Below are 55,177 nucleotides of genomic sequence, written 5' to 3'. Positions count from 1 at the left end.
AGGACCCCATGAGCCCCATGAACCGCACCACCGCCGCCACCCAGTACCAGCACGCCGTCGCCTTCCGCGACCTGCACGTTGGCAGCGCCCCCTTCGTCGTCCCCAACCCCTGGGACGCGGGCACCGCCCGCATCCTGGCCGGTCTCGGATTCGCCGCCCTCGCCACCACCGGCGCGGGCCTGGCCCACAGCCTCGGCCGCCCCGACGGGGCGAACCAGGTCAGCCGCGCCGAACTCCTGGCCAACGCCGCCACGATCGTCGAAGCCGGCGGCCTGCCCGTCACCGCCGACCTGGAGAGCGGCTTCGGGGAACGGCCCGAGGACGTCGCCGAGACGATCCGGCTCGCCGCTGCCGCCGGCCTGGTCGGCGGTTCCATCGAGGACTCCACGGGCCGCGACGAGGACCCCGTGCGGCCGCTCGGCGAAGCGGTGGAGAGGGTGGCGGCCGCCGTGGAGGCGGCACAGGGGCTGGACTTCCCCTTCACCGTCACGGCCCGCGCCGAGAACTTCTTCCAGGGCCGCCCCGACCTCGACGACACCATCCGCCGCCTCCAGGCGTACGAGGCCGCCGGCGCCGACGTGCTCTACGCCCCGGCCCTGCCCGACGCCGAGGCGATCCGCGCCGTCTGCTCCGCCGTCGAGCGGCCCGTGAACGTCCTCATGGGCGGCGCCCTGAAGCTGTCCGTCGCCGACCTCGGGGCCCTCGGCGTACGCCGCATCAGCACCGGATCCGCGCTGTCCCGCGCCGCCCTCGGCGCGTTCGTCCGGGCCGCGCGGGAGATCACCGAGTCCGGCACCTTCGGCTTCGGCGCGGACGCCGTCCCCTACGCCGAGGCCAACGCGCTGCTGGCCCCCGCCGCCCCCGTCCCGGGGCGAGGTGCCTGAGGTGACCGCCGCCACGCCGATCGAGGCGGTCCGGCTGCCGGACCCCTATCCGTACTACGCCCGCCTGGTGGCCGAGCGCCCCTTCGCCTACGACGAGGCCCTGCAGGCCTGGGTGGCGGCCGACGCTGCGGCCGTGCGCGCGGTGCTGGGCGGCGCCGGGCTGCGGGTGCGGCCACCGGCGGAGCCCGTCCCGGCGGGGATCGCCGGAACCCCCGCGGGCGAGGTGTTCGGGGACCTGGTCCGGATGACGGACGGCACCGTGCAGGGCCGCCTCAAGACGGTGGTGGCCGACGCCCTGGCCCGGTCCGACACCGCGTACGCGGCCCGGCTGGCCGGCCGGTTCGCCCGCGAGGTGCTGGCGGAGGGCGGCGAAGCCCCGTACGAGGAGCTGATGTTCGGGGTCCCGGCACGGGTCGTGGCCGCGCTGAGCGGCCTGACCGACGGTGCGGACCGGGAGGCGGCCCGCGCGATCGGTGACTTCGTCCAGTGCATACCGGCGTCCGCGACCTCCGCACAGCAGCAGGCGGCGGCCGAGGCGGCGGGCCGACTCCGCGAACTCCTGCGGCCCGGGCTCACCGGCGAGGGCGCCGGGCTCCTCGCGGAGCTGGTCCGCGCCGCCGACCGGGTGTCCTGGCCGCACCTGGCGCCGCTGCTGTCGAACGCGGTCGGGTTCCTGTCCCAGACGTACGACGCCACTGCCGGCCTGGTCGGCAACACCCTGGTCGCCCTGGCCAGGGGAGCGGCCGGCTCCGACGTCGGGGCGCTCGTGCGGGAGGTCGCCGCCACGACGCCCCGGTCCAGAACACCCGCCGCTTCGCCGCCGAACCGTTCCTCCACGCCGGCTCCGAGGTGGCACCCGGGCAGCAGATCCTGGTGGTCCTCGCCGCCGCGAACCGCGACCCGGCCGTCAACCCGGATCCACACGTCCTGCAACCCGGGCGGGTGAATCCGGCCGTCTTCACCTTCGGCGCATCGGCCCACCGCTGCCCGGGTGAGGCTCTCGCGGTGGCCCTCGCCGCCGCCATCGTCACCGAACTCCGCACGGCAGGCTTGTCCCCTACGGACACCCCGACGTACCGCCCCCTGGCCAACGCCCGCATCCCGTACCTCCGGCCCGCCACCCGGTGCTCCGCCCCGGATCCGGCGGCGCCGTAGCGGGACCGCTCGGCCCGGCCACCCGGCTGCGCCGACCGGGCGGGCCCGGGGCACCACACCCCGCAAGGCCCGTACGGCGGCACGGCCGGCCCGGACGAGGGCCCCGCCGGCCTTCGGGCCGCGGCCCTGGGGCAGGGCACGAGCGGGGGCCCGTACGCCCGGCGCCGCACGACGGCCGGGCGTCTGCCACCCGCACGCCCAGACAGGACAAACCCCCTCATGCCGAATACCCCGCACCTCTGGATGCGACACGAGTCCCGCACCACCGAACGCCGCGCCCCCCTCACCCCCGCCGACGCCGCAGCCCTCGTCCGGGCCGGCTTCCGGATCACCGTCGAGGCCTCGCAGCAGCGCGCGTTCCCCCTCGCCGACTACGCCGCCGCCGGCTGCGACACCGCCCCCACCGCCTCCTGGCACACCGCGCCGGCCGAGGCCTACGTCCTCGGCCTCAAGGAACTCCCCGCCGGCCCGGACGCCCCCGCCCTGCGCCACCGCCACATCTACTTCGGACACGCCTACAAGGGCCAGGCCGGCGCCCGCGAGCTCCTCTCGCGCTTCACCGCCGGCGGCGGAGCCCTGCTCGACATGGAGTACCTCACCGACGAAGCCGGCCGCCGCGTCGCGGCGTTCGGCTACTGGGCCGGGTACGTGGGCGCGGCCCTGGCCGTCCTGCACCGCCGGGGACGGCTGACCACCCCCCTGAGCCCGACGGACCGCCCCACCCTGGACGCCCTGCTCGCCCCGGGCGTCCAGGGTGGGGCGGACCCCGCGGACGGCACCGCCCTCGTCATCGGCGCCCTCGGCCGCAGCGGCCGCGGCGCCTGCGACGCACTGACCCTGGCCGGGTTCACCCCCACGCGCTGGGACCTGGCCGAGACCCGCGAGATCGACCGCGCCGCGCTCCTCGGGCACGACCTCATGGTCAACACGGTGCTCACGACCACGCCCGTCCCTCCGTTCCTCACCAAGGCCGACCTGGACGACCCCGGTCGCCGGCTCTCCCTCGTCTCGGACGTCACCTGCGACGTCACCTCCGAGTGCAACGTGCTGCCGGTCTACGACGAGACCACCACCTGGGACCGGCCCGTACGCACCCTCACCGCGGGCGCCGCCCCCCTCGACCTGATCGCCATCGACAACCTCCCCTCCCTCCTCCCGGTCGAGGCCACCGTCGCCTTCTCCGCCGAACTCGCCCCGCAGCTGCTGCGCCTGGCCGACTGGGACGGCGTCTGGTCCCGCGCCCTGCACACCTTCGACTCGGCGGTCCGCTCCCAGGCACCCCTGCCCACCACCCCCTGACCCGGCAGCGGAGCGGGCCCCGCCGGCCGGGTCCCGCTCCGCACCGCCCGGCCGGGCGTGAGCCATGCCTGGGCCAGGCCGGAGGCAGGCCGGAGCCGGGCCGGAGACCCGCCCGCCCGCCGGGACCGAACACGACCGGAACTCCACCCGAGCCGAATCCGAAACACCGCCCCGCACAGTCCTCGTATGACTTCGACGACGCAGATCTCCGAGGACTCCGAGTCGCTCCTGAAGAAGGCCGGCCCGCGCCAGTGGCTGGGCCTCGCGGTGCTCCTCCTCCCCGTGACCCTGATGACGGCCGACCTGGGCGTGCTCTGGCTGGCCACCCCCTACCTGACCGCCGACCTGCACCCCTCCAGCAGCCAGCTGCTCTGGACCACGGACATGTACGGGTTCATGACCGCCGGCTTCCTGGTGATCATGGGCACCCTGGGCGACCGCATCGGCCGCCGCAAGCTCCTGCTCGCCGGTTCGGCCGGGGTGATCGCCGCCTCGCTGCTCGCCGCGTACGCCACCGGCCCGCAGATGCTGATCGTGGCCCGCGCGCTGCTGGGCGTGGCCGGGGCCGCCGTGCTCCCGTCGACCCTCGCGCTGATCAGCCACATGTTCACCGACGCCCGGCAGCGGGCCACCGCCATCGCCATGTGGGTCTCCGCGCTGTCGGTCGGCATCGCGATCGGCCCGGTCATCGGCGGGGTGCTGCTGGACAGCTTCTGGTGGGGCTCGGTCTTCCTGCTGGGCGTCCCGGTCATGGTCCCGGTCGTCCTCCTGGCACCCCTGCTGCTCCCCGAATACCGCGACCCGTCGGCCGGGCGCATCGACCTGCTCAGCGTCGTGCTGTTCCTGCTCTCGGTCCTGCCCGCCGTGTACGGAGTGAAGAAGCTGGCCGAGTTCGGCCCCGAGCTCGCGTACCTGACGGCGATCGCGGTCGGCGCGGGCTTCACGCTCCTGTTCGTACGCCGCCAGCGCAGCCTGGCCACCCCCCTCCTCGACCTGCGGCTCTTCGCCAACCGGGCCTTCACCGGCGCACTGCTGACCCTGCTGCTCGGCATGATGGCGCTCAACGGCATCGAGTACCTCGTCCCGCAGTACCTGCTGGCCATCGGCGGCCTCTCCCCGCTCGTCGCGGGCCTGTGGCTGCTGCCCGGAGCGGCGGGGCTGGTCATCGGCTCCCAGCTGACCCCGGTCCTCGCCCGCCGCGTCCGCCCGGCGACCGTCATCCTGGGCGGCCTGGCGGTCACGCTCGCCGGCTTCTGGCTGGCCACGACGGACGGCGTGGTGGTGGTCTCCGCGGCCCTGGCCCTGGTGATGCTCGGGATCGCCCCGATCAGCGTGCTCGGTACCGCGCTCGCGGTCGGTTCGGCTCCGGCGGAGAAGGCCGGTTCGGCGGCGGCCACCGGGCAGACGGCGTACGACCTGGGCCTGGCCCTGGGCATCGCGGGCACCGGCAGCATCGCCGTCGCCGTCTACCGAGACGACGTGGCCTCGGACGCCCCGGCGGGCCTGCCCGCCGACGCCCTGACCGCGGCTCAGGACACCTTCGGCGGTGCCACGGACGCCGCCACCCGCCTGCCCGAAGCCCTGGCCTCCGACCTGCTGGCCGCGGCCCGGGACGCCTTCACCTCGGGTTTCCACACGGCCTCCCTGGTCAGCGCTGTGCTGGCGGTGGCCACGGCCCTGGCGGTCGGCACGCTCCTGCGGCACGTCCGGCCGATCGGCAGCGGCGCATAGGGGCGGACGGGGCGGTGCGCCGGTCCCGCCGGAAACTCCGCCGAAAGAGTTTCCGGCGACCGGTCACATCCGTCCGGCGCGGTCCGTCAGAGCTATGACAGCAACGTGAAGGACCCGGAAGGAACCCGCCATGGACGCCCAGCAGACCGCCGCCCAGCAGACCACCGCGCAGGACACCGTCGCCGCCGCCCCCGCCTCCCGGATGCCCAACCCGCAGGACCTGGTCCCCGAGCTCGCGGACATCGGCGCGGCCCTCTACCGGGCCACCGGAAACCGCTCGGTGCCCCGCGCCACCATCGGCCTGATCCAGCTGCGGGCCGGCCAGATCGTCGGCAACACCTACCTGACGAGCATGCACTCGACCAGCCTGCGGAAGGCCGGGGAGAGCGAGGAGCGGATCACGGCGGTGGCGTCCTGGAGCGACGCCCCGTACTTCACCGCGGCCGAGCGGGCGGCGCTGGCCCTGCTGGAGGCCGTGATCCAGCCGTCGGAGCGGGGCGAGCGGGTCTCCGACGAGCTGTACGCGGAGGTCGCCGCGCACTACGACGAGAAGGCGCTGGCCACGCTGGCGATAGCCATCGGCCAGGTCAACTTCTTCATTCCGCTGGCCGTCATCGGCAAGCCGCTCCCGGGCCGCAAGCCCACCGAGCAGTGGACCTGAAATGACGGCCACGCGCCGCCCGGAACGGAACCCGGGCAGCGCGTCCCGTCACGACGGGGCGAACGATGCCCGGTCCGGCACCGGCCGGCTCCGCCTGCTGTTCACGCCCGACGCAGTGCGGAGCGGCCGGCGAAGCGCGCCGAGTCGCCCAACTCCTCTTCGATCCGGATCAGTTGGTTGTACTTCGCCGTGCGGTCGGAGCGGGAGAGCGAGCCGGTCTTGATCTGACCGCAGCCGGTCGCCACCGCCAGATCCGCGATGGTGGTGTCCTCCGTCTCGCCCGAGCGGTGCGACATGACGGCCGTCCAGCCCGCCTGGTGGGCCGTGGCCACCGTGGCCAGCGCCTCGGTCAGGGTGCCGATCTGGTTGACCTTGATCAGGACCGAGTTGCCGGCGCCGGTACGGATGCCCTCGTGCAGCAGGGTCTCGTTGGTGCAGAACAGGTCGTCGCCCGTGAGCTGGCAGCGGTCGCCCACGTGGGCGGTCAGCTCGCGCCAGCCGTCCCAGTCGTTCTCCGCCATCGGGTCCTCGATGGAGAGCACCGGGTAGGCGTCGATGAGCTTGGCCAGGTAGTCGGCGTTCTCGGAGGGGGTGCGGCGCACTCCCTCACCCCGGTAGTCGTACACGCCGTCGCGGAAGAACTCCGACGACGCCGGGTCCATGATCAGGCCGATGTCCGTGCCGGGGCGGTAGCCGGTGCGCTCGATGGCGGCCATCACGAAGTCGAGCGCCTCCTCGGCGGTACGCAGCGCCGGCGCGAAGCCGCCCTCGTCGCCGACGCCCGTGGAGTGGCCGGCGGCCAGCAGATCGCGGCGCAGGGTGTGGAAGACCTCGCTGCCCATGCGGACGGCTTCGGCGAAGGTGTCCGCGCCCACGGGCGCGATCATGAACTCCTGGAAGTCCAGCGGATTGTCGGCGTGGGCACCGCCGTTGACGATGTTCATCATCGGCAGCGGCAGGAGGTGGGCGTCGGCGCCGCCGAGGTAGCGGTAGAGGGGCTGGCGGTGGGCCGCCGCGGCGGCCTTGGCGGCGGCGAGGGAGACGCCGAGGATCGCGTTGGCGCCGAGCCGGGACTTCGTGGCGGTGCCGTCGAGGGCGACCAGCGCGGCGTCGAGACCCGCCTGGTCCGCCGCGTCCCGGCCGCGCACGGACGCCGCGATCTCCCCGTTGACGTGGGCCACCGCGCGGTCGACGCCCTTGCCGTGCCAGCGCGCGGAGTCCGCGTCGCGCAGTTCCACGGCCTCCCGGGCGCCGGTGGAGGCGCCGGAGGGGACGGCCGCGCGGCCCAGGGACCCGTCCGCCAGGACGACGTCGACCTCGACCGTGGGGTTGCCCCGGCTGTCGATGATCCGGCGGGCGGTGACGGTCGCGATGGCGGCGTCGACGGTTCCGACTGCCTTTGCGGACATGGGAGGTCCTTCCCGTTGTCGTATGCCGTGCCCCTGGCTGCGACAACGCTGGCGCTGAGCCCGACAAGCCAAACCCTACAGCAATGCTGTTCAGTTTGGCTGTGCAGCATTGCTGTACAGAACAGCTGCGCAGCTTTGCTGACCAACGGGGTAAAGTGCCCTATGCCCACCTCGGAAGCCGCCGCCATCGCCACCGAACTGCGCACCGCGATGGGCAAGCTCACCCGACGCGTCAAGCACGAGGACCGCATCCCGCTGGGCCAGGCCGCCGTGCTCGGCGCACTCGACCGCAACGGCGCCATGACCACCAGCGACCTCGCCGCCGATCAGCGCGTACGTCCCCAGTCGATGGCCCGGGCGGTGGGGCTGCTCATGGAACAGGACCTGGTCACGCGCCGGGCGCACCCCACGGACGGCCGCAAGTCGCTGGTCGAGCTGTCGGACGCCGGCCGGGCCGCGCTCGAAGCGGAGCGCGGCCGCAGGGCCGGTTGGCTCGCGCAGGCCATCGAGGCCGAACTCACCGATGAGGAGCGGGCGCTGCTGGCACGGAGCGCCGCCCTGCTGGAGCGGCTGGCCACCCGCTAGGCCCGACGGACAGCGTGCGCCCCGTCGCGACGCCCGGCACGCGCCCCCCGAGCCTCGGGGGCCATGCTCTCGGGGGCCAGGGCCCTCGGAGGCCAGGGCCTCGCGGCCACCGCCCGTAGCCGCGGCCGGACAGCGCGAAAAGACCCGGCAGCACGTCCACCTCCAAGGCGTGCCACCGGGTCCGACTCATCGCGCTCGTCCGCGCACGGGCCGATCCCCACCGGCCCTGCCGCTCACCACCTCCCCCCGCTCAGGCGGGCACCGCCGCCCCGGCTCCGGCCCCCACGCCGAAGTCCGAGAGCACCGCGTCCGCCGCCGCGAACACCTCCAGCGCCCGCGCCCCGCGCAGTTCCTCCGGGATCCCGGAGAACTCCGTGCCGTACAGGAGCCGCACCGCCGACTCCCCGAGCCCGCAGAACTCCGAGACCCCGGCCTTGAGCTGGAGTTCGAGCGCGTCACCGAGCCCGGTCCGCGCGTAGTACTCGGCCGAGTGCCCGGCCAGGCCCAGCCACAGCATCCGCTTCCCGGCGAGCCGGGGCTTGCTGCGCCCGTACGCGAACCCGTAGTTCCACACCCGGTCGATCCAGCCCTTCACGATGGCCGGCGGCGCGAACCACCACACCGGGAAGACCACCACCAGCTCGTCGGCGGCCTCGATCCGCCGCATGTGCTCGTGCACCTCGGGCGAGTACCGCTTCTCCCGGTCCTGCCAGTCGGGTTCGTCGACCGGCGTCAGCCGCGGGTCGAAGCCCTCGGCGTACAGGTCCAGCAGGTCCACGGAGCTCCCGGCCGCCTCCAGCCGGCGGCGGGTGCGGTCCGCGACCTGCGCGGCCAGGGAGTCGTGTCGGGGATGGGCCAGTACGAGCAGGGTCCGGGACACGGGACGGCCTCCAATGCGCACGCAGGGGGGAAGGGGGGAGTAACGGGACGAACGGTCAAGGCGCCGAGGCCGGGGTGGGGCTGGGGCTGGGGCTGGGGCTGGGGCTCAAGGCTCAGGCCCGGGGCCTGGAGCTTCGAGTCTCAAGGCTCAGGCCCGCGGCCCGAGGCCGGGCCCGGCCGCCGCACGGGGGTCGCGGCGGCCGGGCCCGGCCCGTCGGAACGTCAGATCCCCATCCCGGAGCCGCCGCTGACGTCGATGTTCTGGCCGGTCACCCAGCGGGCGTCGTCCGTCGCCAGGAAGGCCACCACGTCCGCGACGTCGTCCGGCTGGCCGACGCGGTTGAAGACCGAGAAGCCGGCGGCGTGCGCCTTGGCGGCCGGGTCGGCCATCCACGGGTGGATGTCCGTCTCGATCGTCCCCGGCGACACCGCGTTGACGGTGATCTGGCGCGAGCCGAGCGTCTGGGCCAGGGTCAGCGTCAGGACTTCCACCGCGCCCTTGCTCGCCGCGTACGAGGTCATGCCCGGGAAGGCGACCTTGGTGACGCCGGAGGAGATGTTGATGATGCGGCCGCCGTCGCGCAGGCGGTCCAGGCCCTTCTGGATGATGAAGAAGGGGGCCTTGGCGTTGATCGCGAAGACCTTGTCGTAATCGGCCTCGGAAACCTCGTGGATCAGCCCCGGACCGGCGATGCCGGCGTTGTTCACGAGGATGTCCAGCCCCTCGGCGTGCTCGTCGAAGGCCGCCCACAGCGCGTCGGCGTCACCCGGCAGACCCAGCTCGGCACGGATCGCGAACGCCTGCCCGCCCGCCGCCTCGATCGAGTTCACCGTCTCCTTCGCCGCGGCCTCGTTCCCCGCGTAGTGCACGGCGACCCGTGCGCCTTCGGCGGCCAGCGCCAGGGCGATGCTCCGGCCGATACCGCGGCTCGAACCGGTCACCAGTGCAGTCTTGCCGTCAAGCTTTCCCATGGCGGGGCTCCCTCGTCATTGTCTTCGCATCGTCATCGCGGTCACACGCTCACCGTCGTCTTCGCCGCCTCGCGGTTCCGACGTGATTCAGAGTGCGCCCGGGCGTTTCGGATCCGGCTCGGGTTCTGTTACGGCCCTGTTCGGACCAGGGGTTACGGTGACGCCATGCGATTCGGGGTACTGGGACATCTGGGTGTGTGGACGACCGACGGAACTCCGGTCAGGGTTCCCGAACTGAAGGTGCGGACCCTGCTCGCCTCCCTTCTGGTGGACGCCGGCCGCCCCGTGGCCACCCACCGCCTCATCGACGACCTGTGGGGCGACGAACCCCCCGGCAACCCCACCCGCGCCCTCCAGGCGAAGGTCTCCCAGCTGCGCCGCGCCCTCGACGAGGCCGAGCCCGGCGCCCGCGACCTCGTACGCTCCCAGGCCCCCGGCTACGCGCTGACGCCCCCCGACGCAGCCCTCGACAGCGCCGCCTTCGCCGCGTTCGCGAGCCGCGCCCGCGCCAGCGCCGAACCGTCCGTACGGGCCTCGCTGTTCACGGACGCGCTCGCGGTGTGGCGCGGCCCCGCCTTCGCCGACTTCGAGCACGAGCCGTTCACCCGGGCCGCGGCCAACCGCCTGGAGGAGGAACGCCTCGTGGTCCTGGAGGAACAGGCCGAAGCCCGCCTCGACCTCGGCGAACACGCGCTCCTGGCCGGTGAACTGGCCGAGCTCGTCGCACGGCACCCGCTGCGCGAGCGGCTGCGCGCCGTCCAGCTGCGCGCCCTCTACCGCTCGGGCCGCCAGAGCGAGGCGCTCGCCGGGTACGAGGAACTGCGCGCCCGCCTCGCGGAGGACCTCGGTCTCGACCCCAGCCCCGCCCTCGCCGCCCTCCAGCGGGCGATCCTGAACCAGGACCCCGCCCTGGCCGCCCCGTCCGAACCGCCCAGGGCCCGCGCACTCCCTGCGGCCCGTACACCGGAGGCCCTCGCCCCGGGCGCCCCCGCCCCCGCCGCGGACCCCGAGGCGCCCGCCGCCCCCGGCCTCGCCCCCGCCCCCGGGCCCCGCACCAACCTGCCCGCCCCGCTCTCCCCGCTGGTGGGCCGCGACCAGGCCGTGGCCGCCGTCCGCGAACTCACCGCCACCCGCCGCCTGGTCACGCTCACCGGACCGGGCGGCGTGGGCAAGACCCGCCTCGCCATCGAGACCGCCGCCGGACTCGGCCACGCCTTCCGCGACGGCGTCTGGCTGGTCGAGCTCGCGGGCGTCCGCCAGGACGGGGGAGAGGCGGCGGACACCATCGCCGCCGCCCTCGGCATCCGCGACGACGTGGTCTGGGGCGTGCCCCCCACCGCGCAGCAGGCCCTCACCCCCGGCAGGCGCCTGGCCGGCACCCTCCGCGACCGCGAACTGCTCCTCGTACTCGACAACTGCGAGCACATCGTCGACGAGGTGGCCGCCCTGGCCGAGCTGCTGCTGCGCAGCGCCCCCGGCCTGCGGATCCTGACGACCAGCCAGGAGCCGCTCGCCCTCGCCGGCGAGACGCTGTGGACGGTACCGACCCTGGAACTCCAGGCCGCCGTCGAGCTGTTCACGGCCCGCGCCGCCGCCACCGCGCCCGGGTTCGTCCTCGACGCCGACAACACCGATGCCGTCGAGGCCGTCTGCCGCCGCCTCGACGGCATCCCGCTCGCCCTGGAGCTCGCCGCGACCCGCGTCCGGGCGCTCGGCGTACGCCGCCTCCTGGACCGCCTCGACGACCGCTTCCGGCTGCTGAGCTCCGGCCGCCGCGGCGCCCCGGCCCGCCAGCAGACCCTGCGGGCCGTCATCGACTGGAGCTGGGAGCTGCTCACCGGGCCCGAACGGGCCGTCCTGCGCCGCCTCGCCGTCCACGCCGAAGGCTGCACCCTGGAGGCCGCGGAGGAGGTCTGCGCGGACGGGGACACCGGCCCCTCCGAGGTACTGGACCTCCTCGCGCGCCTCGTCGACCGCTCGCTGGTCGCCCTCACCCCCGGCCCGGCCGGCCCCCGCTACCGGCTGCTGGAGTCGGTGGCCGCGTACTGCACCGAGCGCCTCGAAGAGGCCGCCGAGTCGGGACCCGTACGGGACCGCCACCTCGCCCACCACCTGGCCTTCGCCGAACAGGCCGACCCCCGGCTGCGGGCCGCCGGCCAGCGGGCCTGGATGGAACGCCTCGACACCGAGGCCGCGAACCTCCGCGCCGCCCTCGCCCACGCCCTGGCCACCGGGGCCGCCGACGCCGCGCTGCGCCTGGTCGCCGCGCTGTCCTGGTACTGGATCCTGCGCGGCCGCCTCGGGGAGGGACGCCGCTCCCTGGAAGCGGCCCTGGCCGCCCCGGGCGGGGCCGCGCCCGCACTGCGCGCCCGCGTCGGGGTCCTGCACACCGGGTTCGCGATCATGGCGGGGGAGGGCAGCTCCCGTACGGCCCGCATCCGCGAGGCGCTGGGCGCCCACGCCGAGAGCGCCCGCGAGCCGTACGAGGACTCCTGGGCGCGGTGGTTCCTCGCCCACGCCCTCTGCGGCACCGGCGACCTGACGGGCGGCCAGGAACTCACCGAACAGGCCCTCACCGGCTTCACCGCCCTGGACCACACCTGGGGCACGGCGGCCGCCCTGGCCGACCGGGCCTCGCAGCTGCTCCTCAAGGGAGACCTCGAAGGAGCGGCCCGCGACGCCGCCCGCAGCGCCGCCCTCTTCCAGGAACTCGGCGACGGCGCCGCCCGCCTGTGGACGGTCTACCCGCTGGCCTCCCTCGCGGAGATCCACGGCGACTACCCCGAGGCCACCCGGCTGCGCCGCGAGGGCCTGGAGACGGCCGAGGACCTCGGCCTGACCACCCAGGCCGCCGACCTGCTCTCGGGCCTCGGCCGCAGCGCCCTGCTCACCGGTGACCTCGAAGCCGCCCAGGACCTCCACGAACGCTCCCGGCGGCTCGCCGCGGAACAGGGCTTCCAGGCCGGGGAGATCAACGCCGTCCTGGGCCTGGGCCTCGGCGCCCGCCGTGCGGGGGACCTGCCGGGGGCGGAGCGGCACATGCGCCGGGTCCTGGACTGGCACAGCTCCGTGGGCCTCGACGGGGCCAACGCGCTGGTCCTGGCGGAGCTGGGCTACAACGCCGAGCTGCGCGGGGACCTGACGGCCGCGCTTGCCCTCCAGCGCGAGGGCCTCGCCATGGCCCGCACCACCGGGGACCCGCGCGCCCTGGCCCTGGCCTTCGAAGGCCTCGCCGGGGCCCGGGTCGCCGAGGACCCCGCGGCATCCGCCGGGCTGCTGGGCGCCGCCGACGCCGCCCGCCGCTCCGCCGGGGCACCGCTGCCGCCGGCCGAACGCGCCGACGTCGACCGCACCACCGGCACGGCCCGCGCCGCCCTGGGCCCGGCCGCCTTCGAAGCGGCCTTCGCCCGGGGCGCGGCGCTACCGCCCGCGGACGTGGCCCGGGAGTTCTGAGGGCCCCGCGGTCCGGGCGGATCCCGCCCACCCGCGGTCCGGCGGACCCGGCCCACCCGCGGTCCGGCGGACCCGCTCAGCCGGGGACCGGTACCCCGCTCAGCCGGGGACCGGTACCCCGCTCAGGCGGCCTTGGTGGCGGCCGCCCGCTTGGCGCGGGAGGCCCGGATGCCCTCGCGGCGGTCGGTGAAGGAGGTGGCCTGCTTGTCCAGCTTCCCGACGAACTGCGCGAGTTCGATCCGGGCCTGCTCCCCGGCGGGGCCGAGCCCCTCCCGTTCGAAGACGCGCAGCTTGCGCAGGACCGGCATGACCACGCTGTCGTGGTGCAGCCGCAGGTCGTAGATGCCCGCGATGGCGATCTCCGCGGACTTGCGGCCGAAGTCCTTGATGGTCGAGCCGGGCATCTCGAAGCCGGTGACCACGTCCCGGACGACCTCCATGGTGGTGTCCGGAGCCAGCTCGAACGCGGCCTCGACCAGGTTCCGGTAGAAGACCATGTGCAGGTTCTCGTCCGCCGCGATGCGCGCGAGCAGCGCGTCGCACACCGGGTCGCCGCTGGCCTGGCCGGTGTTGCGGTGCGAGATGCGGGTGGCCAGCTCCTGGAAGGCCGCGTACGCGATCGCGTGGAGCGCGCTGAATCCGTCCGGGCGCTCGTACCCCGTGGACATGTGCGCCATCCGGGCGCGTTCCAGCGCCCGGGGGTCCACGGCCCGGGTGACCAGGAGGTAGTCGCGCAGGGCGATCCCGTGCCTGGCCTCCTCGGCCGTCCAGCGGTTGACCCAGTTGCCCCAGGCCCCGTCCTTGCCGAACTGGGCGACCGCGAAGTGGTAGCCGGGCAGGTTGTCCTCGGTCAGCAGGTTCACCACGAGCGAGGTGCGCGCCACATCGGGGAGGGTGGCCTCCTCGGGTGCCCACGCCTCACCGCCGAGGGGTCCCTCGAAGTCACGGCCCTGGCCCCAGGGGACGTACTCGTGCGGGAACCACTCCTTGGTGACCTCCAGGTGGCGGTTGAGGTTCTCCTCCACCACCGGCTGGAGGTCGCCCAGCAGGACGTGCTCGGCGCGTACGGCGGAACGGTCGGAACGGTCGATCGGTGCCATGTCATGCCACTCTTCGTGTGGGTGCGGTTCGTCAGGAGGTGCGGACCCGGGCGCGGATCGCCGGGGCGGCCGCCGCTGCCGCGACGGAGCCGATGGCGCAGGCCAGGAACACCTGGAGGTAGCCCTGGTCGTCGAGGACGCTGTGCCGCCCGAGGATCGCGGCGAGGACCGCGATGCCGAGCGCTCCGCCGATCTGGCGCATCGTCATCAGCAGACCGGTGCCGGAGGCGAAGCGCTGCGGTTCGAGCGCCATGGTGGCCGCGTTGGAGATGCCGGTCAGGGCCGCCCCGATGCCGACTCCGGCCACGATCCCGATGGGCAGCCAGAGCGCGAGGTACTGGCGCTCGGTGCCGAGCAGCAGGTACATGGCGGCGCAGGAGCCCGCGAAGAGCAGGGACCCGATGAGGACCCCGGCCCACTGCCCCCGGGGGCCGACCCGCTTGCCCACGACCATGGCGCCGATCGCCGCGCTGAAGGCCCCGGGGGTGACCGCCAGGCCCGCCTTCAGCTCGGAGTAGCCCCACACCGCGTTGAGGAACAGCAGCGTGCTGAGGAGGTACGCGTACATGGCCGCTCCGAAGAGCAGTGAGGAGACGTTGCTGGCGGCGAAGGTGCGGCTGCGCCACAGGTCCCACTCGATGGCGGGCGCGGGGTGCCGCCGGGAGCGCAGCAGCGCGGCCACGGCGAGCACCGCGCCGCCGATCAGGAGGGCCAGGACCCGGCCGCTGCCCCAGCCCCAGTCGGTTCCCTGGGTCACGCCGAAGACGACGCCGCCCACGCCGAGGGCCAGGGCCAGGGTCCCCACCGGGTCGGGCATCCGGCGTCCGGTGCGCGCGTCACCGGTCAGCCCCCGGGCCGCGATCAGCGCGACGGCGAGACCGATCGGCAGGTTGATCAGGAACACGCTGCGCCAGCCCCACGCGTCCACCAGGAGTCCGCCGAGGCTGGGACCGACGGCCGCGGCCATGCTGCCGACCGCTCCCCAGACGCCGACCGCGGCCGACCTGCGGGCGGCGGGCGTGTGCTGGAGCACCAGGCCGAGGGCCGAGGGGATCATCCCGGCCGCAGCCACCCCCTGGAGGGCGCGGGCGGCGACGAGCACCGATACGTCGGGCGCGAATCCGCTCAGCACCGAGGCGAGCGTGAACAGGGCCGTGGACCAGAGGAAGAGGCGCCGGCGGCCGATGACGTCGGCGACGCGTCCGGCGACGGCGAGCAGTGCGGCGAAGACGACGGTGTACGCCGTGACGACCCAGGTCAGTTCGGACAGCGAGGCGGCGGGGAAGTCGGCGCGCAGGTCGGAGAAGGCGATGTTCACGACCGTCGTGTCGAGCACGGCGAGGAAGGTGGCCCCGGACGCCACGAACAGCGCGAGCCGCGAGAGGGCCGACGAGCCCGCGGAGCCGTCGGGCTGTTGCTCTCCTGCCGCGTCGGGCGCCGCTGCGCTCTCGCTGGGTGAGTGGGGTGACGCGGTTGTCATGGTGGTTCCCTCCGTCGGCGGATCCGCGGTATCAAACTAAACGACCGTGCGTGCATTTAAAAGGCCGGACGGAGAACAAGGCCTGTCAATGCGGTGTGGCCGCAGGGTCGGTGGCCGCGTACCGGCGCAACGTCCGCTCGACGAGTTCGCCGGCGGCGCCCGTGTAGCCCGCCGGGTCCAGCAGCCGGGCGAGCTCCTCGTCCGTGAACCGGCCGGCGATCTCCGCCGTCCCCGCCAGCACCTGCGCGAGCGGCCGGCCCGAGGAGGCGGCCTGCGCCGACGCACGGCTCATCACGCCCTTCGCGGCGGCCTTGCCCAGCACCGGCGCCAGCACCGCGGCCAGCCGCTCCGCGACGATCAGACCGCCCGTCAGCTCCAGGTTGACCCGCATCCGCTCGGCCGAGACCTCCAGACCGGCCACCAGTTCTCGCGCCGTGTGCGCGGCGCCCCCGGCCAGCCGCAGGCACTCGCGCAGCGGCAGCCACTCCGCGTGCCAGGCACCGGCCGAGCGCTCGTCCTCGGACAGCATCGCGTGCGTCAGCACACTGGCGTACGCGGGCACTTGCAGGGCCGCCGAGCGGATCAGGGTGGCCAGAGCGGGATTGCGCTTCTGCGGCATGGCCGAGGAGACCCCGCGGCCCGCCGCGGCCGGCTCCGCCAGCTCGGCGGTCTCGGTCCGCGCCAGCGACTGCACGTCCACCGCGATCTTGCCCAGGACCCCGGTGGCCAGGGCCAGCTCATGGGCCAGCGCCGCGACCGGCGTCCGGTGACTGTGCCAGGGCAGCGCCGGCGCGACCAGCCCCGTCTCGGCGGCGAAGAGCTCCACCAGCCGCTCCGCGTAGCCCGGTGACGCGCTGCCGCGGTGCAGCCGCTCGTACTCGACGTAGCCCGCCAGGGTCCCGGCCGCGCCGCCCAGCTGGACCGGCAGTCCGCCGGCCCGCAGTTCCCGCAGCCGGTCCGCCGCCCCGCACACGGCGCTCAGCCACCCGGCGGCCTTGAGACCGAAGGTCGTCGGCACGGCGTGCAGGGCGAGGGTGCGGCCGGCCATCAGGGTTCCCGCGTGCTCGCCCGCCAGAGCGCGCAGCGACCCCGCGATGTGGTCCAGGTCCGCCACCAGCAGGTCCAGGGTCCGGGCGGCCACCAGCATCAGCGCGGTGTCGAAGATGTCCTGGCTGGTGGAGCCCCTGTGCACGTAGTCCGCCGCGACCGGGTCCTGCTCCGCCACCACCGCCGTGAACGCCTCGACCAGCGCCACGACCGGATTCGCCGCGCCGCGGCCGCGTACGGCGAGATCGCGCGGGTCCAGCCGGTCGGCGCGGGCCAGCGCGCTGATCGTCCGGGCCGCCGCCCGCGGCACGTTGCCAAGCCGCGCCTGGGCGCGGACCAGCGCCGCCTCCGCGTCCAGCATCGCCTGCAGCCAGCCGCTGTCGGAGGTGACCGCCTCCGCGGGCGTACCGGCCCGCACCGGGCTGAGCAGCCCGACGTCCACGGCCCACGCCCCGGCGGGAGCTTCTGCGGTGGTGGGTTGGCCGGCTGTCATCGCGTCAGCTCTCCGATCTTCGCGCTGTCCGTGCCCAGGCCCCTGGACAGGCCCAGTACGGCCCGGGCCATGGCGTCCGAGTCCTGCAAGGTCACCGAGTTCACCCCGGGACGTATGCCTGCCGCCGTCGCCCAGTGCACGGCCTCGGTGGGCACGCCGAAGGCGAAGCGGCGCGGGTGCGGTCGGCCGTCGGCGCCGACGAGGTGGAACGGCGCGCCGGTGACGGCGAGTCCGCCCGTCTCGTACACCGCACCGTCCGGGCCGGCGACCTCGTACGAACGGCACTGCCCCGAGTCCAGGAGCCGGCGCAGCAGCGGATCCGCGGTCCGGCGCAGATCGATCTCCGGGAGCCGCGCCTCGATCAGGGCCGTCGCCGCGGTCGTCGAGCCGGGCACCGCGCCGGACTCGACGGTGAACACCGCGGCCCGCGCGTCCGCCGCCGCCCGGACGTCGGGGCCGAGCACCCGCAGCACCCCGGCCTCGATCAGCGCGATGGCCTCCTCGATGCGCCGCGCGGGCGGGCCGATCGACAGGAAGGCGTTCAGCGGCGTGTACCAGCCGTCCAGGTCCAGCCGGTGGGATCCGCCCGCCAGCCCCCCGTGGTCGACGATCAGCCGGATCTCGTTGCGCACGTCGCGCAGCACGTCGAGCGCGGCCTTGAGCGGCCCGTCGACGTTGCCACTGCGGGCCGCCCGCAGATCCTCGCGCAGATGGTCGAGCAGCCAGGCCCGGAAGTCCTCGGGAGAGGCGAACTTCCGGTCCGCGCACGGCTGCGCGATCCGGTCCCAGTCCCAGCGGCTGTCCGCCGCGATCCCGAACTCGTCCAGCAGCTCCCGCTCCTGGGCGCTGCCGTACCCGGCCGCCAGATAGCGGGTGCGCAGCCGCTCGGCCTCCCCCGTCCGGCCCTCGGCGACGAGCAGCGCCGTGTAGTAGACGGTCTCGACCTCCTTGGAGACCAGCGGCCACACCGCCGTACGGAAGTCGATGCCGCCGTGCAGCCGGGACCGCTCGCGCAGCTGCGCGATCACCTCGGCCGTCAGGACGGCCGGCCAGTGGCGGCCGTGGGCGCCCTTCTGGTTGTCGCCGCGCGAGTGGAAGGGCAGACCCCGGCGGGAGCCCGCGACCATCAGCGGCTCGCGGCCCGACGGCTGGTAGACGAGCCGGCCGGCGACCCGCGAGAACCGGCCGCCCCGGCCGTGCGTCAGCAGCGACATGTAGTCGAAGAAGTTCAGGCCGAGACCGAGCAGTGCCACCGTCTCGCCCGGCCGCACCCCCGACAGGTCCACGTCCGCGGGATTGGCGGGCGCGATGTAGCGCAGGCCGTGCGCCCCGGCGAACTCCTCGAACTCGTCCTGGCGGCGCGAGCGGCGCACCGGCAGGTGGCCCTGGGCGAGCGCCACGGCGTCCAGCGGGCCGATGAGCGTGCCGTCGTCGAGCAGGACGCTCTGCGCGCCGCTGCCCGGCTCCTCCTCCAGGGCCACCGCGCGCGCCCGGTGCACCACCGTCGTCACCCGGTCCGGCGCCGTCCTGGTGACCCGCCGGAAGACCCACTCCAGGTAGTGGCCGTAGAACGCGCGCGACGGATAGGAGTCGGGGCCGAGCGAGCGGGCCTCGGCCATCACCCGCCCGTCGTAACTGCGGTCGTCCATCGGGCCCATCAGGACGAGGAACCGCGCCCATTCGTACAGGCTCGGCCCCGGATCGAGGGGCCCCTCGATCTCGACGCTCTCGTCGGTGAACATCGTGACCTGGGAGGCCACCGTGTTCATCAGCAGGTGTTCGGACTGGTCGGTGCGCCACACCTGTCCGGCTCCCGGCGGGTGCGGATCGACCACGTGCACGGTGATCCGGTCCTCGCCCGGGTTCGACGCGGCATTCGCACAGATCCGCTCGAGGAGCGAGAGCCCGCGGGGCCCGGCACCGATGAGGCAGACGTCGAGCCGTCGGGTGGTCATGGTCTCTCCAGTCGTTCGAAAGTCGATGTGCGCCGCAGTCGATGTGCGCCGTGGGCCGCTCAGCCGCGCGCCGCTCAGCCGCGGGCGGCCGCACCACTGAGGTGCAGCCCGCCGGAGGCCCCGACCGGAATGCGCCCCCGGCCCTGCACGCCCCGCGCCAGCGCCGAAGTGAGCTGCGCCGTGCTGGTACGGGGCTGCTGCGGATCGGTGGATCCCAGGTCCCGCAGGGCCTCCACCACCGTCTGGAGCTCCGAGGCGAACTCCGCGAGCACGTCCGCGACGGCCGTGGCGTTGGAGCCGAGGATGTCGGTCCACAGTCCCGGGTCACCCGCGGCGATCCGGGTGGCGTCGCGCAGCCCCTGCCCGGAGAGCCGCAGCTGCGACTCCTGCGCCGGCAGCAGGCGCGCCGACAGCAGGCTCGCCACCAGGTGCGGGGCGTGGGAGGTGAGGGCCACCGCCCGGTCGTGGTCGGCCTGGGCCATCACCACCGGGTGGGCGCCGCAGAGCCCGGCGAGCTCCTTGACCCGGCTGATGGCCGGCTCGCGGGTGAGCGCCGAGGGGGTGAGCACCCACGGCCGGCCGTGGAAGAGGTCGCTCTGCGCCGCCAGCGGCCCCGACTGCTCCCGGCCCCCCATCGGGTGCCCGCCCACGAAGCGGGCCAGGTCGCATCCCAGCTCGGCCGCCTCCCGCTGCGGCCGGGCCTTGACGCTCGCCACGTCCGTGAAGTCGTGGGCCAGGCCCAGCGACTGGTGCTCCTTGAGCACCGTGGCGACATGCTGCGGCGGTACCGCGAGAACGGCCAGGTCGACCGGCTCGCGGGGGACCCCCACCACGCCCGCGCCGAGATCGGCCGCGGTACGTGCCGCTTCGGGGTCCCTGTCGAGCAGATAGGGGACCACTCCCCGGTCCCTCAGGGCCAGCGCGATCGACGTACCGATCAGGCCGGTTCCGACCACCGCCGCACTGAGCATCAGCGGCTGGTCCACAACACAGGGCAGTACTCGGGGTCGCTGTAGTCGGGCGTCCCCTCGGCGGTCCGGCGCACCAGCACGTCGTGGTTGTACGCGACCGGGGTGCCGTCCGAGCGGCGGAAGTCCCGGTACGCGTTGTCGCCGTCCTGGAGGTGGAAGGAGATGGCCCGGCGCGGCCGGTCGCTGACGTTCGCACCGCTGCCGTGGTAGGTGCGGCAGTGGTGGAAGTTGACGTGGCCCTTGGGGATGTGGACCGGGATCTTGACGACCTCCACGCCGTTGTGCGCGGCGTTCTCCTCCAGCATGACGTCCAGTTCGCTGCGGTCGCGCTCCGCGAAGTGCAGCGACGTCGCGTCGTTCTCGGCGGTCTCCTGCCAGCGGTGGCTTCCGTCGACCATGGTGATCGTGCCCATGTCCTCCCCACAGTCGTGGAAGGGGATGAACGCGGTCAGCATCCGCTCCGAGGTGGACGTCGACCAGTAGTGCCGGTCGAAGTGCCAGGGCACGATGTTCGACCGCTCCTGGGCGACCGGCGGCTTGAAGATGAGGGTGGACTGGAAGACCCGGATCTCCTCGGCCTCGGCCAGCCGCGCGGCCACCGCGCCGAGCAGCGGCTTGCGCAGGACGCGCCCGATGGTGTCGTCCTCGTAGTGGATGTAGTCGTTGTGCCGCTGCACCGGGCCGTGCTCGGGCTCCCAGTACGCGAGCTTGGGCGGGCGCGCGGGCAGGGTGCGGTCGCGGTGGCCCGCGTAGAAGTTCTCACTGGCCGACTCCAGGAGGTCGATCTCCTCGTCGGTGAAGATCTTCTTCGACAGGTACCAGCCGTGCTCGGCGTAGAAGGCGACGTCCTCGTCGGTGGGAAGGAGCGCCCGCTCCTCCTCGGTCAGGGTGAACAGCTCGGATTCCTGGACAGTCACGGTGTTCCTTCGCGTACGGGTTCGATGCTGGCTGTGGGGTGGAGCGGGAAGGGCGGCCGCCGGGCGGCGGTCAGGCGGTGGCCTTCTCACGGGCCACGGCCTCGTAGAGCGCCTTGATGTTGCCGCTGCCGAAGGTGCGCGCCCCGTGCCGGTCGATGACCTCCCAGAAGAAGGTCCGCCGCACGTGGAGCGACTGGGTGAAGATCTGGAAGACCTGGCCCCAGTGGTCCTGGTCGACCAGGACGTTGGTGCGCTGGAGGTCCGCGATCTTCAGGTCCGGGCTGCCGAGGCGCTCCTCCAGCTCGGAGTAGTACGTGTCCGGCGTCTCCAGGAAGCGCACCCCGCGGCCCTCCAGGGTCTCGACGGCGGCGACGATGTCGTCGGAGAGCAGGGCCAGGTGCTGCACGCCGGCCCCGCCGTGGCGGGCCAGGAAGCCGTCGATCTGACCGGGCTTGCGGTCGGTCACGGGCTCGATCAGGGTGAAGGTGACCTGCCCGGACGGGCTCTGCACCACCTTGGAGTCCATGGCCTGGTCGCCGACCTCGATGAACTCCTCGAAGATCTCCGTGAAGCCGAAGACCTTCTCGTAGAACGCGACCGTCTCCCGCAGCTGCCCCGCGGGCAGGCAGATCGCCGCGTGGTCCACGGTGCTCAGCACCTGCTGGGCCTCGTCGGGGTCCGGGGCGAAGATGTCCATGACCCCGGGCAGGAAGTCGTCCCGGTCACCGGTCCGCTGGACGAACCGGTGGGCGACGTCCCCGAAACCGAGCACCGAGGCGGTGACGACCTCGGTGCCGCCGCGGCTGTGCACCACGATGTCCTCGACCGCCGTGGCGCCCCGTGCGACGGCCGTCTCGAAGGCCAGCACGGCATCGGTCACCTCGAAGGCGATGTTCGCCACGCCGTCGCCGTGCCGGGCCACGTAGTCGGCCGCGGGGTGCCCCGGATTCAGCGCGGAGGTGAGCACGACGGATATGCCGCCCTGGCGCAGCAGCAGCGAGCGCCGGTCGGGCTGGCCCGTCTCGGGGCCCGCCTGGCCGCACAGCCGGAAGCCGAACGCGGTGCAGAGGAAGAACGCCGACTGCTGGGCGTCCCCGACATAGAACTCGACATGGTCTACGGCCCCGATATTCACGGAGTTCCCTTTCTTCTAGCGCTTGTTGCGCGTGGTTGCCGCACCGAGCAGCAGGCTGACGTTGTGGCCGCCGAAGGCGAACGAGTTGGAGATCGCGGCGCGCACCGGCTGCTCCCGGGCCCCGCCGCGGACGTGGTCCAGATCGCAGTCGGGGTCGACCTCGTCGAGGTTGTGGGTCGGCGGGAGCGCCCCGCGCGAGATCGCGAGGGCGCAGATGGCCGCCTCGACCGCTCCGGACCCGCCCAGCAGGTGGCCGGTCATCGACTTCGTACTGCTGACGGCCGGGGACCGGTCGCCGAACACGGCGCGTACGGCCCGCGTCTCGGCCACGTCGCCCAGCTTCGTCGAGGTGCCGTGCGCGTTGATGTAGTCGATGTCGTCGGGCACGAGCCCGGCCGTCGCGAGCGCCCCGCGCATGCTGGCCGCGGCCCCCTCGCCGTCCGGACGCGGCGCCGTGGGCCGGAACGCGTCGGTGGTGGCGCCCCAGCCCAGCAGGTCGGCGTAGCCTGCCGCGCCGCGGGCGTCCGCGTGGGCGGCCCGCTCGACGACGAGCACCCCGGCCCCCTCCGACAGCACGAAGCCGTTGCGGCGGCGGTCGAAGGGCCGGCTGGCGGCCTCCGGGTCATCCCAGCCGTGGGCCAGCGCCCTGGCATGGCCGAACGCGAGCGCGGAGGTCGGGTTGAGCGGCGCCTCGGCGCCGCCGCAGACCACCACGTCGGCCTCGCCGTAGCGGATCAGCCGGGCGGCCTCCGCGACGGCGTGGGCACCGGCGGCGCACGCCGTCGCGATCGCCGAACTCCAGCCGCGTATCCCGTACTTGATGGCGATCCGGGCCGCGGCCATGTTCGGCAGCATGCCGGGCAGCAGGTACGGGCTGACGGCCGTCGGGCCGCGCTCGGCCCGGGCCAGCGACTGTGCCTCGTACGTCGTCAGGCCGCCGGCGCCGCTGGAGACGACCACCGCGACCCGGTACGGGTCGACGTCGCGGCCGACGACGATGCCCGAGTCCGCCAGGGCCTCGTCCGCGGCGGCCAGCGCCATCAGGGCGTACCGGTCGACCAGCCGGCCCTCGCTCGGCGGCAGCACCTCACCGGCGGCGATGTCCGGGGCGATGCCGGCCACGCCCACCGTGCCGTCGAGCAGGTGGCCCTGCGGCGGCCTGCGCAGCCCGGACTTGCCGTGGCACAGCGCGTCGAAGGTGTCCGCCGCGCCGCGGCCGAGGGGGGTGAAGGTGCCGACGCCCGTGACGACGGCGGCCGAGTCCGCGCCGCGCCCGCTCATGCGGCCACCGCCGAGGCGTCCGTGCCCAGCAGCTCGCCGTCGAGGAAGCGGCTGCGCAGCAGCACCTTGCGGACCTTGCCGGTGGGCCCGAGCGGGATCCGCTCCGGGCTGACGACGATCACGCGGTCGACGGTGCCGGCGACGTGGGGTTCCAGCGCTGCCAGTACCTCGGCACTGCGGTCGGCCTGCTGGTCGGCGTGCTCGTCGAGGACGAGCAGCACCGTGGAGGTGACCTCGCCCTCGGCCCGCACGGCGACGACGGTGCACTCCCGGATGTCGGGGCAGGCGGCGAGGATGCGCTCCTCGGACAGCGCGGTGTACAGCTTGTGCCCGTTGCCGAGGTCCACCGCGTCCACCGCCCGGTCGACGTGGTAGAAGTACCCGGCCTCGTCGCGGAAGACGAGGTCACCGGTGAGGAAGTAGCCGTCCCTGCGGGTGCGGTAGGTGGTGACCGAGTCGTTCCAGTAGCCGAGCGCGAGGGTGGGCGCGGCGATGGCGAGCTCGCCGACCTGGCCGGGGCCGAGCTTCTCCCCGTCCGCGTCGAAGATCGCGGCGTCCGTGAAGGCGTGCGGCTTGCCGATGCAGCGGCCGTACCGGTCGGTCTCCGGGGTGTGGGTGATGAAGAACTGCGAGTGGCCCATCTCGGTCGAGCCGAGACCGTCGACGAAGTACGAACCCGGGCGGCTGGTGCGGCCCTTCGCACTGACGGAGGCACGGTTGCCGACGGCGATGAGCTTGCGCACGTGCGCCTCGTGCGCGCAGTCCCCGGTGTTCCACCAGACGTTGACGGAGTCCAGGCGGCGGGCCGCGAGGTCCTCGCCGGCCAGCTCCGACCAGGTCGCGGCGAAGCCGAGCACGCTGTGCGGCTGCCAGCTCTCGATGGCGTCGAGCACCGCGGCGCCGCTCTGGTCCGACACCAGGCCCAGCTCGACCCGGTTGGCCAGCGCCAGGTTGACGGCGATGACGGTGGCCGCGTGGGCCGCGGGGAGCGCCCCGAGCATCCGGTCGAGCCCCTGGCCCTTGGGCAGGGAGAGCCGGTGCCGGATGGAGGCGAACAGGCTGTGGTGGGAGTGCGCCACGGCCTTGGGCAGCCCGGTGGTCCCCGAGGAGTGGGTGATGACCACGGGCTCGTTGGCGTGGTGACGGTACGGCTTGGGGGCCGCGGCCGGGTCGCCCTTGCCGAGCTCCGACGCGTCGGGCAGCAGCGGCGTCTGCGCGTCGTGGCCCTCCAGCACGGCCCGGTGGGCGGAGTCGGTGATGATGCCGACCGCGCGGAGCCGCTTGATGTACTCGGCGGCGGTCTCACCGGCGACCTTGCCGTTGACGAGGGCCGGGATCGCGCCGAGCCGGGCCAGCGCGAGGTAGGACAGCACCTGGTCGGCGGCGCAGGACACGAAGACGGCGACCGGGTCCCGGGGCTTGATGCCCAGCGAGTGCAAGGCGGCGGCCCGGGCGGCGACCCGCTCGCCGAGCTGCGCCAGGGAGAGGGGCTGCCAGGCCGGATGCCCGTCCACCTCGGTGTCGAAGGTCAGGGTCGGCTGGTCGAGGCCGGCGCCCCGAGCGACGAGCGTGGTCAGCAGATTGCCGATGCCCAGCGCTTGGTCGGCCGCGAGTTCCGCGCGCTCGTTGTTCGGATTCATGCCCCGGTGTCTCCACTTTCTGAGTCTGGTCTGTCTGGGTGCTGGGCGGCTCCGGCGCTGCTGCGCACGCGCCTGGCCGGGGTGTCCGCGGTTCCCCGCCGCCCGCTGTCGCAACAGACGGGCGGACAGGGGAGCGGAACGCCGGACACGGTGCGGCTACTGGACCGCGACGGCGGCGGAGGCGCGCTTGACGATCTCCTGGACCAGGCCCGAGACGGTCAGCAGGGCGACCGTCTCCATCTCGTCCTCTTCGAACTTCACGCCGTAGCTGTCCTCGACCTGGATGGCGATCTCCGCCACGGAGAGCGACTCGAGGTCGAGACCGGCGGGGCCCAGCGGGGTGTCGCCGGTGACATCCGTGACGTCGTAGTTCATGTTCTTGAGCGCCTCGATGACGAACTGGTGGACCTCTGCGGACATTTGATTGACTCCTGTTCATGGAACGGCAGCCGGGAGTGGACCCGGACAAGGTGACGGTGCTCTGGTGCACCACGGACGGGGACGAGCGCGCGGGGGCGCACCGGCTGCTGCTGCAGCATGCGGCCGCGCTCCTGGACGTCCCGGCGTCCGAGATCTGGGTGGAACACGAGCCGGGCGGGCGCCCGTTCCTGGGCGGCGCCGGCAGGGGGCTCATGGTCAGCGTCAGCCACGCTCGTGGAGTGCTGGCCGTCGCGCTGAGTGGCGGTTGCCACGTGGGGGTCGATGTGGAAGTGGTACGTCGGCTGGGCGTCGGCCCGCTGGCGCGGACCTATCTGGATCCTGTCGAGGCGGAGTGGGTCTGCGGCCTGCCCGAGGAGGCGCAGGCGACGGGTTTCCTGTGGCTCTGGACGCAGAAGGAGTCGGCGGGCAAGGCGCTCGGCCAGGGGCTGCGCGACGGTGGCATGAGCCGCCGGGTGCCGCTGCCCGGGTCCTGGCCGCCCGCGGACGCGGGCCCGCCCGTACCCCGCCCGCTGCCCGGCGCGCCGGACATCCGGTCGGCGGCCACCGTCACGGGCGCAGGACGGTTCGTCCTCGGTGTCGCCACCCACGGCGAGCGCGGCGACGGTGGCGTGCCCGTTGTGGTGCGCCGGGTCGACGGTCCGCCGGCCGGCTAGGCCGGGCGGGCCTCGGCCATGGCGCGGGCGGCCGAGCGGAGCGTCTGCGCGTTCCGCACGGGCTTGCCGGTGGCCGTCCGGGGAAGCTCGGTCAGCACGTGCACCGTCCGGGGCCGCTTGTAGGCGGCCAGCCGGGTGGCGAGACATTCGGCGAGTCCGTCGGACACCGACTGCTCCGTGACCGTCACGTAGGCCTCGATGCCGGTGCCGTGCACCACCACCGCGTCCGTGATGCCGGGCAGTGCGCAGATCGAGGCCTCGACCTCCGAGAGGTCCACCTTCAACCCGCCGACCGAGACCTGCGAATCGAGCCGGCCGTGCACGGTCAGCAGGCCGCTCGTCCCGTCGAAGGCGCCCGCGTCCTTGGTGTACAGCCATCCGTCGACGTACCGGGTGGGGTCGATCCTGCCGACGTACGGGGAAGCCGGCAGACCCAGCAGGATCTGTTCGTCGTCGATCCGGACCCGCATGCCCGGTACCGGGGTCAGCCCGGCGCCGGTGCCGGCCAGGTCGGTGGCGATCACACCGGTCTCGGTCATGCCGTACATGGCACCGAGTCCGGCGTCGTAGCCGTTGGTGAACCGCTCCCGGACGGACGCCTTGATCAGCTCGCCCCCGGTGATCATCTGGCGGAGCTGGGGCGGCCGGGCCGGCGACTGGGAGGCGGCCAGGAGGGCCGCCTGGGACGGGACGCCGAGGAGGGTGGTCGGTTCGGGTCCGGCCGCGACCGCCTTGAGGATGCCGTCCAGGGTCTGGCTGGTGGGCAGGACCACCTGGGTCCCGCTGGCGAGCCCGTACAGCAGCCCGCCCACCAGACCGAGGACGTGGACGATGGAGGCCAGGACTACGGTCCGCTCGCCCCGGCGGGGAAAGCCTTCCAGCTGTCCGTACCGGTCGATCTCCTCCAGGAGGCTGCCGACGGTGCGGCCGATCACCTTGGACGGGCCGGTCGAACCCGAGCTGAGCTGGAGCAGGGCGTGCTCGGTGGCGGCCGGCCGGCCGGCCCGCAGCGGGGTGAGGCGGGTGTCCACCCGGTGGAAGCCCCGCAGCGCTCCGGTGGCCTTCTCCGTGGCCTCGATGACGAGTTGGGGGGCGAGCCGGGCGATCGCCTGGCCGACCTCGTGGGAGGTCAGCCTGTGGTCGAGCAGGATGACCTGGGCGCCGGCCCGCCAGCCGGCGAGCATCGCGACGATACAGCTCAGCGACGGTGGCAGACGTACGGCGAGGCAACCGCCGGCGGTCAGTCCGGCCGTTCCGTACTCGGTGTGCTGAGCCACGACCAGCTCCCGGAGCGCCGCCCGGCTGACCGGGGCGTCCAGGTGCAGGACGATGTCGCGGCCGTCCCCTTGAAGCAGTATGTCGTCGACCCAGGCGCCGTCGACGCAAACGGGCCTGTTCGGCACCGTTTCCCCCACTGAAATCCCCACCCATCCCATTCTTGAGTACCCGGCGCCGACGCGGAACAACAGTGTTCTGAAATCGTTCGGGTAACCGTGTCGCGCTTTCGCTTGGCGGCGACGGATTCACCATTGCCTAGTACTCATGAGTAAGCAAGCGAACAAAAGTGATCCTCGCAACAGCCCGGTAGTGGACGAATGGTGGCGTATTTTCGATCCCTACGGGCACGCCGAATGCCCCGTTCGCCCGTGCTGGCTCGGGTCGAACGGGGTGGCTTGAAATGCAGAATGGCTAAATATGCCTGCCGGGGACTCCGGAACGATGAACTCCCGATGTCGTGAAGTCCTGTACCCGGGGCGCCCCCATCAAGGCCATGACCTCGTCGAACTCATCGATGAGCCGCTGGAGCACCCCCGCCGCGCCCGGGCTTCCCGAGTGGGCCAGGCCCCAGAGCACCGGGCGCCCGACAAATACGGCATCCGCGCCGAGACATAGAGCTTTGGCTATATCGGCGCCATGTCTGATGTTGCCGTCTAGGATGATCGGACAACGGCCCGAAATTGCATTCGCTATTTCGGGCAGACAATCCGCGGCGGGTCTCGCGAAGTCCAGCTGGCGGCCGCCGTGATTTGAGACGACGATTGCGTCGGCTCCGTACTTGATGGCATATTCGGAATCTTCGGCGGTGAGTACGCCTTTGAGCACCAGCGGAAGCGTCGTCCGCTCCCGCAGCCACGCCAGGTCCTCCCAGGTGATGGAGCAGTCGAACTGCTCCCTGGAGTGGCGCGCGATGGCGGACTCGCCGGGTCTGTGTCCGTGGGCGGCGCTCATCGCGGCCGGGTCCACGTTCACCGCGCGGATGCCCGCCGGGACGGAGAACCCGTTGCGCGCGTCCCGCGGACGGTGCGCGACTCTGGGGGCGTCCACCGTCAGGACCAGCGCCCGGTAGCCGGCCGCCTCCGCCCGCCGGGCCAGCGCGGCCAGCAGTTCACGGTCCTTCAGCCAGTAGAGCTGTAGCCACAGTGGCCCGCTCGCCGCGGCGGCGATGTCCTCCAGTGAGCGGCTCGCGAACATGCTGACGGTGAACAGCGCACCCGTCTCGCCGGCCGCCCGAGCGGTCGCCACCTCTCCCTCCGGGTGCGCCAGTTGGTGGTACGCCATGGGGGCGATGCCGAGCGGGGCCGAGAGCGGGGAACCCAGCAGGGTCGTCCGCGGGTCGCAGTGGGAGACGTCGACGAGACAGCGCGGCCTCAGCTGGATGCGGTCCAGGGCCTCGCGACCCGCCGACAGCATCGATTCGGTGCCGCTGCCCCCTTCGAGGAAGTCCCACACCGGGGCGGGCAACCGCTCCCTGGCAACGGCCTCGTACTCTCGCAGTGTCAGTGCCACCGCAGGTCAACCCCCTTGTTCTGCTTCGGTCTTGCCAACCAACCGCACGACCGTCCACCTACCCTCGCATACTGACCGCACGGTCGTCCACTTTCTTAGTACACTGGGCTCCGGAGGCGTCGGGGGAGACGCTTGCGAAGTGACGTGGGGGGACCCGACAGCCCAAGAACGAGAAGAGGTCGACCATGACAGCGACGCACGCCGACGGGCGGATCGCACGCGGGAACCAGACGCGCCAGCTGGTCCTCAAGCGCACCATCGAGATCGCGTCGGTGGAAGGCCTGGAAGGCCTCTCCCTGGGTCGCCTGGCGACCGAGCTCAAGCTCAGCAAGAGCGGGGTCTTCGCCCTGTTCGGCTCCAAGGAGGAACTCCAGCTCGCCACGGTCCGCGCGGCCATCAAGGTCTATCTCGAGCACGTGGTGCAGCCCACCCGCGAACTCCCGCCCGGCCTGAGCCGGTTGTGGTGCGTCTGTACGGCCTGGCTGAAGTACTCCGAACAGCGGGTCTTCCCCGGAGGCTGCTTCTTCTACTCGGTCTCGGCCGAGTACGACGCCCGCGAGGGCAAGGTGCACGACACGATCGCCTCCGCCCGTGCCAATTGGTTCTCCTTCCTCGGCCAGACCGTCGAGGAGGCCCAGCGGGCGGGCGAGGCGCAGGAGGGGATCGACATCCCCCAGCTCGTCTTCGAGATCGTCGCGCTCCTGGAGACGGCCAACGCCGAATCCGTCCTGCACAACGACTTCACCTGTTACGAAAAGGCAGCCAAGGGCATCCTGACCCGCCTGCGCGGCGTGGCGACCGACCCGGCGCTGCTTCCCGAGACACCTTGACCTCCGCCCGCCGTCCACACGGTCGCGGGCGCGGCCCGGCCCGGAGAGACCATGCCATTCGATCCACAGTTCCAAGCCCTGTACGACCAGCGGGGCGCCCAGGGCGTCCGGCCGCTCTACACCATGACCCTGGAGGAGGCGAGGGCCGCCGATCTCGCCGCCATCCAGGCGGACGCGGGCGAGCCCGAGCCGGTGGCGGAGGTCGTTGACGCGGTCCTCCCCGGCCCCGGCGGGCCGCTGCCCGTGCGCGTCTACCGGCCGTCCGCGCAGGGCCCGCTGCCCGTACTCGTCTACTTCTTCGGCGGCGGGTGGACCCTGGGCAGCATCGAGACGAGCGACGCGATCTGCCGCAGCCTCACCAACGCGGCCGGCTGCCTGACCATCGCCGTGGGCTACCGCCTGGCGCCCGAGCACAAGTTCCCCGCGGCCGTCGACGACTGCTTCGCGGGCGTACGGTGGATCGCCGAGCACGCCGGCCGGTACGGCGGCGACGCCTCCCGGATCGCCGTAGGCGGAGACAGCGCGGGCGGCAACCTGGCCGCGGCCGTCACCCTCAAGGCCCGGGACACCGACGGTCCCGCCCTCGTCGGCCAGCTCCTCGTCTACCCCAACACGGACCACCTCGCGGACACGCCCTCCCGCCGGGAGAACACCGACCCGCTCCTCTTCAACGACAAGTCCGTGCACTGGTACTGGGACAACTACCTCACCACCCCCGAGGACGGCGCGCACCCCTACGCCTCCCCGCTGCGCGCCGCCGACCACAGCGGACTGCCCCCCGCGCTGGTGATCACCGCCGAGTACGACCCGCTGCGCGACGAGGGCGAGCAGTACGCCGACCGCCTGCGCGAGAGCGGCGTGCCCGTCGAGTCCGTACGCCACGCGGGCGTCACCCACGGCTTCTTCGCCATGGCGGGCAGCCTGGACGCGGGCCGGCTGGCCCAGACCCAGGCGGCCGCCCATCTCCGCAAGGTCTTCACCGACGCCGCGACGAAGGGCTGAGCGATGCCGGACACCACCGCACGGCCCGCCCCGGCCCTGCCGCTCGGCGAGCTGCACGCCTCGCTCCGCGACCCGCTGCTCGACGCGATGAACTTCCTCAACGAGGTCGTCACCCGCTTCCCGCAAGCCGTCTCCTTCGCCCCCGGCCGGCCCTCCGAGGGCGGCTTCGAACCGGACGACCTGGCCCGGCACCTGCGCACGTACACCGCCTACCTGGAGCGGGAACTGGGCTGGTCACCCGACCAGGTGCGCACCCAGCTGTTCCAGTACGGGCGCACCAACGGCATCATCCACGAGCTGATCGCCCGTACGGTCGCCAACGACGAGGGCATCCACGTCCCGCCGCAGGCCGTGGTAGTCACCACCGGCTGCCAGGAGGCGATGCTGCTCACCCTGCGGGCGCTCTTCGCCGCCCCCGAGGACACCCTGCTCGTCAGCTCGCCCTGCTACGTCGGGATCACCGGCGCGGCACGCCTGCTCGGCATCGGCCTGCGGCCCGTTCCGGAAGGCCCCCGGGGCCCCGACCCCGAAGCGGTCCTGGACGCGATCCGCCGGACCCGGGAGGCCGGCGGTCGCCCGCGCGCCCTGTACGTCGTACCCGACTTCGCCAATCCGTCGGGGGCGAGCATGACCCTGGAGGCCCGGGAGCGGCTGCTGGAGATCGCGGCCGAGGAGGACCTGCTGGTCCTGGAGGACGATCCGTACGGCTTCTTCGTCCGCACCGGAACCGCCCGGCCCACGCTCAAGGCGCTCGACCGGGACCGCCGGGTGATCCACCTCGGCTCCTTCGCGAAGACGGCGCTGCCCGGTGCGCGCGTCGGCTACGTCATCGCGGACCAGGAGGTCATCGGGCCCGGGGGCCGGTCCTCGCTGCTCGCCGACGAGCTCTCCAAGATCAAGAGCATGACCACGGTCAACACCTCGGCGATCAGCCAGGCCGTCATCGGCGGACTGCTCATCGAGTCCGGCTGCCGCCTGCGCGAGGCGAACAGCGAGGCCATCGCCTTCTACCGGACCAATCTGGACACCCTGCTCACCGAGTTGGACCGGCACTTCCCCCCGGAGCGCAGACGAGCCCTCGGCATCGACTGGAACGAGCCCGACGGCGGCTTCTTCCTCGTCGTGAACGTCCCGTTCCGCGCCGACCACAAGGCGCTGGAGCACTCCGCCCGGGAATTCGGCGTCCTGTGGACCCCGATGAGCGACTTCTACCTCGACGGCGGAGGCACCCGTCAGCTCCGGCTCTCGTGCAGCGCCCTGCGGCCGGCCGAGATCGTCGACGGCATCGCCCGGCTGGCGGCGTTCCTCGACGAGCGGATCGCCGAGGCGGCCGGCTAGCGGCGCACGACGCGAGGGGGAGGGAGCCGGATCCGGCTCCCTCCCCCTCGCACAGGGCTCATGTCCGGCTCAGGCGCCTATGGCGTGGACCCCGCCGTCGACGTGCACGATCTCACCGGTCGTCTTGGGGAACCACGGCGAGAGCAGGGCGATCACCGCGCGCGCCGTGGGCTCGGTGTCGGAGAGGTCCCAGCCCAGGGGAGCGCGCGTGGTCCACACCTCGCGGAACGTCTCGAAGCCCGGTATGGACTTGGCGGCCATCGTCTTGATCGGCCCGGCCGCGATCAGGTTGCAGCGGATGCCGTGGGGCCCCAGGTCCCGGGCGAGATAGCGCGAGGTCGACTCCAGCGCCGCCTTGGCCACCCCCATCCAGTCGTACGCAGGCCAGGCGACCTGGGCGTCGAAGTCCAGGCCGACGATGGCGCCGCCGCGCTCCTCCATGAGGGGCAGGCAGGCCATGGCCAGGGACTTGAGGGAGTACGCGGACACCTCGACGGCGGTCGCCACCGAATCCCAGCCGGCCGTCAGGAAGTTCCCGCCCAGGGCGTCCTGCGGAGCGAAGGCGATGGAGTGCACCACGCCGTCGAGCCGGGCGTCGGCGCCGGCGCTCTGCCTGATCCGCTCGGCGAGGCTCGCCAGGTGCTCCGGGTTCTGTACGTCGAGTTCGAGCACCGGCGCCGGCTCCGGCAGCCGCTTGGCGATGCGTTCCACCAGGCTCAGGCGTCCGTAGCCCGTCAGCACGACCTCGGCGCCCTGTTCCTGGGCGAGCCTGGCGGTGTGGAAGGCGATCGAGGACTCCATCAGGACCCCGGTCACCAGGATGCGCTTGCCCGCGAGGATGCCGCTCATCGTGCCGTCATCCCGACCTCGTCCTGCTGCTTGCCGCCACCGACGGACACGAAGTCCACCACCTCGCGCACGACCTGGGGCGCGCCGAGGATCCGGCGGTGCCCCAGCCGCTGCGTGGTCACCAGCCGCGCGCGGTCGCCGAAGGCGGCCAGGACGCGCTGCGCCTGCGGCGGGTCGACCATGTCGTCGTGGTCGTCGTGGATCACCAGGACGGGGACGTCCACCCGCTCGGACCCGGCGAACACGGAGAACCGGTGCCAGATGTCCTCCTCGTCCGGGAACATCTCGCGCTCGATGCGGCCCCGCAGCTCGTCCTTGAGTTTGTCGCGCAGCCCCAGCTGCTCGCAGAACTTGTCGACCAGGAAGGCGAACTCGGGTACGGCGCTGATCGATACGACCCGTCGCGTGCGCAGCCCGTGCTGGATCGACAGGAACGTCGCGGTGGCGCCGAGGGAGTGGGCGACGACGGCCTCGAAGTCCCCGTGGTCGTGGTGCAGCCGGGTGAGGATCTTCCGGTATTCGGCGATGTTCGTGGTGCGGCCCGTGGATTCGCCGTGACCGGGCGCGTCGAAGCTGACCGGGCTGTAGCCCAGCTCGACGAGCTCCCCGATGATCTTCGCGAAGCGTGAGGCGCGCGACTCCCAGCCGTGCACGACGAGCACCGGGCGCTCCCCGTCGCCCCACTGGTACGTCACCACGGTCGAGCCGTTGACGTGTAGTTCACCGCGCCGGGCGGTGTCGAACACCGGGGCCTCGTCGGGCCGCGGCCTGCTGCGGCCCTTGGGCAACCGGAACAGGTTGAACGCCCCCCTGCCCGCCAGCTTTCCCGAGGCGTAGGACGTGCCGTTCAGGGCTGCACGTACAACTGCCGTAGAGCGATCCATGTCACGCGCCCTTCTGGTTCTGCCAGGAATGCTGGAGAATCTAGCACGACCGTTCGCGTATATTCATCACGGCGAACCCCTTCCCCGGCCGTGACCTGGAGGCAGCAAGCCGTGTCCCGCCCCATCTGGAGCACCCCCTGGCAGGCCGGGCCCGCGGCGGCGCCCCCCGGCGGCGCGGAGCAGGTGACCGTGAACATCACCGAGTTCACCGCCCACCGCTCGCTGGACTCCGCCAAGGTCTTCGTCGCGGGGGTGATGCTGCGCCGGAGCTGGCCCCGGACGGCCGGCGCCGTCGGCATGTGGCTCTGGATGGAGTCCGGTTCGCTGCGCCCGCGTTCGGGCTCGGTCTCCATCTGGCGCGACCACGCCGGACTGCGGGAGTTCGTCGCCCGACCGGACCACCTGCGGATCGTGCGCGCCTTCCGGGACAAGGGCGAACTGCGCTCCGCCACATGGCAGTCGGCCGAAGCCGGTCCGGACGCGGTCTGGGCTCGCGTCCACCCGGTCCTGGCCGGCGAGGCGCCCTGGCCCGCCGCGGGAGAAGTGCCCGGGGGCGCTGTGGGATCAGAAAAGTAAACGTACGATCGTGCTACTGTCTGAATCGTCAGCACTTCCGTTCCGGAGGATGGCATGACCCTCTCGCCCGGCGCCCAGGACCGCTACCCCGGCCCCAACCAGCGCATCAAGGACGAACTGGACCGTCTGATCGACGAGTACGTCCTCCCGTTCGGTCCAGATCACTCGCAGCGCCCGTCCCACGGGCCCGCCCTGCTCTCCACCGCCCGCCCCGAGGGCCAGAGCACCGGCTGAAAACCCCGCCGAATGGAGCCGCATGGACATCCTGGAGCTCGACCGCACAGCCGTCCTGGAGACCATCCGCCTCCTGGACCACGCCAAGCCCGAGGACTGGGAGCGCCCCACCCCCTGCGCCGGCTGGAACCTCCGCAGCCTCGTGGCACACATGACGGGCCAGCACCACGGCTTCGCGGCCTCCGCCGCGGGCGGCGGCTCGGACCCCGCCGCCTGGCAGGACCGGCCCCTCGGCGACGAGGACGCCCCGGCCGCCTACCGGGCGTCGGCCAGGCTGGTCCTCGCCGCCTTCGCCGAACCGAACGTCCTGACCAGGGAGTTCTCCCTCCCCGAGATCAGCACCGACCTCAGGTTCCCCGCCACCGTCGCGATCGGCTTCCACTTCCTGGACTACGTCGTCCACGGCTGGGACCTGGCCAAGACCCTCGGAGTCGAACTGGACCTGGCCGAGGGGAGCGCGGAGGCCGCGCTGCTCTTCGCGCTGAGGGTCCCCGACGACGAACGGCGCCTGGGCCCCGCGGCCCAGTTCCGGCCCGCCCTGCAGGCCGGCCCCGGAGCGGGATCGCTCGACCTCATCCTCACCGCGCTCGGCCGCTCCCCCGACTGGAGCGCCGCCGCCGCTGCCGTACCGACGAACAGCACCCTTCAGGAGAACGACCGTGATCGCTGACCTCCGAACCAACATCGCCCGCCGGCTCGGCCTCACCGAGGACGAGGTGTTCGACGGCCGCCCGCTGTCGGCCGTCCTCGTCGCCTCGCCGTCGGCCATCAACTCCATCGACCTGCTCGACGCGTTCGCCGGCGCCCTCGCCGACGCGGGACTCGACGACGACGTGGAGCTGCCGACGATGACCCTGGACCACACCGCCGGGGACGTCGTGGCCGCCCTGGCCGGGCAGCTCGACCCCGCCACCTCCTCCTGAACGGAAGGCGCGACCCGTGCTGATCATGACCGACATCGTCAAGGAGCTCCGCGCCGGAGCGACCATCAGCGATGTGCTGCGCGTCCAGCAGAGCTATCACGAGCAGCGCCGATGGGCGACCGACAAGCTGTTCGACGGCCGCCGCCTCGACCGTCCGGGCCCCGGTGACAAGGCCGCCCTGTGGCACGCGGCCCGCGCCGAGCTCACCACCCAGCCCGCCGGCATCCGCCTCGCCGTCGACGGCATCAAGCTCGCCCGCGAGATCCGCGAGTCCAACCCGCTCGGCGCCGACGTCCTGCACGTCGCCGCCGCCTGGTCGGCCCGCTACTGGCTGGAGGAAGAGGCCCACCACGAGGTCGCCTTCGGCCGCCTCATGGAGATGGCCGGGGTCGACCCCATCGGCCACGACGAGGTCGTCGAGCACCGCGGCCCGTTCCCCACCGACAACTACGCCCGCGTCTGCGTGCTCCAGGCCTGCGTGGAGATCGAGGCGTGCGTCTCGTACGGATGGCAGGCCCGCAACACCGAGGACGAGCTGGTCCGCGACGTCTTCCACACGATCATGAAGGACGAGGTGCAGCACCGGCAGTACTTCGTCTCCTTCGCCAAGGCCCTCGTCCAGTCCGGGGTGTACCCCATCAAGGACGTCCTCTCGATGGCCTACACCTGGATCCGCCCCGAAGGCGGCGAGACGTACGGCTCCGCCCGCGAGGCCCAGACCGACCGCGAGGGCTTCGTCAACTGGTGGGAGCGCACGCGCAGCGGCGAGGAGGAGTTCGGGCTCGGCGACAACGCCCTGCACGAGGGCTCCGTCCACTCCAAGAAGCTCAGCAGCGTCTTCGCACTGGTCCGCGAGGCCACCGGGATCCACACCACGTCGTACGAGGACCTCAAGCGTGCCTACTTCGCCAGCCTCCGGACGAACGATGTCGACCGGATTCGATCTGCAGTCCGTCGCGGAGCTGAGAAGGAAGCCGCACTTGCTCGATAGCGGCGCGCTGTTCACCGCCGCCGAACGGGCCCACGCCCGCACCCGCCCCGACCCCTACGCCTCCCTGGCCGGGCTGTTCTCGGCCAAAGAGGCCTGCGTGAAGGCGCTCAGCGCCATGGGCGGAGCACCCGCACACACCTTCCCCGACATCGAGGTGGAGCACGGCCCCGCGGGCCAGCCCCGGATCCGGCCGCACGGCAGCCTCGCCCGGTGGGTGCGCGAGCGCCGCCTCGCCGTCGAACTGTCGATCAGCCACACCGGCGACATGGCCGGCGCCGTCGTCGTACTCCTCGCCCCTCGCCCGGGGGACGGGGAAGAGAAGAGGAGCACGCCCCATGCTGAGTGACGGCACACCGCCCGAACTCGTGGAACACCGGGGCGAGGTAGCCCTGCGGCCCAACGACTTCGACTGGGCCGGCCACCTGAACAACAGCGTCCACCCCCAGCTCCTGGAGACCGGACGCTGGGAATGGGGCCTCGCCAACGGGGTCGACCTGCGCGACAGCACCCTGGTCGCGGTGGTGCTCCAACTCCGGCTCGACTACCTGAAGGCCGTCGACTGGGACCCGGTGGGCCGCCTCTTCGTCCGCACCTCGCTCGCCGGGCAGACCGCGTACAGCTTCACCCTCGCCCAGGACATCGAGCTGCCCGACGGCACGGTCGCCGCCCGCGGCCGGGTACGCCTCGCACTCGTCGACCGGGAGACCAAGGCCATCCACCGCGCCGACCTGCGGACCCTGCTGCGCACCCCGGGACGGGCGGCATGACCGCGCGCACCCTGGGGGAGGCGATCGCCGCACAGGCCGGCCGGCCCGACGCGCACGTCGTCTTCGGCACCTCCGCCCGACGGGAGCGGCTGGGCTACCCCGAGTTCGCCGAACAGATCGCGGCGGCCGCGGGCGGATTCGCCGAACAGGGCGTACGGCCCGGCGACCGGGTGATGATCCGGATCACCAGCACCCGCGAGGGAGTCCTCGCCCTGCTCGGCCTGCTGCACCTGGGAGCGGTGCCGGTCTCCGTCAAACCCAGGGTTCCCGGCGCCATCACCCGGCAGTACTTCGCCATGGTGGCCGAACAGCAGGACACCCGGCACACCTTCAGGATCCCCGGACACGGACTGCGCGAGCTCGACCTCGTACCGCGCCCCGGCCTGGTGCCCGAGCCCCACGCCGGGGATCCGGACGGCCTCGCCTTCGTCCAGTACACCAGCGGCTCCACCGGCATGCCCCGCCCGATCCCGCTCAGCCACCGCGCGGTCCTCGGCAACATCGAGGCCATCCGCGCCGTCGCCGGGATGAAGCAGGGACACGCCGGGCTCATCGCCCTGCCCCTGCACCACGACATGGGCCTGGTCGGGGTACTGACCTCGCTGGTCCACGGCATCGACCTGGTCGTCGAGGACCCCGGCACCTTCCTGCGCAGACCCATGGCGGCCCTCCAGCTGCTGCGCGACGCCGAGAGCGTCCACAGCGCGCTGCCCGACTTCATGCTGCGCTACCTCGCCGCACGGATCGGCGAAGCGACCGCGCAGGGCGGCGCTCCCGGCGACCCGGAACTCTTCCGGGCCTGGCGCACCGTCTTCTGCGGTGCGGAGCCCATCCGCAGACGGTCCGTCGACACCTTCCTGGCCGCGGTCCGGCCCTGGGGATTCGACCCGGCCTCACTGGTCTTCTGCTACGGGCTCGCCGAAGCCGCCCTCATGGTCACCGCACACCGCTACGTGGACCCCGCCACCAGCTTTGCCGCCGACGGAGCCGTCGACACGGCCTGCCTCGGCACCCCCGTACCCGGCCTCGACCTGCGCATCGTCGACGAATCGGGGCTCGGCTGCCCCGAGGGCACGACCGGGGCGGTCCAGCTGCGAGGAGCCACCCTCTTCGACGGCTACGACGGGGCCACCGACCACCGCACCACCTGGTTCGACACCGGAGACCTGGGGCGCCTGCGCTCCGGCCGGCTCCATCTGAGCGGCCGGCGCGGCGACCGGATCACCGTCAACGGCGTCAACGTGTTCGCCACCGACATCGAACAGGTGGTGACGACCCTCGACACGGTCGCCGAGGGCGTGGTCCTGCCGCACGGCGAGTCGTTCGCCGTGCTCGTCGTGGGCGAACGGGCGCGGGCGGTCGACACCGAGCAGGTCGCGACCCGCATCGCCACCGACTTCGGCCTCTCGCCCCACTGCGTCCTCGAAGTCCCGCACAGCGCGATCACCCGTACGGCCAGCGGCAAACCCGCCCGTACCCACATGGCTGAACAGTTCGAGAAGGGACTGCTATGACTGCCACGACCCTCGACGGCACGGGCGGGCGCATCGGAATCGCCATCGCGTCCGGAATGCTCAAGGGAGTCTTCGGACACGGCGTGCTGTCCGCGTTCGAGGAGCGCGGACTGCGCGCGCAGGTGTACGGAACCGCCTCCTCGGCCGTCCTGTCCGGCGGACTCGCCGCGGTGGGACAGGCCCGCGCGACGGGAGTGGACTACTGGCGCAAGGCCGCCGAGGGAGCCGCCGGCCGGGGCATGAGCCACGTGGTGCTCAGCAGCATCGCGCAGTACGGCCCGACCCTGCGGGAAGGCCTCTTCCGGGCCGGGGCCCCCGAGTTCCTGCTGGCCACCAGCAAGGTCACCACCCCCGAAGCCGCCGAGCTCACCCAGGGACCGGGGGCGAAGGACCTCGGCAAGCAGCTGCTGCGGAACATCTTCACCGGGGACCGCGCCTGGGTCGAGGAGAACCTCTCCGCCACCGTGTTCTCCTCGCGGGTGTCCTCCGCGCGCCCCGACACCCCGGACGGGCAGCCCCGGCTGACGCCCGACAACTTCGACGCCGTGTCCTACGCCTCCACCCGCATGCTGCACGCCTGGGCCGTGCCGGCCGAGGTCGACGGCGAGGCCTACGTCGACGCCTCCTACACCTGCGCCTGCCCGGCACGCGAGGTCGCGGCGACCGGCGTGAGCACCCTGATCGCCATCGGCGCCGACCCCTTCCCCCTCTTCCGCGACATCTACGCCTCCGAGGAGATCGTCGACGGCTCCACCCTCGGCCGGGCCACGGTCCACGTGATCAAACCGGAGGAGGACCTCAAGCTCCTGGGCGTCGACTACGCGGCGGCCACCCCCGAGGGCCTGGCCGCCGCCTACGAACGCGGACTCGCCGCCGGGCACCGCTTCCTCGACCGGAACGCCGGCGCCCTGCCCACGGAGCGCGGGACGGCCCCGCTCACAGCCTGACGTACGCGGCCACGGGCCGGTGGTCGCTGCCCGTCCCGGGCAGCGACCAGATCCGGGTGACGGCCGCCGACCGGGCCAGGACCTGGTCGATCCGGGCCACCGGGAAGGACGCTGGCCAGCTGAACGCGAAACCCGGGCCCGGCGCCGTCATGCGCGCGGTGACCGGAGCCAGACCCCGGTCGTCCACCGTGCCGTTCAGGTCCCCGAGCAGGATCACCCGCTCCAGCGGCTCGGCCGCGAGCGCCGCACCGAGCAGCCCCGCGCTCTCGTCCCTGCGTACGGAACCGAACCCGTGCGGGCCCAGCCGCAAGGACGGCAGGTGCGCCACGTACACGGCGACGTCCCCCAGCGGAGTCCTGGCCGTCGCCCGCAGCCCGCGGTTCCAGTCCGGCCCCACCCCGGCGGGCCGGATGTCCACCGCACGCGCGTCCGCCAACGGGTACTTCGACCACAGCCCGACGGTGCCGACCGTCGTGTGGTGGGGATGGCCGGCGGCCAGGACGGCCTCGTACGAAGGCAGCGCGGCAGGGGTCAGCTCCTCCAGCGCGATCAGATCCGCCCCCGTCGAGGCCAGCGCCCTCGCGGTAGCCGCCGGATCCGGGTTCTCGTCGCTGACGTTGTGCTGCACCGCGACCAGAGCGCGGCCCTGCCCCGCACCCGGCAGCAGCAGACCGCCGAACAGCCCGAGCCAGGCCGCGACCGGCAGCAGCACGGCGAACGAGGCGACGGCCGACCGGCGCAGCACCGCCGCCCCCAGCAGCACCGGGATCAGCAGCCCGAGCCAGGGCAGGAAGGTCTCCAGCGCACTGCCCGGCCGCCCGGCCGTGTTGGGCACCAGACCGTGCAGGGCCAGCAGGCCGCCGAGCAGCACGGCCGCCCCGGCCGTCACCCGCCCGCCGCCGGCCCACGCCCTCCCCGTCACCCGGCGCTCAAACCCGCGCCTCGGCCCGGAACCCGGCCAGCCACTCCAGCATCGCGTCGGCCGACTCCGCCGGCAGCTCCTCGCGCGGCGGCAGGTACGGCACGTAGCGCGGCCTGCCGGCGCCCGGCCTCCGTCAGCTCGCTCTCGTCGGGCGACGCCTCACCGTGCCGGGCGAGATGGAGGAAGCGGGTCGCTGCTGTGCCCATGTGCTCGTGCCCCCAAGTCCAAGATCGTGCCGACGCCTGAAGGACGCCCCGGCCCCGCCCCGTGGTTCCGCGGCCCCCGACCGGCGACGGATCCGCCGGCGAGGCCTCACCCGACAGCCCCTATGTCCGCCGGGCTACTCGCCCTTCGCGTCCACTTCCTCGGCCGGGCAGACGGTGTGTGCGTCCGGGAGCTGCCCGGTCACCAGGAAGTGGTTGACGTGCCGCTGCACGCAGGCGGAGTGGGGGTAGCCGGTGTGGCCGTGGCCCTCGTAGTCGACGATCGCGGCCGAGCCGAGCCGGCGGGCCGTCTCCTCGGTCCAGGGGTACGGGGTCGCGGGGTCGTTGCGGACGCCGACCAGGAGCATCGGCGGGGCACCGGGGTGGTCGATGTTCGCGATGAACTCGTCGGCCGGGGGCCGGCCGTGGCAGAGTTCGATCTCCGACAGCTCGCCCCGACCGAAGATCGGGGACGCCTTCTGGAACTCCGGCAGGAGCGCGTCCAGCTTCCGCTGGAGCGCCTCGGCGTCGCCCCGTACCCCGCGGTCGGTGTAGTCGGAGCAGTTCACGACCGTCAGGGCCGCGCCTTCGTTGTCCTCCTCGGGCTTGGCGCGCTCCGCGAGGATCGTGAGGTCCTCGTTACGCTCCAGCCCGCCCAGGCCGTCTGCGAGCTCCGGCCAGTCGCGGGTCCGGTACAGGTCGTTCTCGATGGCGAAGGCCAGCGACTGGCCGTTGAACTCCGTGCCGTCCTTCGTGGTCAGCGGCGCCTTGTCCAGCTCGGCGACCAGCCCTTCGGCCTTCTCCAGTGCCTTCCGCGGGTCCATGCCCGCGTACACGCAGCCCGGCTGCTTCGTGCACCAGTCGAGGAAGCCCTCGAAGGCGAGCTGCTGGCCCTTCACCACGTCCATGGCCTGTTCGGCCAGGGGTCCGGAGAGGGTGTCGACCCCGTCGAGCACCATCCGCCCGACGTGCTGCGGGAACCGGGCGGCGTAGGCGGCGCCGATCCGGGTGCCGTAGGAGGCTCCCAGGTAGTTGAGGTCCGCTTCGCCCAGCGCCGCGCGCAGTACGTCCATGTCGCGGGTGACGTCGACCGTGCCGACGTGGTGCAGGATCGGGCCGGTGCGGCTCTCGCAGGCGCGGTTCGCCTTCTCGGCGGCGTTCAGCAGCTGGTCGGCCTTCATGTACTCCGTGCCGACGAGCGGGAGGGCGCCGCCGCAGCTGATCGGGGCACTGGCGGCGATGCCGCGGGGGTCGAAGCCGACCATGTCGTACGACTTGGCCAGCTCCCGCCAGCGGTCGAAGCGGGTGGACGTGCCCGCGGCGCCGCTCTGTCCGGGACCGCCGTAGTTGAGCACCAGCGAGCCCAGCCGGTCCGGACCGGTGGCCGGGATCCGGGCCAGGGCGAGCGCGATGGTGCCCTGGTCGGGGTGGGCGTAGTCGAGGGGGACCTTGAGCGTCCCGCACTGCATGGACGCGCGGTAGGTGCCGGGGCACGGGCCCCAGGCGATCTTCTGCTGGTAGAACCCGGCGAGCCGGGGGTCGTCCGGCGCCGGTGGCGGTGTGGTGGCCCCGAGGGCCGCGGCGGTCAGGGCCGCGGCGCACAACAGTGTCGCGCATCGCATGGCACGCTCCGAGGGATCTCCCCTTCTCCCACCATTGTGTGACTGAGCGGTTCAGCTGGCCAGTGCGACCAGCCGGCCGCTCAGTCCACGCAGGGGTGGCGATCAGGAGAAGGCGAGCACGACGCAGCCGTCCCTACCCCGGGTCCATTCCGCGTCGGCGACCCCGGGTCGGCCACGCGACGTCATCGATGGCGAGCCACGGCGCAGCGGCTACGGCGGTGGGTGTCACCCCGGCCGCAGCCTCTCCTCCACTCGCCCGGCGTCGCGGCCCCAGACGTCCTCCAGGGAGACCACCGTCCCGCTGAGGTCGGTCGATGCGCCGAGCACCGCAACCGCCAGGACCGGTGACAACCGGATCTGGAGGCACTCGATCCTCCCGGCCGCCGGCCGCCGGTCTCCGAGCCGAAGGTCGCCCGGTGCCAGTCCAACGACCACGCTGCCGCATTCGCGCCGGCCGTGGGCGTCGTAGACAAGGCCGTCTCCGTCGCTCAGGTCCACGAACAGAGTGACCGAGGGGTGCGCGACCATGGCGATATCCACGGGTGCCGGGGCACGTTGGCGGAACCCAGCCATGCCGACTCCCGGCAGCCGGCCCGGCTGCCGGGGCACGGCGACCTCCACCGACGCCCAGTCAGGTGGTGATTCGGTGGACTTCACGGCATCAGGCTAGGCGATGGGTGTCAGCGGCTCGTCGCCGCGAAGCGCAGCAGCAACTCGCCGGTCTCCTCCGGCGCTTCGAGCATGGGGAAGTGACCGACGTCGGGCAGCTGCTCGACTCGCGCGTTCGGCACCGTGTCGTAGCGGTGCGCCGAAGACGGATCCCAGCGGCGGTCGGCAGCGCCGAAGATCACCAGAACAGGGACGTCGAGTGCGGTCAGGCGCGCGGGTACGCTCCTCTCTGCGATGTACGCGCCGTTCTCGCGCAGCACCGTCCTGAACGTGCGGTAGCCGATGCCCCGTACGTCGGCTACCAGGTCGTCCGGCACGTCCACCGGGCGGTTGCACACCGCGGTCACCCCCCGGCGGAGCATCGTGTCGGAACGGACCCTCCACAGAAGCGGGCCGAGCGGCGGGTCGATCAGGACCTGAAGGAGGACGGGCTGGGGAAGGAGCGCGTCGGGACTCGGGCCACTGCTGATCAGTGCGAGCGAGCCCACCAGGTCCGGGCGCCGTTCGGCGAGGGCGGTGGCGATGTATCCGCCGCTGGAGTGCCCGGCCACGGTGACCGCACGAAGGCCGAGCTCATCGAGCGCCACGGCCAGGCTGGCTGCCTGCTCAGGCACGCCGTAGGACGGCGCGGGCGGGGACTGACCGTGGCCCGGGAGGTCGATCCGGATGACGTGACACCGGCTGGCCAGTGCCGGCACGACCGGGCCCCAGGAGCTGCCCGAGGCCCCCGATCCGTGGATGAGCACGAGCGGCGGCGCCTCCCGCGGGCCGTCGTGGACCACGTGCAACCCGTGCACGTGCTTACCGCCGTGGATACCCATACAGGGGAGGATGCCGGGGCTGCCGGCCCTCGGTCTTGTACAAATGTCGTCACGGGGCCGACGATCGCCAGGACTTCCGTCTCCACGACGAGCGGGACCTCCGCGAAAGCCTGATGGCGATTCTTAAATCGGCCAGGGCCGCTCGCCCCGCCACTCCGGGGACGTTGCCGAGCTCACCAGACTGCTCGCGCCCGGCAACGTCCGACCTTTGCGGCGGTCAGGCAGTATTGGAGCGGGTAGAGGTGATCACAACGGATGTGTAGGGCATGGTGGCGTGGCCGCCGAGCATGTCGATCGCAGTGCCGGCGCTGTCCAGGACCTTCGCCATTTTGTCTGCGGGGAGCTGGGTGAGGCCGCCGAAGGTGGGGAGTTGGTCGAGCCACTCCTCTCGGGAGTAGGTGCGCTCCCAGGCGAAGCGCCATTGTTCCGGCTCGCTGAACCTGCCCGTCTGCCGGATCCCGTCGGCGATTCTCGCGAACAGCGGCTGGTACGCGTCCACGGCCGATCCTCTCAGCAGGCCGGGGTTGAACGGGGAATCGGGGGCGACCCGGTGGAGTACTTCAGCGAGGGCGTCGATCACCTCGGCCGGGAGCTGGGGGACGTGGTGGAAGGGGGCGAGTCGGCCGCCGGGCCGGAGCACCTGGGCAGCCTTGGCCGCGCCGGCGACGGGGTCCACCCAGTGCCAGGCGGTGCCGGCGATGACCGCGTCGAACTGCCGCCCGGCCGGCTGCCAGTCCTCGAACCTGGCGGCCTCGACCTCGACACGGCTGCGTCGCGCGAAGGCGGCCATCCGTTCGTCGGGCTCGACAGCGAGCACCGTGCACCCGGCCGCCTGGAATTGCCGGGCCTCGATGCCGGTCCCGGCTCCGACGTCGAGGACGTGCCGACCGGGGCTTGCCGCCACGATCCTGTCCACCAGGGCCTGGGGATACGGCGGTCGGGCGCGGTCGTAGCGTTCGGCGTCCACACCGAACGACTCGGCCGTCTGCCGGTGGCGGTGGGGCTCGGGTCCAGACTTGTCCGGCTGTCCCTGCGATAAAGTGGGCATGCGCCCACACTAATGGGCGGTTGCCCACTTGTTAAGGCTGGGTCGGCACGGAAAGGGGAGACAATGCCGTCAGGGGTGCACATCCACAACGTGCGCGGCCAGTTGTTCGAAGCCGCTGAGCGCGTCCTGCTTCGGGACGGGCCCGACGCGTTGACCAGCCGGGCGGTCACGCAGGAGGCGAACTGCGCCAAGGGCGTGCTGCACCGGCACTTCACCGACTTCGACGCCTTCCTGGCGGAACTGGTCCTCGACCGCATCCGCGGCATCGAGGACCGAACCACGACCCTGCGCGCCGCCGCTGGCACCGGGAGCGTGGTGGACAACCTCGCCGACGCGCTACAGGACCTGTTCCGGCCGGTCACGGTGGCAATCGTCGCGCTCATCACCTTCCGCGACGGCCTCCGCGCCCGGCTGCGCGAGACCGGGCCGGCCGGCATCCCACTGGCCGTGCAAGGCACCGCCATGATCGCCGCCTACCTCACCGCCGAGCGGGAGTTGGGGCGCCTGGCCGGCGACGCCGACATCGACACGCTCGCCCCCACCCTCGTCGGGGCCGGGCACCTGCTGTTCGCCGACCGGACAAGCGCCCCACCGCAGTCCGCCGCCATCCAGAAGATGGTGACCACCGTCATCGCCGGCGCCTTGTGACCACCCCGATCGTGACCTGAGCGCTCGGGTTGCACGTCGCCCCGCCCGTGCTCCCGCCCGCTGCTGCCGGTGCCGGCGTGGATGGAGGGGCGGGGGTGGATGCCGGCGCCGACGACCGCGTCGGCCTTGACGGACTGCGAAGATGCCGCCGTCGACCACATAGAAGATCGCGTGGCGAACACCGCTCCACTGCCGGCTTGATGGGGCTAGCCAGCTCCTTGCACGTCAACGGCCCGGCCGCGTCGCCCAGGACCGTCACGGCCCGCTGATACTCCGGCGACAGCACCGAGACCGGAAGTCCCTTCCGCCACGACGGCACCACCGACCCCGGAACCGGAACCGCATCCAGCACCCGGTCCGCCTCCTGCGGCAGGACCTCGACCCGCTGAGCAGCAGCCCGTTCACCCTCTTCCGACAGCCCGATCACCGACGGCATCCCGAACCTCCACGACCGCACCAATACGACGACCTGCCTACCACCGAGACCACGGCACTATGTCTGACCGGCGAAAACACGGCGATCAAGGACGGAAAGACAACAGCTGTCAACGCCGGCCACGGGGCAGAACCCGATCCTTGAGCCGTACAGGCTCACCCAGCCAAATCCAGCCCCGCCGGCGATTGAGGCGCGGGGCACGGGGCGGAGCCCCGGCAGGGGGCGCGGGCAGGACAGGCGGGAGCGGCTCGGCGGCGGGACAATGGCGGCATGCGTACGCTCCGCGCACTCGGGGCGGCCGGTGCTGCACTGGTGCTGGCGGGAACAGGGCTGGCCACGGCCGCCCCCAGCCCGGCCACGGCCGCCCCCAGCCCGCCCCCCGCCCCCAAGCCGCAGCTCACCGACGCCCAGATCGACAAGGCCGTGGGCCGCCTCGATCAGACCATCACCGACCTGATGCGCCGCACCGGCGTCCCCGGCCTCTCCGTGGCCGTCGTCCACGACGACGAGGTGGTCCACCTCAAGGGCTTCGGCGTCCGCCGTACCGGCGAGCCCGCCAAGGTCGGCCCCGACACCGTCTTCCAGATCGCCTCCGTCTCCAAGCCCGTCTCCTCCACCGTCATCGCCGGCGCCTTCACCACCCCCGACGAGTGGGACCGTCACGTCACCCTCCCCGGCTTCGCCTTCAAGGACCCCTGGGTCACCGACCACGTCACGACCGCCGACCTGTTCTCCCACCGCAGCGGCCTGCCCGACCACGCCGGCGACCTCCTCGAAGACCTCGGCTACGACCAGTCGTACATCTTCGACCACCTGCGCCTGGAGCCCCTCACCCCCTTCCGCGCGAGCTACGCCTACACCAACTCCGGCCTCACCGCCGCCGCCGAGGCCGTCGCCCGCGCCAAGGGCACCACCTGGCAGAAGCTCAGCGCGGACACCCTCTTCAAGCCCGCCGGCATGACCCACACCAGCACCGAGTTCTCCGCCTACGTCAACGCCCCCGACCACGCGGCCACCCACGTCAAGAACCCGGACGGCACCTGGAGCCCCCGCTACGTTCGCGACCCGGACGCCCAAGCCCCCGCCGGCGGCGTCAGTTCCACCGCCCGCGACATGTCCCGCTGGCTGCGGCTCCAACTGGCCGACGGCACCCTCGACGGCAAGCGGATCATCCCCGCCGCCACGCTCGCCCGCACGCACGTTCCCCAGATCGTCTCTCAGCCGCCCACCTCCCCCTCCGGCCGCGCCGGCTTCTACGGCCTCGGCTGGAACGTGTCCTACGACGACTCCGGCCGGCTGCGCCTGAGCCACTCCGGCGCCTTCGAACTCGGTACCAACGCCAACGTCACGATGCTCCCCCTGGAGAAGCTCGGCATCGTCGTCCTCACCAACGGCGCCCCCGTCGGCCTGGCCGACGCCGTCGCCCTCGATTTCTTCGACGTCGCCCAGCACGGCAAGGCCACGACCGACTGGCTTCCCCTGCTCGCGTCCGTCTACGCGAAGGAGATCGACAACGCCCGGTCCCCCACCGACTACGCCCACCCGCCCGCCTCTGCCAAGCCCGCCAAGGACAGCGCCGCCTACACCGGAACCTACGACAACCCGTACTACGGCAAGGCGACCGTAACGGCCGACAACAAGGGCACGCTGACCCTCGCCCTCGGCCCCAAGCCGATGCTCTTCCCGCTCACCCACTACGACGGCGACACCTTCAGCTTCGAGACCACCGGCGAGATGGCGGCCGGCCGCACCGGCGTGACCTTCGCAGACGGCACGGTCCGCGTCGAGTCCCTCGATGCGAACCACCTGGGCACCTTCACCGAGCAGTAGGCCGCATGGCCAGTCCCGGATGAGACGCAGAGCCCAGCCACCCCCCTCAATCAGCGATGGTTGGGGCTCAGCAGCGTGGCGGCCGCGGCGATGAAGGTGACGGCTGCTTCCTTGGCCGCATGCCGCCGGGCGTCCAGCTCGGTCCGGTCGACGACCCTGCGCAGCGCGTACGTGGCGTCTGCGGCCTGCTGGGCGGGGCCGGCCAGCTCAGGGACCAGGACCTGAAGGCGGATGTGGGGCGCGGTGATTGCCGCCCGGGTGTCGTGGGACCTCGTCTGGGCCTCCAGCTGGTGCTCGGTGCCTGCCTCGGTCAGGGCCAGACGCTCCCGATGGAACATCGCCGAGCGGTGCGCGTCCAGGGCGGCCGCGAAGTCGGTGACGGCGCCGAGCTGGTCCTGGCGGTGGCTTTCGGCGCGCTCCTCGGCGCGGGCAGTGCGTGCCGAACGGTGCTGGAGGAGTCCGGCGGTCAGGGCACCGGCGAGGGTACCGAGTACGGCAACGATCGAAGGCCATATGGACATCGGGTATCGGGTCCTCTCGGGCAGACGGAGCGCCTCCGGCGGTGACCAACGAACGCTTCCGGCTCTCGGCGACGAAGCCAGACCATCGTCGGCGGTGCGACAGGGCTCTGCTGTCGGGAGAGCTTATGCGCCGAGCGTGACGGGGCCGAGGCCGAACGGCAGGTGGCAGAGGAATCCTCTGCCCACTCCGGTCAGGTACCTGATCCGCAGCGGCTCACGGTGCGGCCCCGCAGCGATGCGGAGGGCGGCATTCGCGCTGGAAATCGAACACATGCTTGAATTAGTGAATGGCACGTACCTTCTTCCCCGAGGACCTGGTGGATCTCCAGGTCAGGTGGCTGCGCACCTACCAGGACCTGGCCCGGCGGCCCGCCGGCGCCGGCACGACGGCGTTGCGCCGCCGCCTGATCGTGCTGTCCTGCCGGATCGCCGCCCACCCCTACTGGGCGCGACCGGGCCGGTCGGCCGCCGGGCTGGTCGAGCTCCGCCGGATCGCGCGGGCCCGCAGCTGGGTGGCGGCGGCATGAGCGGCGCCTGCCAGGAGCCCGACCGGGCCGGCGCCCCGGGCGCGGACCCCGGACGACGGCGGCGCGCGGCGGCGCCGCGTCTGGTCGTGCATCCGCCCGACCGCGACGGACGGCGCCAGGTGCGCTACGACGGACGGAGCCTGGGCACCGCGTACCGGTACAGCGACATAGCGGTCTTCCTCTCCGCCGCGGGCATGGAGAACGCGGAGGACACCGACCTCACCGACCCCGAGTTCGTGGAATGGCGCGGCGGTGGCCCCGAGGAATGGACCCGGTCGTAGGCCGCGCCGCCCTCGTCCTGACTCCCCAGGGGTGACTCCGGGTGGCGCGGGGGCGCAAACGGTCCAACCGGAGGTGTAGGGGAGGTCGCGCAGGGCGACACATGGCGCTGGACACCCGCTGGGTCAGTTCTGGGTCAGTTCTGGGTGAGTTCTGGGACCAAGGAGGCGCTCGATGCGCGGAGCCGGCCGGGCCCGGTGGGTCGTATGCGCGGTGGCCGTGGCCCTCGCGGCGACGGCCTGCGGCGGTGGAGGCAGCGGCGGGGGCGGCGGTGGCGGGGGCGCCGACATCGTCAGCACCTCCTGGGGCGACCCCCAGAGCCCGCTGGAGCCGGGCAACACCAACGAATCGCAGGGTGGCAAGGTCCTCGACATGGTCTTCCGGGGTCTCCGGCGCTACGACCCGAAGACCGGCGAGGCCAAGAACGTGCTCGCCGAGAAGATCGAGACGACCGACGGCCGGAACTTCACCATCACCGTCAAGGACGGCTGGACCTTCAGCAACGGCGAACCCGTGACTTCGAGGTCCTTCGTCGACGCCTGGAACTACGCGGCCGACGTGCGCAACCGGCAGAAGAGCAGCGCGCACTTCAAGGACATCGTCGGTTACGACGATCTGCACCCGGCCACGGGCGAGCCCAAGGCCGGCGCCACGGCCATGTCCGGGCTGGTCGTCAAGGACCCGAAGACCTTCACGGTGGCCCTCAAGCAGAAGTACACCACCTGGCCGCAGACCCTCGGCTACCAGAGCTTCCTCCCCCTGCCCAAGGCCTTCTTCACCGACCACGCCGGCTGGCTGGCCAAGCCCGTCGGCAACGGCCCGTACACGGTGGACTCGTACGCCAAGGGCGCCGCGCTGAAGCTGCGCAGGTGGGACGGCTACCCGGGGGAGGACAAGGCGCAGAACGGCGGCGTGGACCTCAAGGTCTACACCGACAGCAACACCGCGTACACGGACCTGATCGCCGGGAACCTCGACCTCGTCGACGAAATCCCGGGACCGCAGCTGAAGAACGTCAAGAAGGACCTCGGTGACCGGTACATCAGCCAGCCCGCCCTAGGCATCCAGACCCTCACCTTCCCGCTGTACGACCCCCGGTGGAACAAGCCCGGGATGGAGAAGGTCCGCAAGGGCATCGGGATGGCGATCAACCGCGACGAGATCACCGGGCAGATCTTCCACGGCACCCGCACCCCCGCCAAGGACTGGACCGCCCAGGCCCTCGGCTCCGCCGGCGGCTTCTCCGACGACGTCTGCGGCGAGATCTGTACGTACGACCCCACCGAGGCCAAGCGCCTCATCCAGGAGGGCGGCGGCCTGCCCGGCGGCCGGATGACGCTGACCTCGAACGTGGACGCCGGCTCGCACCGGGAGTGGATGGACGCGGTCTGCAACAGCATCAACAACACCCTGGGCGAGGGCCCGGTCTGCACCGTCAACCCGATCGGCACCTTCGCCGAGTTCCGCGACCAGATCTCCGGGCACCGGATGACCGGCCCCTTCCGCTCCGGCTGGTACGCCGACTACCCGTACATCCAGGACTTCCTGGAGGATCCCTTCCGCAGCGACGGCTCCGCCAACGACGCGCAGTTCAGCGACCCGGACTTCGACCGCCTCGTCGAAGCGGCCCACAGGGAAGCCGACACCGCCCGGGCCACCGGTCTGTTCATCGACGCCGAGAAGGTCCTCGCCAAGGAAGTGCCGGCCATTCCGCTCTGGTACCAGAACGGAACGGCCGGATATGCGCAGCGCCTCTCGAACGTGACGCTCAACCCGTTCGGCGTGCCGGTCTACGAACGGATCACGGTCGGTTCGCGTCCGTCGTGAGCGAGGCCTGCGGGCCGGCCAGGTCCACGCGCCGAGCAGGGCCTACGCGCCCGCCCCGACGTACGCCGCGAGGTGCCGGCCCGTGAGGGTGGTGCGGGCGGCGACGAGATCGGCGGGCGTGCCCTCGAAGACGACCCGGCCGCCCTCGTGCCCGGCGCCGGGGCCGAGGTCGATGATCCAGTCGGCGTGCGCCATGACCGCCTGGTGGTGCTCGACGACGATGACCGACTTCCCGGCGTCGACGAGCCGGTCGAGCAGCCCGAGCAGATGCTCGACGTCGGCGAGGTGGAGCCCTGCGGTCGGCTCGTCGAGGACGTAGACCCCGCCCTTCTCGTTCATGTGCGTGGCCAGCTTGAGCCGCTGCCGCTCGCCGCCGGACAGCGTGGTGAGCGGCTGGCCGAGGCTGAGGTAGCCGAGCCCGACGTCGGCGAGCCGGCCGAGGATGCGGTGCGCGGCCGGCGTGTGCGCCTCGCCCGCGCCGAAGAACTCCTCGGCCTCGGACACCGACATCGCGAGCACCTCGCTGATGTCGCGGCCCCCGAGGTGGTAGTCCAGTACCGATGCCAGGTACCGCTTCCCCTCGCACGCCTCGCAGGGGGTGGCGACCCCCGCCATCATCGCCAGGTCGGTGTAGATGACGCCGGCGCCGTTGCACTCGGGGCAGGCGCCCTCGGAGTTGGCGCTGAACAGCGCCGTCTTGACGCCGTTGGCCTTCGCGAACGCCTTGCGGATCGGGTCGAGCAGTCCGGTGTACGTCGCCGGGTTGCTCCGCCGGGAACCGCGGATCGCGCCCTGGTCGATCGACACCACGTCCTCGCCGGCCGGGATGCTCGCGTGCACCAGTGAGCTCTTGCCGGAGCCGGCGACGCCGGTGACGACGGTGAGCACCCCGAGCGGGATGTCCACGTCGACCTCGCGCAGGTTGTGCGCCGTCGCGCCGCGGATCTCCAGCGTGCCGGAGGGCGTCCGCACCTTCTCCTTGACGGAGACCCGGTCGTCGAAATGGCGGCCGGTGACGGTGCCGGCGGCCCGCAGCCCCTCGACCGTGCCCTCGAAGCAGACGGTCCCGCCCGCCGCACCCGCCCCGGGGCCGAGGTCGACGACGTGGTCGGCGATCGCGATCGTCTCCGGCTTGTGCTCCACCACGAGCACCGTGTTGCCCTTGTCGCGCAGCCGCAGCAGCAGGTCGTTCATCCGCTGGATGTCGTGCGGGTGCAGACCGGTGGTGGGCTCGTCGAAGACGTACGTGACGTCGGTGAGCGAGGAGCCGAGGTGGCGGATCATCTTGACGCGCTGCGCCTCGCCGCCCGACAGCGTGCCCGACGCCCGGTCGAGCGCGAGGTAGCCGAGCCCGATCTCCACGAACGAGTCGAGGGTCCGCCGCAGCGTCGCGAGCAGCGGCGCCACCGAGGGCTCGTCCAGGCCCCGGACCCATTCGGCCAGGTCGCTGATCTGCATCGCGCACGCGTCCGCGATGCTGATCCTGCCGATCCGCGAGGACCGGGCGCCCTCGCCGAGCCGGGTCCCGTCGCACTCCGGGCAGGTGGCGAAGGTGACCGCCCGCTCCACGAACGCCCGGATGTGCGGTTGCATCGCCTCCTTGTCCTTCGACAGGAACGACTTCTGGATCTTGGGGATCAGCCCCTCGTAGGTGAGGTTCACACCCTCGACCTTGACCTTGGTCGGCTCCCGGTACAGGAAGTCCTGCATCTCCCTCTTGGTGTACTTGCGGATCGGCTTGTCCGGGTCGAGCAGACCCGACTCGGCGTAGACCCGCACCGTCCAGAAGCTGTCCGACTTCCACCCGGGGATGGTGAACGCGCCCTCGGCGAGCGACTTGGAGTCGTCGTAGAGCTGGGTGAGGTCGATGTCGGAGACCGAGCCCCGGCCCTCGCAGCGCGTACACATGCCGCCCGTGCGGTTGAAGGTCGCCTTCACCGTCTTCTTGGCACCGCGCTCGACGGTGATCGCACCGCTCGCCCGGACCGACGCGACGTTGAAGGCGTACGCGCTGGGCGGGCCGATGTGCGGTTCGCCGAGCCGGCTGAAGAGGATGCGCAGCATCGCGTTCGCGTCGGTGGCGGTGCCGACCGTGGAGCGCAGGTCGCCGCCCATCCGCTGCTGGTCGACGATGATCGCGGTCGTCAGCCCTTCGAGCACGTCGACCTCGGGCCGCGCGAGCGTCGGCATGAAGCCCTGTACGAAGGCGCTGTACGTCTCGTTGATCAGCCGCTGCGACTCCGCGGCGATCGTGTCGAACACCAGCGAGCTCTTGCCCGAGCCGGAGACACCGGTGAAGACCGTGAGCTGGCGCTTGGGGATCTCGACGCTGACGTCCTTGAGGTTGTTCTCGCGGGCGCCGTGCACGCGGATCAGATCGCGTCCCTCGGCATGGTGCCGCGCGGGCGACTGCGTGCCGGTCCTCTTGGCCATGCTCATCGTTTCTCCATCTGTGAGGCGGGGCCGCACTCGCGGTCTCCCTCGGCGTCGCCCAGCTCGAACGGATCGGTTCCGAGCAGTATGTCTGCTCCCCCCGCGTCGCCGCGGTCGCGGCGGCGGCGCACTGCGATCAGGCTAGGTCCGGCTTCCCGGCCCGTGCTTCTCCGTTCCTGACCGGTCCGGGCACCTGCCCGCGCGCCGCGGGGCGGTATCCCCGTCGCCCCTCCGGAGCGGGGGGCGATGTGGGAAGCTGGGCGGGTGAAACGGCAGAACCTCGACGACCTCGTCCGGCTTCGGCGGGCCCGGGACCGGATGGACCGCGAGTACGCCGAGCCCCTCGACGTACAGGCTCTGGCGGACGACGCCCTGATGTCGTCGGGCCACTTCTCCCGCAGCTTCCGCGCGGCCTTCGGCGAGACGCCGTACAGCTACCTGATGACGCGCCGCATCGAGCGGGCCAAAGCACTGCTGCGCCGCGGCGACCTCTCGGTGACCGATGTCTGCTTCGCGGTCGGCTGCACCTCGCTGGGATCGTTCAGCTCGCGCTTCACCCAGCTGGTCGGCGAGACCCCGAGCGCCTACCGGGCCCGCAGCCACGAGGACGGCGCCGCCATCCCGGCCTGTATGGCCAAGATCCACACGCGGCCGGTCAAGAGCGGAGGAGCGAGCACCGCCGCCCGGCCGTAGCGTGAACGGCATGGACATCAAGCTCTCCCAGTGCTTCATCGCCGTCGACGACCACGACAAGGCGATCGCCTTCTACCGCGATGTCCTCGGCCTCGAGGTACGCAACGACGTCGGGTTCGAGGGCATGCGCTGGGTCACCGTAGGGGCGCCCTCCCAGCCGGACGTGAGCATCGTCCTGGAACCGCCCCTCGCCGACCCGAACGCCTCTCCGGCCGACAGACAGACCATGGCGGAACTGATGGCCAAGGGCCTGCTGCGCGGCGTCATCTTCACCACAGACGACTGCGACGCCACCTTCGAGCGCATCAGCGCCGCGGGCGGCGAGGTGCTGCAGGAGCCGACGGACCAGTTCTACGGCGTCCGCGACTGCGCCTTCCGCGACCCCGCCGGCAACCTGCTGCGCTTCAACCAGCCCCTCGCGAAGTGAGCACCCGGCGGACCTGCCAGCGCCCCTCAGGCGGAAGGGGTCAGTGAGGCCACGTACGGATGGTCCCGGTCGACGGGGCCGAGGGACGCCGCGCCGCCCGGAGAGCCGATCTCGTCGAAGAACTCCACGTTGGCCTTGTAGTAGTCCTTCCACTCCTCCGGTACGTCGTCCTCGTAGAAGATGGCCTCGACCGGGCAGACCGGCTCACACGCACCGCAGTCCACGCACTCGTCCGGGTGGATGTACAAGGACCGCTTGCCCTCGTAGATGCAGTCGACGGGGCACTCTTCGATGCAGGCCTTGTCCTTGACGTCGACACAAGGCTCCGCGATCACATACGTCATGAGTTGATTCCAAGGTTGAAGGGGTGGCGACGGGCCGGGTCAGATGCCGGCTGCGGCGCGCAGGGCGTCCACGCGGTCGGTGCGCTCCCAGGTGAAGTCCGGCAGCTCGCGGCCGAAGTGGCCGTAGGCGGCGGTCTGCGCGTA

Annotated in this window: 52 protein-coding genes and 2 pseudogenes; 28 read left to right on the top strand and 26 right to left on the bottom strand. The window is 72.5% G+C overall.

Features of this window, described 5'->3' with window-relative positions:
• The first annotated feature begins 8 nt into the window (after window positions 1–8).
• From ACZ4TG_RS36905 to ACZ4TG_RS36880, 6 genes are all read left to right on the top strand, one after another.
• Window positions 9–884, top strand: coding sequence for an isocitrate lyase/PEP mutase family protein (locus ACZ4TG_RS36905; RefSeq protein ID WP_468172381.1), 876 nt, complete (start codon window positions 9–11; stop codon window positions 882–884).
• A 1-nt stretch (window position 885) separates the two neighbouring features.
• Window positions 886–1,830 (top strand): cytochrome P450 family protein, encoded by a 945-nt coding sequence (locus tag ACZ4TG_RS36900; RefSeq protein WP_468172378.1) that lies wholly within the window; start codon window positions 886–888, stop codon window positions 1,828–1,830.
• The gene (locus ACZ4TG_RS36895) at window positions 1,827–2,039 is read left to right on the top strand and encodes a hypothetical protein (RefSeq protein WP_468172375.1); all 213 of its coding nucleotides are present in this window, start codon (window positions 1,827–1,829) and stop codon (window positions 2,037–2,039) included. The genes ACZ4TG_RS36900 and ACZ4TG_RS36895 overlap by 4 nt, the downstream gene beginning before the upstream one ends.
• Window positions 2,040–2,258: 219 nt before the next feature.
• On the top strand, window positions 2,259–3,338 hold the full coding sequence (locus ACZ4TG_RS36890; protein WP_468172372.1) for a saccharopine dehydrogenase: 1,080 nt from the start codon (window positions 2,259–2,261) through the stop codon (window positions 3,336–3,338).
• Window positions 3,339–3,524: 186 nt separating this feature from the next.
• Window positions 3,525–5,069 (top strand): MFS transporter, encoded by a 1,545-nt coding sequence (locus tag ACZ4TG_RS36885; protein WP_468172369.1) that lies wholly within the window; start codon window positions 3,525–3,527, stop codon window positions 5,067–5,069.
• 202 nt (window positions 5,070–5,271) lie between these two features.
• A complete protein-coding gene (locus tag ACZ4TG_RS36880; protein ID WP_468172483.1) occupies window positions 5,272–5,730 on the top strand; it encodes a carboxymuconolactone decarboxylase family protein in 459 nt (152 codons plus the stop codon).
• A gap of 101 nt (window positions 5,731–5,831) precedes the next feature.
• Here ACZ4TG_RS36880 and eno read toward each other — a convergent pair whose 3' ends face one another.
• Complete coding sequence (gene eno, locus ACZ4TG_RS36875) at window positions 5,832–7,139, bottom strand: phosphopyruvate hydratase (RefSeq protein ID WP_468172366.1); 1,308 nt, start codon at window positions 7,137–7,139, stop codon at window positions 5,832–5,834.
• A gap of 162 nt (window positions 7,140–7,301) precedes the next feature.
• Here eno and ACZ4TG_RS36870 point away from each other — a divergent pair, with 162 nt between their 5' ends.
• The gene (locus ACZ4TG_RS36870) at window positions 7,302–7,724 is read left to right on the top strand and encodes a MarR family winged helix-turn-helix transcriptional regulator (RefSeq protein ID WP_468172363.1); all 423 of its coding nucleotides are present in this window, start codon (window positions 7,302–7,304) and stop codon (window positions 7,722–7,724) included.
• Window positions 7,725–7,974: 250 nt separating this feature from the next.
• Here ACZ4TG_RS36870 and ACZ4TG_RS36865 read toward each other — a convergent pair whose 3' ends face one another.
• The gene (locus ACZ4TG_RS36865; protein WP_468172360.1) at window positions 7,975–8,604 is read right to left on the bottom strand and encodes an NAD(P)H oxidoreductase; all 630 of its coding nucleotides are present in this window, start codon (window positions 8,602–8,604) and stop codon (window positions 7,975–7,977) included.
• Between the two features lie 221 nt (window positions 8,605–8,825).
• Window positions 8,826–9,575 (bottom strand): SDR family oxidoreductase, encoded by a 750-nt coding sequence (locus tag ACZ4TG_RS36860; protein ID WP_468172357.1) that lies wholly within the window; start codon window positions 9,573–9,575, stop codon window positions 8,826–8,828.
• Window positions 9,576–9,740: 165 nt separating this feature from the next.
• Between ACZ4TG_RS36860 and ACZ4TG_RS36855 the strand changes: the two genes are divergently transcribed.
• A complete protein-coding gene (locus ACZ4TG_RS36855) occupies window positions 9,741–13,028 on the top strand; it encodes an AfsR/SARP family transcriptional regulator (RefSeq protein WP_468172354.1) in 3,288 nt (1,095 codons plus the stop codon).
• 122 nt (window positions 13,029–13,150) lie between these two features.
• Here the strand turns inward: ACZ4TG_RS36855 and ACZ4TG_RS36850 are convergent, their stop codons facing one another.
• The 10 genes from ACZ4TG_RS36850 to ACZ4TG_RS36805 form a co-directional block, all read right to left on the bottom strand.
• Window positions 13,151–14,128, bottom strand: a complete 978-nt coding sequence (locus tag ACZ4TG_RS36850; protein WP_468172351.1) for an acyl-ACP desaturase — start codon at window positions 14,126–14,128, stop codon at window positions 13,151–13,153.
• A gap of 31 nt (window positions 14,129–14,159) precedes the next feature.
• Window positions 14,160–15,608 carry a DHA2 family efflux MFS transporter permease subunit gene (locus ACZ4TG_RS36845; RefSeq protein ID WP_468172348.1) on the bottom strand — a complete coding sequence of 483 codons (1,449 nt, stop codon included), beginning with the start codon at window positions 15,606–15,608 and terminating at the stop codon, window positions 14,160–14,162.
• Window positions 15,609–15,693: 85 nt separating this feature from the next.
• The gene (locus ACZ4TG_RS36840) at window positions 15,694–17,148 is read right to left on the bottom strand and encodes a nitrosuccinate lyase (RefSeq protein WP_468172345.1); all 1,455 of its coding nucleotides are present in this window, start codon (window positions 17,146–17,148) and stop codon (window positions 15,694–15,696) included.
• The gene (locus ACZ4TG_RS36835) at window positions 17,145–19,103 is read right to left on the bottom strand and encodes an FAD/NAD(P)-binding protein (protein ID WP_468172342.1); all 1,959 of its coding nucleotides are present in this window, start codon (window positions 19,101–19,103) and stop codon (window positions 17,145–17,147) included. Before ACZ4TG_RS36835 ends, ACZ4TG_RS36840 begins: the two co-directional genes overlap by 4 nt.
• A gap of 74 nt (window positions 19,104–19,177) precedes the next feature.
• Window positions 19,178–20,074 carry a prephenate dehydrogenase gene (locus ACZ4TG_RS36830; RefSeq protein WP_468172339.1) on the bottom strand — a complete coding sequence of 299 codons (897 nt, stop codon included), beginning with the start codon at window positions 20,072–20,074 and terminating at the stop codon, window positions 19,178–19,180.
• Window positions 20,074–20,991 carry a phytanoyl-CoA dioxygenase family protein gene (locus tag ACZ4TG_RS36825; protein WP_468172336.1) on the bottom strand — a complete coding sequence of 306 codons (918 nt, stop codon included), beginning with the start codon at window positions 20,989–20,991 and terminating at the stop codon, window positions 20,074–20,076. The genes ACZ4TG_RS36830 and ACZ4TG_RS36825 overlap by 1 nt, the downstream gene beginning before the upstream one ends.
• Before the next feature lie 70 nt (window positions 20,992–21,061).
• On the bottom strand, window positions 21,062–22,126 hold the full coding sequence (gene hppD / locus ACZ4TG_RS36820; RefSeq protein WP_468172333.1) for a 4-hydroxyphenylpyruvate dioxygenase: 1,065 nt from the start codon (window positions 22,124–22,126) through the stop codon (window positions 21,062–21,064).
• A gap of 15 nt (window positions 22,127–22,141) precedes the next feature.
• A complete protein-coding gene (locus ACZ4TG_RS36815; protein ID WP_468172330.1) occupies window positions 22,142–23,407 on the bottom strand; it encodes a beta-ketoacyl-[acyl-carrier-protein] synthase family protein in 1,266 nt (421 codons plus the stop codon).
• Window positions 23,404–25,047 (bottom strand): class I adenylate-forming enzyme family protein, encoded by a 1,644-nt coding sequence (locus ACZ4TG_RS36810; RefSeq protein WP_468172327.1) that lies wholly within the window; start codon window positions 25,045–25,047, stop codon window positions 23,404–23,406. Before ACZ4TG_RS36810 ends, ACZ4TG_RS36815 begins: the two co-directional genes overlap by 4 nt.
• 156 nt (window positions 25,048–25,203) lie before the next feature.
• On the bottom strand, window positions 25,204–25,467 hold the full coding sequence (locus tag ACZ4TG_RS36805; RefSeq protein WP_468172324.1) for an acyl carrier protein: 264 nt from the start codon (window positions 25,465–25,467) through the stop codon (window positions 25,204–25,206).
• A 17-nt stretch (window positions 25,468–25,484) separates the two neighbouring features.
• Here ACZ4TG_RS36805 and ACZ4TG_RS36800 point away from each other — a divergent pair, with 17 nt between their 5' ends.
• Window positions 25,485–26,141: a 4'-phosphopantetheinyl transferase family protein gene (locus tag ACZ4TG_RS36800; protein ID WP_468172321.1), complete on the top strand. Its 657-nt coding sequence runs from the start codon at window positions 25,485–25,487 to the stop codon at window positions 26,139–26,141.
• On the opposite strand, the gene ACZ4TG_RS36795 is transcribed toward ACZ4TG_RS36800, so the two are convergent.
• Both ACZ4TG_RS36795 and ACZ4TG_RS36790 read right to left on the bottom strand, forming a co-directional pair.
• The gene (locus tag ACZ4TG_RS36795; RefSeq protein WP_468172318.1) at window positions 26,138–27,568 is read right to left on the bottom strand and encodes a class I adenylate-forming enzyme family protein; all 1,431 of its coding nucleotides are present in this window, start codon (window positions 27,566–27,568) and stop codon (window positions 26,138–26,140) included. The two genes, ACZ4TG_RS36800 and ACZ4TG_RS36795, sit on opposite strands and share 4 nt — an antisense overlap.
• Window positions 27,569–27,830: 262 nt before the next feature.
• Complete coding sequence (locus ACZ4TG_RS36790) at window positions 27,831–28,928, bottom strand: alpha-hydroxy acid oxidase (protein ID WP_468172315.1); 1,098 nt, start codon at window positions 28,926–28,928, stop codon at window positions 27,831–27,833.
• A gap of 185 nt (window positions 28,929–29,113) precedes the next feature.
• Here ACZ4TG_RS36790 and ACZ4TG_RS36785 point away from each other — a divergent pair, with 185 nt between their 5' ends.
• Genes ACZ4TG_RS36785 through ACZ4TG_RS36775 form a run of 3 tightly spaced genes read left to right on the top strand, consistent with a single transcriptional unit; the run spans window position 29,114 to window position 32,098 of the window.
• Entirely contained in the window at window positions 29,114–29,758 is a 645-nt protein-coding gene (locus ACZ4TG_RS36785; protein ID WP_468172312.1) for a TetR/AcrR family transcriptional regulator, read from the top strand.
• Between the two features lie 51 nt (window positions 29,759–29,809).
• Window positions 29,810–30,760: an alpha/beta hydrolase gene (locus ACZ4TG_RS36780; protein WP_468172309.1), complete on the top strand. Its 951-nt coding sequence runs from the start codon at window positions 29,810–29,812 to the stop codon at window positions 30,758–30,760.
• Window positions 30,761–30,763: 3 nt separating this feature from the next.
• Entirely contained in the window at window positions 30,764–32,098 is a 1,335-nt protein-coding gene (locus tag ACZ4TG_RS36775; protein WP_468172306.1) for an aminotransferase-like domain-containing protein, read from the top strand.
• A 69-nt stretch (window positions 32,099–32,167) separates the two neighbouring features.
• Here the strand turns inward: ACZ4TG_RS36775 and fabI are convergent, their stop codons facing one another.
• On the bottom strand, window positions 32,168–32,947 hold the full coding sequence (gene fabI, locus ACZ4TG_RS36770) for an enoyl-ACP reductase FabI (RefSeq protein WP_468172303.1): 780 nt from the start codon (window positions 32,945–32,947) through the stop codon (window positions 32,168–32,170).
• Window positions 32,944–33,831: an alpha/beta fold hydrolase gene (locus tag ACZ4TG_RS36765; RefSeq protein ID WP_468172300.1), complete on the bottom strand. Its 888-nt coding sequence runs from the start codon at window positions 33,829–33,831 to the stop codon at window positions 32,944–32,946. The genes fabI and ACZ4TG_RS36765 overlap by 4 nt, the downstream gene beginning before the upstream one ends.
• A gap of 111 nt (window positions 33,832–33,942) precedes the next feature.
• On the opposite strand from ACZ4TG_RS36765, the gene ACZ4TG_RS36760 reads away from it, so the two are divergent.
• From ACZ4TG_RS36760 to ACZ4TG_RS36720, 9 genes are read left to right on the top strand one after another with little or no spacing between them, the layout of a single operon-like run.
• A complete protein-coding gene (locus ACZ4TG_RS36760) occupies window positions 33,943–34,407 on the top strand; it encodes a hypothetical protein (protein ID WP_468172297.1) in 465 nt (154 codons plus the stop codon).
• Between the two features lie 54 nt (window positions 34,408–34,461).
• Window positions 34,462–34,641, top strand: coding sequence for a hypothetical protein (locus ACZ4TG_RS36755; protein ID WP_468172294.1), 180 nt, complete (start codon window positions 34,462–34,464; stop codon window positions 34,639–34,641).
• A gap of 22 nt (window positions 34,642–34,663) precedes the next feature.
• The gene (locus tag ACZ4TG_RS36750; protein WP_468172291.1) at window positions 34,664–35,311 is read left to right on the top strand and encodes a TIGR03086 family metal-binding protein; all 648 of its coding nucleotides are present in this window, start codon (window positions 34,664–34,666) and stop codon (window positions 35,309–35,311) included.
• Window positions 35,301–35,564: a hypothetical protein gene (locus ACZ4TG_RS36745; RefSeq protein ID WP_468172288.1), complete on the top strand. Its 264-nt coding sequence runs from the start codon at window positions 35,301–35,303 to the stop codon at window positions 35,562–35,564. The genes ACZ4TG_RS36750 and ACZ4TG_RS36745 overlap by 11 nt, the downstream gene beginning before the upstream one ends.
• Before the next feature lie 16 nt (window positions 35,565–35,580).
• Window positions 35,581–36,555, top strand: coding sequence for a ferritin-like domain-containing protein (locus tag ACZ4TG_RS36740; protein ID WP_468172285.1), 975 nt, complete (start codon window positions 35,581–35,583; stop codon window positions 36,553–36,555).
• Entirely contained in the window at window positions 36,545–36,901 is a 357-nt protein-coding gene (locus ACZ4TG_RS36735) for a holo-ACP synthase (protein ID WP_468172282.1), read from the top strand. Before ACZ4TG_RS36740 ends, ACZ4TG_RS36735 begins: the two co-directional genes overlap by 11 nt.
• Complete coding sequence (locus ACZ4TG_RS36730; protein ID WP_468172279.1) at window positions 36,891–37,322, top strand: acyl-CoA thioesterase; 432 nt, start codon at window positions 36,891–36,893, stop codon at window positions 37,320–37,322. The genes ACZ4TG_RS36735 and ACZ4TG_RS36730 overlap by 11 nt, the downstream gene beginning before the upstream one ends.
• Window positions 37,319–38,836: an AMP-binding protein gene (locus tag ACZ4TG_RS36725; RefSeq protein ID WP_468172276.1), complete on the top strand. Its 1,518-nt coding sequence runs from the start codon at window positions 37,319–37,321 to the stop codon at window positions 38,834–38,836. Before ACZ4TG_RS36730 ends, ACZ4TG_RS36725 begins: the two co-directional genes overlap by 4 nt.
• The gene (locus ACZ4TG_RS36720) at window positions 38,833–39,783 is read left to right on the top strand and encodes a hypothetical protein (protein WP_468172273.1); all 951 of its coding nucleotides are present in this window, start codon (window positions 38,833–38,835) and stop codon (window positions 39,781–39,783) included. The genes ACZ4TG_RS36725 and ACZ4TG_RS36720 overlap by 4 nt, the downstream gene beginning before the upstream one ends.
• On the opposite strand, the gene ACZ4TG_RS36715 is transcribed toward ACZ4TG_RS36720, so the two are convergent.
• From ACZ4TG_RS36715 to ACZ4TG_RS36690, 6 genes and pseudogenes are all read right to left on the bottom strand, one after another.
• The gene (locus ACZ4TG_RS36715) at window positions 39,773–40,705 is read right to left on the bottom strand and encodes an endonuclease/exonuclease/phosphatase family protein (protein WP_468172270.1); all 933 of its coding nucleotides are present in this window, start codon (window positions 40,703–40,705) and stop codon (window positions 39,773–39,775) included. The genes ACZ4TG_RS36720 and ACZ4TG_RS36715 overlap by 11 nt on opposite strands.
• A 13-nt stretch (window positions 40,706–40,718) precedes the next feature.
• A pseudogene (locus ACZ4TG_RS36710) lies at window positions 40,719–40,911 on the bottom strand (histidine phosphatase family protein); the annotation flags it as partial.
• 134 nt (window positions 40,912–41,045) lie between these two features.
• Complete coding sequence (locus tag ACZ4TG_RS36705; protein WP_468172267.1) at window positions 41,046–42,530, bottom strand: alpha/beta hydrolase; 1,485 nt, start codon at window positions 42,528–42,530, stop codon at window positions 41,046–41,048.
• A gap of 234 nt (window positions 42,531–42,764) precedes the next feature.
• Window positions 42,765–43,103 (bottom strand): annotated as a pseudogene (locus ACZ4TG_RS36700) (AraC family transcriptional regulator); the annotation flags it as partial.
• A gap of 107 nt (window positions 43,104–43,210) precedes the next feature.
• A complete protein-coding gene (locus tag ACZ4TG_RS36695; protein WP_468172264.1) occupies window positions 43,211–44,020 on the bottom strand; it encodes an alpha/beta fold hydrolase in 810 nt (269 codons plus the stop codon).
• Between the two features lie 217 nt (window positions 44,021–44,237).
• Entirely contained in the window at window positions 44,238–45,068 is an 831-nt protein-coding gene (locus ACZ4TG_RS36690; protein WP_468172261.1) for a class I SAM-dependent methyltransferase, read from the bottom strand.
• Window positions 45,069–45,131: 63 nt separating this feature from the next.
• Here ACZ4TG_RS36690 and ACZ4TG_RS36685 point away from each other — a divergent pair, with 63 nt between their 5' ends.
• Window positions 45,132–45,716, top strand: a complete 585-nt coding sequence (locus ACZ4TG_RS36685; RefSeq protein ID WP_468172258.1) for a TetR/AcrR family transcriptional regulator — start codon at window positions 45,132–45,134, stop codon at window positions 45,714–45,716.
• Between the two features lie 706 nt (window positions 45,717–46,422).
• A complete protein-coding gene (locus ACZ4TG_RS36680; protein ID WP_468172255.1) occupies window positions 46,423–47,982 on the top strand; it encodes a serine hydrolase in 1,560 nt (519 codons plus the stop codon).
• Between the two features lie 50 nt (window positions 47,983–48,032).
• On the opposite strand, the gene ACZ4TG_RS36675 is transcribed toward ACZ4TG_RS36680, so the two are convergent.
• Window positions 48,033–48,503: a hypothetical protein gene (locus ACZ4TG_RS36675; protein ID WP_468172252.1), complete on the bottom strand. Its 471-nt coding sequence runs from the start codon at window positions 48,501–48,503 to the stop codon at window positions 48,033–48,035.
• Window positions 48,504–48,790: 287 nt separating this feature from the next.
• Here ACZ4TG_RS36675 and ACZ4TG_RS36670 point away from each other — a divergent pair, with 287 nt between their 5' ends.
• From ACZ4TG_RS36670 to ACZ4TG_RS36660, 3 genes are all read left to right on the top strand, one after another.
• A complete protein-coding gene (locus tag ACZ4TG_RS36670) occupies window positions 48,791–49,030 on the top strand; it encodes a hypothetical protein (RefSeq protein WP_468172249.1) in 240 nt (79 codons plus the stop codon).
• Window positions 49,027–49,311 (top strand): hypothetical protein, encoded by a 285-nt coding sequence (locus tag ACZ4TG_RS36665; protein ID WP_468172246.1) that lies wholly within the window; start codon window positions 49,027–49,029, stop codon window positions 49,309–49,311. The genes ACZ4TG_RS36670 and ACZ4TG_RS36665 overlap by 4 nt, the downstream gene beginning before the upstream one ends.
• Before the next feature lie 172 nt (window positions 49,312–49,483).
• Entirely contained in the window at window positions 49,484–51,136 is a 1,653-nt protein-coding gene (locus ACZ4TG_RS36660) for a peptide ABC transporter substrate-binding protein (protein ID WP_468172243.1), read from the top strand.
• A gap of 42 nt (window positions 51,137–51,178) precedes the next feature.
• Here ACZ4TG_RS36660 and ACZ4TG_RS36655 read toward each other — a convergent pair whose 3' ends face one another.
• On the bottom strand, window positions 51,179–53,575 hold the full coding sequence (locus ACZ4TG_RS36655) for an ATP-binding cassette domain-containing protein (protein WP_468172240.1): 2,397 nt from the start codon (window positions 53,573–53,575) through the stop codon (window positions 51,179–51,181).
• 240 nt (window positions 53,576–53,815) lie between these two features.
• Between ACZ4TG_RS36655 and ACZ4TG_RS36650 the strand changes: the two genes are divergently transcribed.
• Window positions 53,816–54,262, top strand: coding sequence for a helix-turn-helix transcriptional regulator (locus tag ACZ4TG_RS36650; protein ID WP_468172237.1), 447 nt, complete (start codon window positions 53,816–53,818; stop codon window positions 54,260–54,262).
• A gap of 10 nt (window positions 54,263–54,272) precedes the next feature.
• On the top strand, window positions 54,273–54,689 hold the full coding sequence (locus ACZ4TG_RS36645; RefSeq protein ID WP_468172234.1) for a VOC family protein: 417 nt from the start codon (window positions 54,273–54,275) through the stop codon (window positions 54,687–54,689).
• A 26-nt stretch (window positions 54,690–54,715) separates the two neighbouring features.
• Here ACZ4TG_RS36645 and fdxA read toward each other — a convergent pair whose 3' ends face one another.
• Complete coding sequence (gene fdxA, locus ACZ4TG_RS36640) at window positions 54,716–55,033, bottom strand: ferredoxin (protein WP_468172231.1); 318 nt, start codon at window positions 55,031–55,033, stop codon at window positions 54,716–54,718.
• Window positions 55,034–55,177 lie beyond the last annotated feature (144 nt).

This window comes from Streptomyces sp. NPDC028314, assembly GCF_055565795.1.
This window is presented reverse-complemented; position numbering and strand designations above follow the sequence as displayed.

Coding starts and splice junctions, on each gene's coding strand:
- ACZ4TG_RS36905 (WP_468172381.1), top strand. CDS start 9: ATGAGCCCCATGAACCGCACCACCGCCGCCACCCAGTACCAGCACGCC.
- ACZ4TG_RS36890 (WP_468172372.1), top strand. CDS start 2,259: ATGCCGAATACCCCGCACCTCTGGATGCGACACGAGTCCCGCACCACC.
- ACZ4TG_RS36885 (WP_468172369.1), top strand. CDS start 3,525: ATGACTTCGACGACGCAGATCTCCGAGGACTCCGAGTCGCTCCTGAAG.
- ACZ4TG_RS36880 (WP_468172483.1), top strand. CDS start 5,272: ATGCCCAACCCGCAGGACCTGGTCCCCGAGCTCGCGGACATCGGCGCG.
- eno (WP_468172366.1), bottom strand. CDS start 7,139: ATGTCCGCAAAGGCAGTCGGAACCGTCGACGCCGCCATCGCGACCGTC.
- ACZ4TG_RS36870 (WP_468172363.1), top strand. CDS start 7,302: ATGCCCACCTCGGAAGCCGCCGCCATCGCCACCGAACTGCGCACCGCG.
- ACZ4TG_RS36860 (WP_468172357.1), bottom strand. CDS start 9,575: ATGGGAAAGCTTGACGGCAAGACTGCACTGGTGACCGGTTCGAGCCGC.
- ACZ4TG_RS36855 (WP_468172354.1), top strand. CDS start 9,741: ATGCGATTCGGGGTACTGGGACATCTGGGTGTGTGGACGACCGACGGA.
- ACZ4TG_RS36850 (WP_468172351.1), bottom strand. CDS start 14,128: ATGGCACCGATCGACCGTTCCGACCGTTCCGCCGTACGCGCCGAGCAC.
- ACZ4TG_RS36845 (WP_468172348.1), bottom strand. CDS start 15,608: ATGACAACCGCGTCACCCCACTCACCCAGCGAGAGCGCAGCGGCGCCC.
- ACZ4TG_RS36840 (WP_468172345.1), bottom strand. CDS start 17,148: ATGACAGCCGGCCAACCCACCACCGCAGAAGCTCCCGCCGGGGCGTGG.
- ACZ4TG_RS36835 (WP_468172342.1), bottom strand. CDS start 19,103: ATGACCACCCGACGGCTCGACGTCTGCCTCATCGGTGCCGGGCCCCGC.
- ACZ4TG_RS36830 (WP_468172339.1), bottom strand. CDS start 20,074: ATGCTCAGTGCGGCGGTGGTCGGAACCGGCCTGATCGGTACGTCGATC.
- ACZ4TG_RS36815 (WP_468172330.1), bottom strand. CDS start 23,407: ATGAGCGGGCGCGGCGCGGACTCGGCCGCCGTCGTCACGGGCGTCGGC.
- ACZ4TG_RS36810 (WP_468172327.1), bottom strand. CDS start 25,047: ATGAATCCGAACAACGAGCGCGCGGAACTCGCGGCCGACCAAGCGCTG.
- ACZ4TG_RS36805 (WP_468172324.1), bottom strand. CDS start 25,467: ATGTCCGCAGAGGTCCACCAGTTCGTCATCGAGGCGCTCAAGAACATG.
- ACZ4TG_RS36800 (WP_468172321.1), top strand. CDS start 25,485: ATGGAACGGCAGCCGGGAGTGGACCCGGACAAGGTGACGGTGCTCTGG.
- ACZ4TG_RS36785 (WP_468172312.1), top strand. CDS start 29,114: ATGACAGCGACGCACGCCGACGGGCGGATCGCACGCGGGAACCAGACG.
- ACZ4TG_RS36780 (WP_468172309.1), top strand. CDS start 29,810: ATGCCATTCGATCCACAGTTCCAAGCCCTGTACGACCAGCGGGGCGCC.
- ACZ4TG_RS36775 (WP_468172306.1), top strand. CDS start 30,764: ATGCCGGACACCACCGCACGGCCCGCCCCGGCCCTGCCGCTCGGCGAG.
- fabI (WP_468172303.1), bottom strand. CDS start 32,947: ATGAGCGGCATCCTCGCGGGCAAGCGCATCCTGGTGACCGGGGTCCTG.
- ACZ4TG_RS36765 (WP_468172300.1), bottom strand. CDS start 33,831: ATGGATCGCTCTACGGCAGTTGTACGTGCAGCCCTGAACGGCACGTCC.
- ACZ4TG_RS36755 (WP_468172294.1), top strand. CDS start 34,462: ATGACCCTCTCGCCCGGCGCCCAGGACCGCTACCCCGGCCCCAACCAG.
- ACZ4TG_RS36750 (WP_468172291.1), top strand. CDS start 34,664: ATGGACATCCTGGAGCTCGACCGCACAGCCGTCCTGGAGACCATCCGC.
- ACZ4TG_RS36730 (WP_468172279.1), top strand. CDS start 36,891: ATGCTGAGTGACGGCACACCGCCCGAACTCGTGGAACACCGGGGCGAG.
- ACZ4TG_RS36725 (WP_468172276.1), top strand. CDS start 37,319: ATGACCGCGCGCACCCTGGGGGAGGCGATCGCCGCACAGGCCGGCCGG.
- ACZ4TG_RS36720 (WP_468172273.1), top strand. CDS start 38,833: ATGACTGCCACGACCCTCGACGGCACGGGCGGGCGCATCGGAATCGCC.
- ACZ4TG_RS36705 (WP_468172267.1), bottom strand. CDS start 42,530: ATGCGATGCGCGACACTGTTGTGCGCCGCGGCCCTGACCGCCGCGGCC.
- ACZ4TG_RS36695 (WP_468172264.1), bottom strand. CDS start 44,020: ATGGGTATCCACGGCGGTAAGCACGTGCACGGGTTGCACGTGGTCCAC.
- ACZ4TG_RS36690 (WP_468172261.1), bottom strand. CDS start 45,068: ATGCCCACTTTATCGCAGGGACAGCCGGACAAGTCTGGACCCGAGCCC.
- ACZ4TG_RS36685 (WP_468172258.1), top strand. CDS start 45,132: ATGCCGTCAGGGGTGCACATCCACAACGTGCGCGGCCAGTTGTTCGAA.
- ACZ4TG_RS36680 (WP_468172255.1), top strand. CDS start 46,423: ATGCGTACGCTCCGCGCACTCGGGGCGGCCGGTGCTGCACTGGTGCTG.
- ACZ4TG_RS36675 (WP_468172252.1), bottom strand. CDS start 48,503: ATGTCCATATGGCCTTCGATCGTTGCCGTACTCGGTACCCTCGCCGGT.
- ACZ4TG_RS36670 (WP_468172249.1), top strand. CDS start 48,791: ATGGCACGTACCTTCTTCCCCGAGGACCTGGTGGATCTCCAGGTCAGG.
- ACZ4TG_RS36665 (WP_468172246.1), top strand. CDS start 49,027: ATGAGCGGCGCCTGCCAGGAGCCCGACCGGGCCGGCGCCCCGGGCGCG.
- ACZ4TG_RS36660 (WP_468172243.1), top strand. CDS start 49,484: ATGCGCGGAGCCGGCCGGGCCCGGTGGGTCGTATGCGCGGTGGCCGTG.
- ACZ4TG_RS36655 (WP_468172240.1), bottom strand. CDS start 53,575: ATGAGCATGGCCAAGAGGACCGGCACGCAGTCGCCCGCGCGGCACCAT.
- ACZ4TG_RS36650 (WP_468172237.1), top strand. CDS start 53,816: ATGTGGGAAGCTGGGCGGGTGAAACGGCAGAACCTCGACGACCTCGTC.
- ACZ4TG_RS36645 (WP_468172234.1), top strand. CDS start 54,273: ATGGACATCAAGCTCTCCCAGTGCTTCATCGCCGTCGACGACCACGAC.
- fdxA (WP_468172231.1), bottom strand. CDS start 55,033: ATGACGTATGTGATCGCGGAGCCTTGTGTCGACGTCAAGGACAAGGCC.